This is a genomic window from Proteiniborus sp. DW1 (assembly GCF_900095305.1).
GTDB lineage: Bacteria > Bacillota > Clostridia > Tissierellales > Proteiniboraceae > Proteiniborus.
On record NZ_FMDO01000034.1, the window covers coordinates 1 to 57,671 of the forward strand.

The window sequence follows — 57,671 nt, forward strand, 5'->3', positions numbered from 1 at the left end:
TTTTAGTTACTTATTGTGACTAGAAAAAGATCACAGTCCTAAATCTTAATCTTTTTACTTCTTATGGCCATTCAGTTAACGAATTATTTTATTGAAAGTAGTCATACAAATTAGATTAAATTATAAATACATGTAAATAATATGGTTAGATATTCTTGATAGAATTTCTATATTCAGTTCTTATACTAGTGTAACTTATTTATTGACTTAACTAAAAATTGAGGTGATATGATGAGAATTCCAAATCATATTGGGGTTATACCTGATGGAAATAGGAGATGGGCAGAATCAAAGGGAATGACGAAGGAAAAAGGATATGTTGAAGGGCTAGATCCAGGATTGGCTCTTTTTAGGTTATGTAAAGAGGCAGGAGTCAAGGAGCTTACTTACTATGGATTTACTACAGATAATACTAAGAGGCCAGTAGCACAAAGGATAGCATTTACAGAAGCTTGCATTAGGGCAGTAGAAATGCTTGCAAAGGAAGATGCATCCTTATTAGTAGTAGGAAATACAGAATCACCTATGTTTCCAAAAGAATTGATACCCTATACTTCTAGAAAGATTTTTGGAAATGGAGGAATAAGAATTAATTTTTTAGTGAATTATGGTTGGGAATGGGATTTAAATCAGCTAAAATTAGCAAATGATAAAAAAAAGAATGTCCATAAACATATTAAGTCTAATGATGTTTCACGTGTAGATTTAATAATTCGCTGGGGTGGTAGAAGAAGACTGAGTGGCTTCCTACCTGTTCAATCAATTTATGCAGATTTCTATGTAATAGATGATTTTTGGCCTGATTTTAAAAAAGAACACTTTTTTCAAGCTTTGGAGTGGTATAATAAGCAAGATATAACTCTAGGTGGATAGTAAATAGGCACTTGTAATAAATATTATTTCAATATAGACTATATATAGATATTAGCTAAGTAGGTGATCATATGTTTTTTGTTGGGATATTTGGCATAGAATCCAAGGAAAGGAAGATTAAGGATTTGTCTAATATCTTGTGTAAAGCTTGTAATAGAGAAGAAGCTGGACAACTAATAAAAACATACAACTATTTTCATTTTTTCTTCATTCCTATTTTTAAATGGAACGAGAGTTATTATGTTCTATGCAGTAAATGTGGTACAGTTTATGAAATATCAAAGGAAAAGGGCAAAATTATAGAAAGAGGAGAAGGGGAGAATTTAACATACTGGGACTTACGAGAGACAAGCAAAGATAATAGTATAAAAGTTTGTAAATATTGTAACCATCAAGTAGAAGATAGATTTTTGTATTGTCCTTATTGTGGAAATAGACTAGAATGAATTTGAGGTGATAAAATGGACCAAAAAAAAATAGCAGAATTTAATGTTAATGAACGTATTGAAGGATACTATTTGATAAAAGAAATAGAAGCTAAAACCGCTTCAAATGGTAACAATTTTTTAGATATTAAACTAAGTGACAAGACAGGAGATATAAATGCTAAACTTTGGGACTGTAAAGAAGATGATATATTACGCTTCACTAAAGATTCTATAGTTAAGATAAGAGGAGATGTAAGTGAATGGCAGGGTAAAAAACAACTTAGAATAGTCCTTATGAGATTAGCAAAGGATACAGACAACATTAACTTAGAGGATTATGTACAAACTGCTCCATATGAGTCAGATTATATGTATAAACAAATAATAAATTACATAGAAAAAATAGAAAATCAGGATATTTCAAAATTGGTCATTGAAATAGTAAACATGTATAAGGATAAACTATTATTTTATCCTGCAGCAAAGCAAAACCATCATGCAATTCGTTCAGGACTTCTTTATCATATACTTAGAATGCTAATGACTGCAGAGCGTCTTACAGAGGTATATACAAATATCAACAAGGATATTCTTTATGCAGGTATCATTCTACATGATATAGCTAAGATAGAGGAAATGGATGCCAACCAGTTAGGTATTGTTTCTAACTACACTGTAGAAGGACAACTTTTAGGACATATTATACAGGGAATTAAAATTATTGATAATGTAGCTACTAGACTAGGAATTAAAAGAGAAATCTCTGTACTTTTACAGCATATGCTTCTTTCACACCATTATGAACCTGAATTTGGAAGTCCTAAAAAGCCGATGATTCCTGAAGGAGAACTTTTACATTATATTGACATTATTGACGCACGGATGTATGATATGGAAAAAGCATTATCTTCAATTGAAACTAATGAATTTACTGACAAAATGTGGATTTTGGATAATAGAAGATTATATAAATCAGAGCTATACAATTCTAGCGCAAAGTTAGGAGATAATTCATCTTATGAGGGTATGAAAAGAATATGTGTACTAGATAAGGATGAGGTTTTTGATTCTGATATTTTATCTAAAATAAATAAGTAATGTTTTTATATTAGAAAGGAAGTTATAAAATGCATATTATTATTGTGGGGGCAGGAAAGTTAGGCTATATTCTAGCGGAATTTCTTTCACAAAACGATAACAATGTAGTAATGATTGATAATAATGAAAAGACACTTGAGAGAGCTAATAATCAATTTGACATTCTTACTTATAAAGGAAATGGGGCTCAAATGTCAGTACTCGAAGGCTTTAATATAAAAAATGCAGATTTATTAATTGCTACTACTGATAATGATGACACAAATATGCTAATATGTTATTTAGCAAAAAAAATGGGGTGTAAAAGGGTAGTAGCTAGAATAAGAGACCCGGAGTATTCAGATCAAGTTGACACACTGAAAAAACAGCTAGACATTGACTATGCAGTAAATCCAGAACTAGTTATGGCAAAAGAAATAGGGGCACATCTATTAAAAGGACAAGCGCTTAATATGGAGGATTTTGCGAAAGGTAAGGTAAGCATAGTTAATTATAAAGTGAATGAATTAGAAGGAATGGAAGGTAAGAAAATTAAAGATATTAATATACCTAAGTCTGTATTAATAGCTGCTATTTTAAGAGATGGGGAAGTTATTATACCATATGGAGATACTTTACTACATGATAATGATACTATATATTTAATTGGAGAAAAAGAAAGTATAGGAATGTTCAAAAGCAAAAGAGAAAGCTTGGAACATAATATTGTAGTTAAAAAAGTTATGATACTTGGAGGAGGAAATGCGGCTTATTACTTGGCAAAAAAACTTCTCAAAAACGGTATATTTGTAAAAATAATTGAAAAAGATGAGGGAAGATGTGGCTTTTTAGCTCAGGAACTTCCTGGAGCGTTGATCATTCATGGAGATGCTACTGACCCTTATCTTCTGACAGAAGAAAACATTAGTGAAGTAGATGCACTAGTATCTTTAACTGGTTTTGATGAGGAAAATCTTCTAATGACCTTGTTAGCTAAAAAATATGGGGTAGGAAAAGTAATCACAAAGGTAAGCAGATCTAATTATATTCCTATAATTGAACAATTAGGTATAAATAATGCAATAAATCCTGTTATGATAACAGCAGGAGAGATAATGAGGTTTATACAGGGTGGCAGGGTCGTCTCTCTATTCTTGTTATTAGGAGGAAAAGCTGAGGTACTGGAACTTATTGCAAAGGAAAATTCTAAGATTGTAGGCAAACCCTTAGCCGAGCTTGGCTTGCCTAAGGGAATAATAATTGGCTCAATAGTACAGAACGGGAAGGTAATCATTCCAAATGGTGATTCTATTATAAATCCAGGAGATAGGTTAATTGTTTTCTGCTTACAATCAGAGGTTATGACGTTAGAGAAAATGTTTTACAAAGCAAAGGGAGGCTTTATAGATGAACTATGGCATCGTTATAAAGGTTTTAGGAAATCTTCTTCTAATTGAAGCTGCTGCTTTTATTCCACCTTTGCTAGTATCACTAATTTATGGTGAAAAAGCCCTCATGTCGTTTATATATTCTATACTAATATTAATAATACTTGGTTTTCCCATGTCTAGGGTTAATATTACAGATAAAAGAGTTAAAGCAAAAGATGCTTTGTTCGTAGTATTTTTAGGATGGATTTTCGTGTCATTTTTTGGCTCTTTGCCTTTTGTTTTCTCAGGGAGTATTCCTTCACTTGTAGATGCATTCTTCGAGACTGTATCTGGATTTACAACTACAGGGTCTACTATACTTGGTGATATTGAAGCACTGCCAAATGGGATGCTTCTTTGGAGATCGCTTACTATTTGGTTAGGAGGTATGGGAATACTAGTGCTAACTGTTGCTATTCTTCCTGCTATTGGAGTAGGAGGATTTCAAATTTTCAAAGCTGAGACTACTGGTCCTATAGCTGAAAAAATAGTACCTAGAATAAAGGATACTGCAAAAATACTTTATGTTATATATGTGGGTATAACTATTATTCAGGCAATACTACTATGTTTTGGTGGTATGTCACTATTAGAATCTTTAATTCACACATTTGCTACAGTTGGAACTGGGGGATTTTCATCCAAAAATGCAAGCATAGGAGCTTTTAATAGCAGCTTTATCATATATGTTATTTCATTATTTATGATATTGTGTGGTGTTAACTTCTCTCTATTTTATGAAGTTCTTAAGGGTAGATGGAGAAATGTACTAAAAAATTCGGAATTAAGGCTTTATTTAGGAATTATTGCTGTCAGTACTCTGTTAATAACAATTAACTTAAATGGGAAAATATACAACTCTATATTCGAAACATTTAAACATGCATTATTTCAAGTGTCTACAATTATAACTACAACTGGATTTAGCACTGTAGATTTTAACAAATGGACTGATTTTAGTAAAAGCATTTTATTTATATTAATGTTCGTAGGAGGATGTGCTGGCTCAACAGGCGGTGGAATTAAGGTAATAAGATTATTGATTATGGGAAAGATTGTTAGGAGAGAAATATTGAAATTACTACATCCAAAAGCATATGTACCTATAAAAATAAATGATAGAATGCTTTCTTCTGATACTACTGCAAGTGTTTCAGGGTTTTTCTTTCTTTATATGGTAATTTTTGCGTTTTCAACATTACTAATTTCACTTGAGGGCATTGACCTAATCAGTTCTGCTAGTGCAGTTGGAGCTACACTAGGAAACATTGGTCCAGGTTTTGAACTAGTAGGTCCAGCTCAAAACTTTGGTTTCTTTGGTATACCAAGCAAAATTCTTTTTTCAATATTAATGCTATTAGGTAGATTAGAGTTGTTTACGGTTTTTCTTTTCTTTGTACCTGATTTTTGGAAAAACAGCTAATAGGTCGAAAAATCTTATTGATATATTTCATGTGAGAGTTTTTATATAATTAAGAAATTTTATTTTAGTATGGAACATAACCTAAATAGGTTTCAAGAAAAGCTTCCCCAAATAGATGTGCTTTGATAGAAGGCTATTTTAATAGTAAAATAGATTATTAGATTTTATGTGTTTTATGATATATAATAGAGATACAATAATATCATGTTTTTTCAAGGGGGAAGGCGTATGAAGTATAGAAAATTTGGTAAGCTTGATTTTCAAATATCAAACCTCGGCTTTGGTTGTATGAGGCTACCAGTTATAGATGGTGATAATGGGAAAATCAATGAAGAAGAATCTATTAAAATGATAAGATACGCTATAGATAATGGTGTTAACTATATAGATACAGCATATCCATATCACCAAGGTAATAGTGAGCTACTAGTTGGAAAAGCATTAAAAGACGGTTATCGTCAAAAAGTAAAATTAGCAACTAAGCTTCCAGTTTGGCTTTGTGATACTTATGATGATTTTGATAAATACTTAAATGAACAGTTACAAAAACTTGACACAGAATACATAGATTTTTATTTGCTACATTCTCTAAGCAAGAAATCATGGAGTAAAGCCAAAGATTTAGGTGTGTTACATTTTTTAGATAACGCTTTAGCTGATGGAAGAATAAAATATGCTGGCTTCTCATTTCATGATGAACTAAGTGTTTTTAAAGACATAGTAGATTCATATGATTGGTCATTTTGTCAAATTCAGCTAAATTATATGGATGAAAATTATCAGGCAGGTGTGCAAGGTTTAAAGTATGCTTCAGACAAAGGCTTAGCAGTAGTGATTATGGAACCAATCAAAGGAGGAAAATTAGCAAAGCAACCAGAAGGAAATTTGGAAGAACTATGGAAAAAATCAGGAGTTAAACGAACTCCAGCAGAACTTGCACTAAGATGGGTGTGGAATTATTCGGAAGTAAGTGTATTATTAAGTGGTATGAGCAATATGGAACAAGTAATAGAAAATATTAGAACAGCATCAAATGTAACTCCATTATCTCTTGAAGATAGTGAAATTAAACTGATAAATGATATAAAGGAAATTTATAATAGCCGCAACAAGGTTGGATGTACAGGATGTAAATATTGTGTACCATGTCCTAATAAAGTGGCTATTCCAAACATATTTGAAATTTATAATAATTACTTTGTTTATGAGGCTACAGATGCTGGTATCAATAGCTATGCAAAAATGAAAGAGTCAGGTATAGACTCATCAAATTGCATAGAATGTGGTCAATGTGAAAGCCTATGCCCACAAAACCTAGAAATAATACGACACTTAAAAGAAGCTGAACTAGTTTTAAATAGATAGTTAATTTGATTAGATAGCTATTTTTATTTAATAAAAGTAGCTAATATAATAATAATCACAAATAAATATCCGGCATATGCCGGATATTTATCTTGTTGTAGGAGTTATTCTTCTAATTATTTCTTCAATTTCTGATGCAAAACCTGATAAAGGTCTTCCCTCTCTAATACCATTTCCTATGTTTTCTATTCTGCTGTAAAGGTCAGGACTAGCTGTAACGTGTACAGTTTTTATATTATTATCTGATTCCTTAACTATATTTTCTATTCTATTTTTAAGAGTTGTCGTCACATCTCCTTCTATATTATCTGTAGTAGTGACTCCTACTAAACACCTATTTCCTGAAATTGCAACTGCAACATTTTTAATTTCATCTAGCTCTTCAATTTTGTTAGCTATTTTATCTGCTTGATCTGTTCCTCTATTATCGGTTAATGTTCGGTTTGGTACTGTTTGATTAGGTGCCCTATCAAGAATATTATCTGTTACATTTCTGTTGTTTAAGTTATTTCCTATATTCCTATTCATATCTGTTCTATCGTCAGCAAAATTCATATTTCTATTTAACTGATTGTCATTTTGTGTATTCGGTCTAGCTGGATTTCGAGCACAACCTATTAAACCAAAACTTATAACAAGAGCTAATATAGCAATAAATGATATAACTTTAAAATGTTTTTTCAAAATTACCACCTCCTATTATTATTTTGCTTTTATTTTAGTTTTTTAAGCCTAGATAAATATGTAGAAGATAGTAATCTTATACAAAGAATATTTATCATGTTTAAATAAAAACTAATTATTTTAAAAATCAATTGAATAAAATATGGTGTAAAAGATAGTAAAATATAATGTTATAAAATGGAATAAAAATTACAAATTGATTAAGATTGACTTTCTTTAGAGGATTTTTAAATAATCTGACGAAAATATTATGTGGTATTAGCATAATATATTTATTTTGGAACTTTTTATAAAAATAAAAGTCTAATATGAGATTAGTAGAAAAAGGGGTGAATTTGAAATGGCACTAATCGAATTAAAGGATGTTACAAAGCTTTATAAGATTGGGCAAATACAGGTTAATGCTCTAAACGGTATTGACTTATCTATTGAAAATGGAGAATTCGTTTCAATAATGGGGCCTTCAGGTTCGGGTAAGTCAACACTTCTTAATGTTATAGGCTGTTTGGACCAACCAACTACAGGTACATATAAGCTAGGAGGAAAAAATGTTGAGAAGGTAAGTGACTGGCAATTATCAGATATCAGAAACCGTTCCATAGGATTTGTATTTCAATCTTTTCATCTATTGCCAGGTTTGACTGCATTAGAAAATGTAGAACTACCTTTAATATATAGAGGGGTTCTTGGAAAAGAAAGAAAGAAGAGAGCAATAGAAGCTATGGAATCTGTAGGTTTAGGAGATAGAATGCATCATTTGCCTACACAGCTTTCTGGAGGGCAGCAACAGAGAGTAGCAATTGCACGAGCAATTGCAGGAAATCCATCTGTAATACTTGCTGATGAACCAACAGGCGCTTTGGACTCAAAATCAAGTCTCAACATAATGTCAATATTCCAAGAACTCAATAAAAAAATGGGTATTACAATAGTACAGGTTACTCATGAAGAGAAAATTGCACAGTATGGACACAAAATATTTAGACTTCTAGACGGTAAAATAGAAAAAATTGAAGTATTAGAAGAACAGCTTATAGCTATGGAATGATTATTTTTTCATTTTTGGAGGTGTTTCGATTGGGAAAAAGATTATTTATGATATTAATTGTAATTGCTATAGTAGTTGGAGGTGGATATTATGCTATTAAACAGCTTATGCCTGAAAAAGCTGAAGAAGTTCAAGGACCTATTTATTCAACCTTTGAGGTTAAAAGAGGAGATATTTCAGCAGGTGTAGAAGTATCAGGGCAACTAAATCCAACTTCATCAGGTGGAATCAGAGCACCTGGAGATAGGTATTCTGGAAGTTCTGTACAGTATATGATTGATAAAATCTTAGTAAAAGAAGGAGATGAAGTGACTCAAGGACAGGTAGTAGTTACCCTATTAGCTTCTGAGATAAATAATAAAATAAAAGATTTGCAAGAACAAATAGAGTCTCAAAAAAAACAGCTATCTCAGCTTACAGGATTATCACTAGATAAGGTAGATTATATAAATCCTACACAAGGTATTCAAATAATAGCACCAATTTCAGGAAGAATAATTAACCTTGATGCAAAAGAAGGTAAGGAACTGACTCAAGGACAGATAGTTGCTAGCATAGTTGATAATTCTAAATTTAAAGTAGCAGCTAAACTAGCTCCAACAGAGTTTGCTAAAGTTTCTGAAGGCCAGAAAGTAGCACTTAGCTTCCCTTATTTCGAGGATATTGTTGAGGGTACTATTACTGATATAAATTCAAGTCCTATACCAGATGATGCAAAAGGAACAGATGATACAAAAGAAGGTAATTTTGGTACTAATTTTGTTTACGCTGCAACTATTGAAGCAAAGAATCCAGGTTTGATACAAGCCAACATGAAAGTAAATATTGGTGTAGCTTATGGACAAGAATTATCACCAACTAACATTTCTTACTTATTATATCCTGGAGTAGTAGAGGGCTTTGTTGAAGAGGAAAAACTTATTGCCCCAGTAAAAGCGGTGGCAACCAAGATTCATGTAAAAGAAATGCAAGAAGTTAAAGCTGGTGATGTGATTGTTACAATGTCAGGAAACGATGTTAAGGACATGATTCAAGAGATAACAGATAAAATTAGAGAACTTAACAATGAACTGAGAGATTATTATACAAAGCTAGACCAGCTTGAAATAAGATCACCTATGGATGGAATAGTAGCTGGTATATATTCACAGCCTGGCGAAACTGTAAGTGCTGGGGATTGGATAGGTGATGTATACAATACATCTGATATGAGAATTTGGGCTGAAATAGATGATATTGATGTATTACAGGTACAACAAGGAGCGCCAGTTACTGTTTCAGTAGATGCATTACCTGGAGAAAAGTTTGATGGCACTGTATCTAGAGTATATACAATAGGTAAAGACAGAAATAGCGGGCTGACAAGATTTCAAGTAGAAATAGAAGTAGTTGGAGGTCCTCAATTGAGGCCAGGCATGCAGGCACGTGCTAAGGTTGATGCAGGAAGTGCTCAAGGAGTGCTATTAGTACCGCTTGAAGCAATTTTTGAAGAAGATGGAATTTCAAAAGTAGAAATCCTTGGTAATGATGGTATACCTAAAGTAGTTAATGTAAAGCTTGGACTTATGAATGATAGAATGGCTGAAGTTACAGAAGGATTAAATGAAGGAGATAAAGTAATTACAGGTAGCACTGCAGACTTATTACCAAGCCAGCATATAAAGTCAAATGATTCTATTCTTCCTTCTACAGATAACAATAATGAAAATAAGGGGAGTAATGGAAACAGCGATAGTAATGTAGAAGGCAGTAATTAAGGAGGGAATTTAAATGAATCAAAATAAAGGCAAATTTTCCTTCTTGATTAGATTATGGTTTACTGCAAAGATGGCAGCACATGGGATTATTTCAAACACTTTAAGATCTTTTTTAACAATTCTAGGAGTAGCTATTGGTGTAGCCTCTGTAGTAAGCTTAATGGGGATAGGAGAAGGTGCAAGACAATCAGTAGTAGAACAGTTCGAAAGCTTAGGCTCAAACGTAATTGAAATAAAGGCGCAACACTCTAGTGTAGAATTTGAGCCAGAATTTGCAGAAGAGTTAGTTGAAAGGGTTCAAGGTCTTGAAATGACAACTCCAGTACTTAATACAAGTGCTACTATGAAATGGAGAAGAGCTAGGGGAAGTGTTGATATAGTAGGTGTTAATAGTCATTTTCATAAAATTAGAGACATGGAATTACTTTCAGGTAATTTCTTTACTGAACTACATGTAAAGCAACGTTCACCTGTTGCAGTATTAGGATATAATATGGGGATTGGACTTATGAATGGAAGAAATCCTGTAGGTCAATCTTTTACACTAGAAGGACAGACCTATAGGATCGTAGGAGTTTTAGAACAAAAAGGTGCAGGTAAGGCAGAAGATATAGATGATAAAATAATAATTCCTTACACATCAGCATTAAAAATTGCAGAAAAAAGAACTGTAGATCAAATATGGGGAAAAGCTACATCAAAGGAAGAAGCTGATTTAGTTGTAGTACAGCTTGGTAGAATATTTAAGAGGAAACTTGGTTTGGATCAAACTGCTCCTACAGGGGGTAATGGAGAAGAAGGAGCAGTTGCCGAAGTTGCCGAAGCTGGAGTATATTATGATTATTATTATGATTACTATGATGAGCCAACTCAACCTCAGATACCTAATAGTGGAGAAGATTTAATTACCATAACTAGCTTAAATCAGCTAGTTCAGGAAGCAGACAAAGCAAATCGAGTAATGACATTACTACTAGGTGGAATAGCAGCAGTTTCTCTATTAGTAGGTGGGTTAGGTATTATGAATATTATGTTAGTGGCTGTTACGGAGAGAACAGAGGAAATAGGTCTTAGAAGAGCAATAGGTGCAAAGCAATCAGATTTACTTTTACAGTTTATACTTGAAGCTCTTTATCTTAGCGCAATAGGAGCTATAGCGGGGACTGCTCTTGGAATATGGAGTTTGAGCTTATTTGAAAGATATGGATTCAGTACAGCAGTGAACTTCCAGGCTATAGAAATAGCAACAATTGTAGCACTCTGTTCAGGACTGCTTTTTGGAGTGTATCCAGCAATATCTGCTTCATCATTGCCACCAGTACAAGCTTTAAAAAGACAATAGAAATCAAAATTATGCCAGAGAAGACTATTCTCTGGTTTTCTTTTTTACTTATTTTGTTAATGCTTTAATTCCATAAGTTGTATAATTATAGTACTTTAGTTACATGTATAGTATAATAATCTTAAATTTGAAATAAAAATAACTTAACTTTTTATAAGGAGGAACAGATGAAAATAGATTCAGATACTAAACTTTATTGTTTAATAGGTAATCCTATTTCTAAAAGCCTATCACCACTTATCCATAATTCTATTTTTGAATATAATTCTATAAATGCAAAATATTTGGCTTTCAACATAGATAATTCTGCAGCTTTAGAAAAAGTAGTACATGGTTTAAGAGCATTGAAAGTGAAGGGTTTTAATGTAACAATGCCGTATAAAATAGAAATAATGAGGTATCTTGATGAAATAGATGAAAAAGCTAAAATATTAGGAGCAATAAACACTGTACTGAATATAGATGGAAAACTAATTGGCTTTAATACAGATGGAGATGGGTTTATCAAGTCTCTTAAGGATAAAGAAATAGACATTAAAGGTAAAAAAGCTTTATTAGTTGGGGCTGGTGGTGCTGCGCATTCAATTGCAGTATCACTCGCTTATGAAGGAATAAAGGAAATAATAATTGTTAATAGGAATATCCAAAATGCACATAAGCTTCAAAAGCTTATTAAAAGTATATATCCCAATGTACATGTAAGGTGTTATAAATTGGAGCAGGAGGAGGATATTCCTAAGGATATAGAGCTATTAGTTAACACTACTCCTATAGGCATGTACCCAAATATTGAAGATATACCTATTTCGCCAAGTAGATTTAATTCTAGAACTCTTTTCTATGACATTATTTACAAGCCTCTTAATACTAAATTTATTTTAGAGGCTGGAGAACTAGGTTATGAAACTATAAATGGTATAGACATGCTAATTAATCAAGCTATATATTCTCAAGAAATCTGGAATAAAGAGTTATTTGATGAAAAAACAGACTGGTTATATATAAAAGACAAAATAATATCCCAAATTGAAAAATAACTTCAAAAATTGAAGGAAAATCCATTTTTGTGTAGAAATATACTAATATAATCCTTTTATTTAATATAAAAAAGGTGGGGCTATATGAGTAAGAATTTTAGCTTAGGGAATCTATTAATTTCTGCCAATAAAATAAGTGAAAGTCAGTTAGGAGAGGCGTTATGTCAACAAAAAAAAGAAAGGAAAAAGTGTATAGAGGAGATATTAGTAGAGTTAGGCTTTGTAAATGAAGAAGATATATTAGAAGTTTTAGAAAATCAGTTAAAAATTCCATCAATTGATTTAGCAAACTACACAATAAATCCCAAAGTTATCTCTATTATACCTGAGAATATTGCTCGCAGATATGGCTTAATACCTATCGATAAAAAGAATAATAAATTGATTATAGCTGTAAGCGACCCATTTAATATTATTGCAATTGATGATATTAAACTTCTTACAGGTATGGAGATAGAGGTTGTTGTTTCTTTGAAATCTGTAATATTAAAAACTATAGATAAGTTTTATAGAGTAGAGAAAACAAAAAAGGTATTGGAGGAACTTGAAGAATCGTATATACCTAGTAGCATTAAGGATTTAGAAGATGGAGACTTATCAGATGTGAATAGTGCTCCAGTAGTGAAACTAGTTAATTCTATAGTCGTACAAGCTATTAAAGTAAAGGCAAGTGATATACATATCGAACCTTTTGAAAACAGTGTAAGAGTAAGATATAGGATTGATGGAGATTTACAGGAAATTATGAAGTTTTCTATTAAAAGTCATATGGCAATAGTTACTAGAGTAAAAATAATGGGAAAGATGGATATCGCCGAGAGGAGAATTCCTCAGGATGGTAGAGTTGAAACTGAACTAGAGGGTAAAGAAATTGATATGAGAATCTCTACTTTACCAACTGTTCATGGAGAAAAAATTGCCATTAGATTATTAGATAGAAATGGCTTTAGTTTTTTAAAAGAAGACTTAGGATTTGAAGATAGAGATTTAAAGATATTTAATAAAATAATTAAACAGCCCTACGGCATAGTACTAGTAACAGGTCCTACAGGCAGTGGTAAAAGTACAACTTTATATACTATATTGAAAGATTTAAATGATGAGGAGAAAAATATAGTCACTATTGAGGATCCTGTTGAATACAAGCTTGAAGGAATAAATCAAGTGCAGATAAATAATAAATCAGGATTAACCTTTGCAAATGGATTAAGGTCTATTTTAAGACAAGATCCAGATATAATAATGATTGGAGAAATAAGAGACTCAGAAACTGCTAAAATCGCAATTAGAGCTTCAATCACAGGTCACCTTGTTTTATCTACACTTCATACAAACGATACTGCATCTACTATAGTGAGACTAATTGATATGGGCATAGAACCATATTTATTATCTACTTCTGTTATAGGAATTATATCCCAAAGATTAGTTAAGAAATTATGTTCGAACTGTAAAACACCTTACGAGCCAAGTCTACATGAGAAAAAGATGTTAGGGCTGAACCTTGAAGATAAAGCAACTCTTCATAAACCAGTAGGTTGTAATAAATGTTTTAAAGGTTATAGAGGTAGAATTGCTATTCATGAGATTATGGACATAGATAAGGACATAAGAAAGCTAATAGATAATAGAGCTACTACAGATGAACTGAAAGAAGCTTCTATAAAGAATGGTATGATAACACTTTATGATAATGTAGTGAATTTAGCATTGAAAGGAATTACTTCAGTAGAGGAAGTTTTTAGAATTGGATATACATTAGATTAAGGAGGTTATTAAATTGGAATTTTTAGAAGTGATTAATAACGGAGTAAATAAAGGAGCCTCTGATATCCATATTACAGTAGGTATGCCAATAATATATAGGATAGATGGTAAGCTTGTAAAAATAGGTGAAGAAATTCTAAGACCTTCAGTTACTGAGGAAATAGTGAAGAAAATTTTAAATGATAGACAGATGAATAAATTACTTGACAAAGGTGAAATTGACACATCTTTTTCAAGTCCGGGAATAGGTAGATTTAGAATAAATATTTATAAGCAAAGAGGATGCTATGCATTGGCTATTAGAATTATACCTCTAACTATACCAGCCATGGAAGAGTTGGGCTTGCCTAGTGTTATTAAAGATTTATGTAAATTACCAAGGGGGCTTATATTGGTAACTGGACCTACAGGCAGCGGAAAATCTACTACTCTAGCTTCAATGATAGACTTAATTAATAACGAAAGGAATTGCCATATATTAACGTTAGAGGATCCGATAGAGTATCTGCATAAACACAATAAAAGTATAGTTAACCAAAGGGAAGTAGGAAATGATTCCTTAAGCTTTGCAAAATCACTAAGAGCTGCACTCAGGCAAGACCCAGATGTAATTTTAGTAGGAGAAATGAGAGATTTAGAGACTATAAGCATTACATTAACAGCGGCAGAAACTGGCCATCTTGTTTTATCTACTCTGCACACATTAGGAGCTGCAAAGACCATAGATAGAATAATAGATGTTTTTCCTCCCTATCAACAGCAGCAAATTAGAATTCAACTTTCTTCTACACTTCAGGCAATTGTATCTCAGCAGTTATTGCCCATAGCAGGTGGGAAAGGAAGAGTTGCTGCATTTGAAGTAATGATTGCTACTTTAGCAATTAGAAATTTAATTAGAGAGGGAAAATCTCATCAAATAGATACTGCAATCCAAACAGGAGCCCAATTTGGTATGCAGACAATGGATAGTTCCCTATTGTCGCTATATAATAAAGGATTTATTAATAGAGAAATGATATTAAGCCAATCTGTAAATCCTGATATTATTAGAAAATATGTAATATAGTCAGGTGGTGATTTTGTGCAGTTTATGTATAGGGCTGTAACAGATAGTGGGCAAGTTATAGAGGGAGTTTATGAAGCCAACAGTGAGTGGGAAGTATTAGCAATGCTTAGAAGCAATGAATATATACCTATATCAATTGAATATAAAGAAAAGGAAAATCCAATTTTTCCCTATTTTACCAAAAAGATTACTAAGAGAGACTTAGCAGTATTTTGTAGACAGTTTTATACTATGTTAAATGCGGGTGTCACCATTGTCAAATGCTTAAATATATTAGAAGCTCAGACAGAAAACAAAGTAATGAGAAAAGCAACAAGAACCACATTAGATGATGTTCAGAAAGGAATGACGTTATCTGAAGCAATGAGAAAACATGATACAGTATTTCCAAATCTACTAGTAAATATGGTAGAGGCAGGAGAAATAAGTGGTAACCTAGATATAATTATGGAACGTATGGCTATGCATTATGAAAAAGAAAACAAAATAGAAAATAAAATAAAAGGTGCAATGATTTACCCTATTGTTTTAGGGGTGGTGTCCATAGCAGTAGTAATTTTCCTATTAGTAGCTGTAATGCCAACCTTCATAAATATGTTTGAAAGCAGTGGAGTAGAATTACCTGCTCCAACAAGGATACTTCTTAATATTAGCAATTCTCTACAAAATCAGTGGTATATTTACTTAGCTTCTATATTAGTGTTAGTACTTGGCGTTGGGTATTTTGGAAGACAAGAATCAGGGAGATTATTTATTGATAGTCTAAAGCTTTGCATGCCAGTTATTAAAAACACAAATATAAAGGTGGCCACTTCAAGATTTACAAGAACACTTTCCACACTACTATCAAGCGGTATACCATTACTTCAAGCTTTAGATGTAGTATCCAAAATAGTGAATAATAAATTTTTAAGCTATAAGCTTGAAAATGCCAAAGAAGAAGTAAGAAAAGGTGTCCTACTATCTAGAGCAATTAAAGAAATTAGGACCTTTCCTCCCATGGTAGATTCAATGATTAAAATTGGAGAGGAATCAGGCTCATTAGACGAAGTGTTATGTAAAAGTGCAGACTTCTACGATGAAGAAGTAGAAACAGCAGTTCAACAAATGACAGAAATACTCCAACCAATACTTGTAATAATTATGGCATTAATAGTAGGTTTTATAGTTATAGCAATGGCACTCCCAATGTTTGATATGGTAAACGCAGTTCACATATAAGGAGTAAATTTGAAGGGGTGATGTATAGAGGCCAGATAAGCATTGATATACACAGAGAGTATAGTATTTTTCAAAATTGAGGGGGATACTTATGTCTAAATTTATTCAGAAGTATTTGAGGTATAAAGAAGGTTTTACTTTAGTGGAGTTAGTTGTTGTTATTGCTATATTGGGTATATTGGTGGCTATAGCAGTACCTAAATTGACTACATCAAGAGCAGTGGCGGCAGATACTGTACATCAGGCTAATATTAAAACTTTAACTAGTGCTGCAATTATGTTTATTGCCGATAAGGGGGTGCCAACTAAAGGAGATAGTATAGTTTGGAGCCCAGCAGGAGGAACAAAAGCTTCTAGTATTACTGATGCTGATTCAGTAGCTGCTAATGCATGGGCAAAATATCTCCAAGAATGGCCTAAAGCTCCAACAGGAACTTCATACTTAGATGTTAACGGAAAAGGATATAAAGTAATTATTTATGATACTGGGCAGATAGATGTGAATAATGATGGAGTTAATGATGTAACTCCGCCAGAGGAATGATAGGAACCTTGTTCTATTATAGAGTAAATTATACATTCATAAGCACTTATTTAATTTTACTAGTGTTTAAATTTATGACTTTGTTTCAAGACTGAGTAAAGGAGGGATTACATGTATATACAAGTATGCATATTTGGATGTATAATAGGTTCATTTCTAAATGTATGCATATATAGAATTCCTAGAGAAGAATCTATAGTTTATCCCTCTTCTCATTGTCCTGAGTGTAACACTCCTTTAAAGTGGTATGACCTTCTGCCAATATTTAGCTTTTTATTTCAGAAGGGCAAATGTAGATATTGTGGGATGACTATTTCTCCACAGTACCTTATTGTTGAATTATTAAGTGGTATTTTATATACTATAATATTTTATTTTTATGCAGCAACTGTTGATTTTGTTTTTTATAGCTTATTAATTAGCATTTTGATCACTATTAGTTATATAGATTACCACCATCAGATTATACCTGATTCCTTGGTAGGTACTATATTATTACTAAGTATTTTTTACAAAACTATACTGTTTGCAATACATAAAACACCATTTAACTTGCAAGATAGTATACTAGCCTTATTAATAGGCGGAGGATTATTTCTAATTATTGCTATAGCATCAAAAGGGGGGATAGGAGGAGGAGATATAAAGCTCATTAGTGTATTAGGCTTTATATTGGGAATAAAAAAAACAATCTTGACAATATTGTTATCATTCATAATAGGAGCAGCTTTTTCAATATTTTTATTGATATTAAAGAAAAAAGAGAGAAAAGATGTTATCCCCTTTGGACCTTTTATAAACATAGCATTTAGTATTGCTTTATTTTTTGGAGACAGTATTATCAACTGGTATGTTTTTAGTTTTTTAATTTAAAGAGAAATTTTCTTTGAAAAAGAATGCAGAAAAAGGATTAAATTTAAATGGGGCGATTTTTTCAATATTGCTACTAGGATTAATGTTTTATCTACATACTATCAATGTCTTTTTATTAAATAATGGAATGAAATAAGAGAAAAGCTGAAGGAGGAACTTAATTGATACTATCATTACTCAACAAAAACATACTATCAATTGACCTAGGCTCCTATGAGACAAAAATAATTGAAGCAAAAAAAAACAATGATTTCATACAAATAAATAAAGCCTTTTCACTGCTAACTCCTAAAGGCTCTTATGAAGATGGTAGGATAAAAAATGAGAAACTCTTAAGTGAAGCATTAAGACATGAGTTTAAGAAAAATAAAATATCTTCAAAAACTGCATATTTGACAATTAAAAGCACAGCTATTATTACTAGAGAAGTTTTCTTTCCATTAGTTGAACTAAAAGAAATACGTGGAATGCTGATGTATCAACTTCCTGAATATTTGCCTATGGATATTAGTAGATATGCAGTCCAGTACAAGATATTAGGAAAGTTTTTTGATGGTGAAAAAGAAAGGCTTAATATACTAGTAGTAGCTGTTCCTAAAGATATTGTAGAAAAACACTATTTTTTACTATCAAATCTAAACTTAAAACCAGTAGTATTAGACTATCAATCTAATTCAATTAGTAAGCTTATTTGGTTTACTGATACAATAAATAACCACATACTTGTTTCAGAAAAAACTATAGCTGCTATAGACTTAGGATACAGTAGCACAAATGTATCCATTATAAAGAGTGGTAAAATTCGGATAAGCAGGGCTATTGAAGTAGGTGGAGAGGATTTAGACCGAAATATTATGAACTTGTTTGATTTTACTAAAGAAGAATTATATGAAAAGAAATATAATATACGGGATGTTAATGAAATTAACACTGATTATTCAGATTACAATAGATTTATTAATGTTATAAAAAAAACTATTGAAAGTATAATTGAAAAGCTTGAGAAAATTATTAAGTATTATATTAGTAAAGAAGTGGAGAATGATATCAATATGATATTATTATATGGGGGCCTATCTCAGATAAATGGGGTAGACAAGCTTTTTTCCAATTATTTTAACATAGATACAGTGGTTTTCAATAACCTAGATAAAGTAAGCATCCAAACTGATCCTAATAAATACTTCAACTGCATAAGTACTCTATTAAGAGATGAAGAGGTGTAACAATGTGGAAGATTTAAACTTCTTTGATTCTTATAATAAAAAGAAGTCTATAAGACCAAATAAAAATCTCATATTATATGGATTAGCTATCCTTATTATTTTAGGTATGATTATTTTTTCAGTTTTTAACTTAGTTGTAATAAATAAGCTAAACATGGAAGTTATTATATTAAAACAGCAAGTAGAAACTAGAAAATCAAATAAAAAAATGAATGAGATTCTGGCAAAAGAAAAAAAAATTAAAGAGTTAAGAGAGAAATTTGAGCAATTGAGACAACTAGATGATTTTTTGGATTCACAAGACATTATCAATGAACATTTATTAGATTCTATAACTGCTAGAGTGCCTGAAAATATATTCTTGAATTCTATGATACTTAATGCGAATTTAATTACACTCGACGGGATTGCAAAGGATAAGAAGTCTATTTCAGATTTTGAGCATAAACTTGGAGAAATAAAATACTTCGAAGATATTTTTATACCAGCTATTTCCTATGAATATGGCTACTATACTTTTACTATTAACATAAAGCCTAAGGAGGTGGAGATAGTTGGAAGTCAAGATAGTGACTAAAGGTCTAATGAAAAAGAGAATAAATTTGAGTAAAAAAGAAAAAAATTTACTGATTCTTTTACTTCTTGTAATGCTACTTTGGCTATTCTATAGATTTGTATTCACTAGGCAGTCTATAAAGATATCAGAACTTGAACAGGAAAAAAACAATTATTATAATGAATTATTTAAGATAGATACTATTCTTGCAAGGGATAAAACTATAATTAAAGAGTGGTCAGAACTAAATGAAGATGTTAGATATATTCAAGATAAGTATTTTGCTGTTATAGATCAGCCAGAAATAATGCATATGTTAAACGACATAGTTGATAGCAATAGCTTAAAAATTCCTAGTATGTATTTTAAGGTACCGGATTATGAAATGTTAGGAGATATAGAAACTAAATGTCTTGGTATATCAATACCCTTTGAAGGAAGCTATGGTGAACTTGGAACATTTCTCTCTGATTTAACTTTTTCATCAAAGAGGTTTTTGGTAAATCAACTGACTATTTCTAAAGCTGATAATGGAAATTTGATTGGACAGATAAGTTTAAATGCTTATAGTTACGATGAAATAATAGACGGTAATATTGATTCAACTTATAATACTGAGGTTCAAAAAGTAATTAAAGAAGACCCCTTTATCCCATATGAGGGATATAGTGCAGAATCAGTAGAAGATGTTTATGGTGAAGATTATCAAATAGATGGAGAAATCAAAACTAGAATTACTTTGGAAGATTTTGAAGGTGACGATATATTTTTTATGTCAACAAGTCCTGATGTGACTGGTAAAGTTTCAAAATTTTCCAGTTCAAAACATGGTAAATACAGTTTACGTACTGAGTTTTTTATTTACACAGAAAATAAGGAGGAAAGGGCATATATAGTTTTTGATGATAAAGATATATTCTTAAAATATCCTCCTACATCTATAGGAGTATGGGCTCATTCTTACGGATATTCTCCTGTAACTTTAGGCTTCAGATTTCAGGATCAAGAAGGTAATAAAGTTGACCTAGAACTTTCAAAAGGTGTAAACTGGATAGGGTGGGAGTTTATAGAGACAATGCCACCTCAGGATATAAATTTATATCCACTGAAACTTCAAAGAATATATCTTGAACTAGGGAAAAATAAAGATGATTACGGAGTAATACTCTTTGATAATATAGAAATAGAATATCCTCTCAGAGATAATGAAGAGCAAAAACAAGAAAAGTCATTTTCATTCTATCTAGTTCAATATGGTGACACCTTAGAGTCAATTAGTGAGAAAGTTTACGGTACGAAACTAAAATATAAAGAAATAATGAAGGAAAATGGACTAAGTAATAATAGTTGCCTTGAAGCAGGAGAAATATTAGTTATACCAAATTAATCGCATTAAAAGGTGATGAATATGAATAAATTTTTAAAGCAATTAGGGACCTGGAGTTTAATTCTTTTCATATTATTTATTTTTTTTCCGACAACTTCATTCTCTTCGGTTACTGATGAAGGCTATAGTTATGGATATTCTGAAGGTTTGGTAGAAGGTATAAGGGAAGCGGAATATGATTTGGTGCGAGGACACAGTAAAAATTATTTGAGGACTATACCTAATAATGATGAAATAATTGAGGTGTTTAAATTAGATAGGGAGAGTACAATATATAAAAACGCTTTTATAGATGGATATAAAGATGGTTTTAGGAATGGTTACAATAAAACTTATAGAGATTCAGATGATAAAGATGAAAATGAAAAAACCTCATATGCAAAAAGACTTGGGTTTGTTATGGGAGAAGTATTTGGTTATAGAGATTACTACGAGGGGAAATCGAATATGGTGAGCAGGACTCTTCCCTCTAATTTTGATATAATCGAGATATATGATTTGAGAAAAGAAACAAGTGACCATAGAGCTGCTTTTATGAATGCTTTCAAAACTAAGTTTCAGGAAGGCTATGAGGAAGCATATAGAAAAGCAAAATTTGAACCATTTGAAAGAACTTTTAAACAAGGAAAAAGTGATGGTGGATATTTCGGCGGGTTATTAGGAGATTTACAAGGGAAAAGAGACTATTACTACGGAAGAACATGCAACTGGAAAAGAAACTTACCAACTAGGCCTATAATAGCTAGCAGCTTTTTATTAAATCTAAATTCCAATGAGTATGAAGATGCCTTTGTAGAAGCATTTATTTATGCCTATGAAGAGAACTATAATAATTCCTTTATAAGTGCAAGTTCAACTATCAACAACATTGCTTATGAAAATGGATATAATCATGGAAAGATAATAGGAAGAGAAAGAGGGGAGGGGCTTGCCAGTGTGGATTTACTTCTTGGACAGTATAATGATGCACTGAGACATATGAGTACTGAATATGAAATTATTAATGAATTTGAATTATATTTACATAATGATAAGTATAGAGAGGGTTTCATTAGTGGTTATAATGAAGGATTAAGTGAAGGATATATTGAAGCATATCAGGATTTAAGCTTTGTAAACTTGCAAACTAAACTTAAAACTACAATCATACCATTAAGCGGTGGTGAAGTAGCTACTAAGGATAATAAATTTTTTGTAAAAATAAGTGCTGGAACTTATTATAATGATGTGACAGTAAATATCAATGGTCTAGTGGACTCTAATAGAACTTATTTACAATCTAATAATTCTTTTATTCAGGCCTCTGAACTATATTCTATTACAATTGCAAATTCATCTTATGAGTTTGATAACAATAAGTCTATTGAGCTAAGCTTTGAATACTATGGTCCTCAGAATGGAGGTATATATAAGTATAATAATAATTCCTGGACTTATTTACCAAGTAAAATAATAGATAATAGAATAATCACTTATATTAGACCTAGTTCTATAAACACAGATAGTGGAATCTATGCAGTTTTCATAGATAAGAATTTTGTAAAATTAAAAGACATAAGAGGACATTGGGCAAAAGATGAAATTAATGCTTATGTAAGAAGAGGACTTGTTGAGCCATTTAATGATAGTACTTTTAGACCAGATTTGCCTATAAATAGAGGCCAGTTGCTTGAATTATTAAGTAGGGTATACAAATGGAGTTTAACTGGGCTTGATGATAAGTTAATGGAAATTGAAACATTAGAAGATTATGATAAGTTGGGTAACTATAAGCTACTAGTTGCTTATGGGTTAAAATATGGTTATATTGATCTCTATTTTGACAATACATTTAAAGTAGACAATAATGTTACATATAATCAAATTAGCTATATAATGAGAAAAGTAACAGGAGATAACAACTTTAATTGGACTAATGTAGCTAATAGTATGGTGAAGGATAAGGATACACGTTGTAAAAGCTATGATTCTATGGACAATACTATAACAAGAGCAGAAGCAATTTATATGCTTTATCTGCTAAATGAGTGAAAAAATTAATAAATTGGCATTTCTATTAATAGGCAGTATGCCAATTTTTTATGTATCTAACATTTGTTCTATAAAAAATTCTTCAATAATATATTGAACAAGTGAAGATAATTGATTATTTTAAGTCAAAAATCATGTTTTCAGCGAAATATAATAAAATTTTATAAAAAAAGAAGGATTTTAATGAAATTTGTTGAATATAATTTTTTGAATATTTTGAAATTACAGCTATTTTTTGGAGTTATTATCTTATCTTTTAGGAGTAAAAGTATGATTAGAAAATTAAGAAGCTGTTCTGGACTTTCACTCATAGAGTTACTTTTTACCATTTCAATATTAGGAATCGTTATGATATCTATTGCTCCTCTAATGATAAATTCTAATAAAATAAACAGAAAATCAGAATCTTTATATAATGCAACACTACTAGCGCAAGGATATATGGAAAGCATAAAAGCCTCTGATTGTATCACAGTTGGACGAACCGTTGAAATCCATGATAATACTCAAGTGATAATTGATATTGAGAAAGTTGTCAAGTATGACCACTTTTATAAAGTTACTATTGAAGTTTTACAAGACCATGAGCTTATAGAAAGATTTGAAGGATATAAGATAATTATGCGGTAGGAGAGAGCTATTGTGAATAAACTTAAATACGACAGCAAAGGGTCCACACTTATCGTCTTATTACTTATAATATCAGTAATAGTTTTAATAGGAACTATGGTAATGTCTCTTGCTGTTTTTAATTTCAAAATGAAAAAAACAAATAGCTTAGTCAAGCAGAACTTTTACTTAGCGGAAGCTGGCATAGAAGAATCTCTTGTTATTGCTAAGGAGTTTGTAGCTAAAGCTTTTGATTATGCTGTATCTAAAGCTGAAGAGTTTAATGAAATAGATAACCAAATAAATAATAAAATTAATAATAGACTGTTTGCTATAGCCGACGAGATAACAGAAGATAGAAGAAACATTGTCTTTAGTAAAGCTTTTAAGAACTTTATAAAGGGTAATTGTACAGATATATATCCCAACCATAGCCTTATTTCAGTGTTAAAAAATAGCGAATCCTATGTAGTATATAATAATGGCTATCCTAAAATTAGTCCTAAGATAATCGAGGGAACAAATTTTTTCCAGATAGAAGTTAAATCTACTTACATGAATGGTTATATAAGGAGTGATATAACACTGAAGTACGAAATAAACATTCCAAACTATAGTGATATAATTCTAAATAATGAGCTAAAATCTGAAGATATCATTAGAATTATTGAATGGAAAAAGGAAAGGTAGATAGTGAATGTTATTTGATTATAGAATCTCGAATAGAGGGTTTACCCTTATAGAACTAATAATATCCTTAGCTTTAACAGGTATTATTCTATCAATTATTTTGTCGATTTTGATTTCTAATATATCTATGTTTCACATTAACGATAAAGATATAGAACTTCAGCAGCAGAGTCAATTTATTATAGGTTTTCTTGAAGACAAAATAATTGAGTCCATAGGAATTACTTATTTACAGGATGATAATGGTATTACTAAGCATGAAACTAATGAAAAAGTTAATTTAAAAAAGGTAATATTTAAAAACATACCTGAAGCTGATGATGAAGGATATATATTTCAATTAAGTAAGGATCCAAGTCATAACTATTATAATTTAAAATATGGGGAAGGATTATCAGGTGTTTCAACAGTTGAGGTAGGGAATTATATTGAAAAGATTGAAGTGGAACCGATTCACGTAGATAATATTTATACCGAAGCTAAGGGTTTAGCCTTAGAAATATTGTTTAACATTAATGGTAAAAAGAAAGCTTTTAGAACCCAGCTTTTTTTTAGAAACTACCATAGGAGGTAGTGATGAAAAGTAAAAAATTTGTTAAGGGAATGACTCTTATAGAGTTGATATTAGTTATTTCAATATTAGCTCTTTTAGTAGCAATTATTATGCCCAAAATAGAAAGAAGAGACTATTATTTGATGACAATCAGTAGGACTCTAAGGGACGATATAAGAAACATAAGATATATGAAAATGACTGAAGGTAAGTCTTATCTTATCTCCTTAGAAGGTACTCAGTATACAATTAAAGAAGGATATAAGGTCATAAAAAGGGTAAAATTAGAGAAGGATTTTAAAATGACGAGTAATTTCCCTAAAGGAGAGATTTACTTTACTTACAATGGATCTCCTAATTGTGGAGGAACCATAACAATATTTGATAACAAGAAAAATAAGTATTGTGAAATTACTATTGTACCTTCAACAGGAAGAATATTATTAAAAGACGAGTTTTTTTGAAGGATATAGTAAACTTAAGTAGAATTATATAACATAATAGAATATCTGAGGAGGAAGTAATTTGGAACTACATAACTATATGGAAGACGCGGTTAGTAAGAATATTGATAGAATATTAGATAGATACAAAAATGTATGTAAGTGCAATAAATGTAAATTGGATATTACAGCTATAGCACTGAATAATTTACCACCTCGCTATACAGTAACTGAGAAAGGTAAATTATTTACAAAAGTCAGAGAACTAGAACCACAATATGAGGTTGATATAATAAGGGAAATAACTAAAGCAATTAAGATAGTGTCAACACAACCACATCATGAATAAAAAAATAAATTATATAGAGAAAATATTGATAATGATATGATTTTTCTATTCAAAAATAGAGAATTGTGTTATTATAGTATAGAAAATATTTCTTTTCTAAATAAATACATAAAATTTATAATTAAGTCTATATAAGTGTTATAAAGAATGGCTTCTAGTTTAATAATAAATAATAGATACTGGATGCTGTATATATACGTTTTTAAGACTTAATATAATTAATTTTAAACATGAAGTAGGAGGTAAATTATGATTTCAGCAAATGATTTTAAAAAAGGTATTACATTTGAAATGGATGGAGATATTTATCAGATAGTTGACTTTCAGCATGTTAAGCCTGGTAAGGGTGCAGCTTTTGTTAGAGCAAAGATTAAAAATATAATAACAGGTGGCCAGAAGGAAACAACTTTTAACCCATCAGATAAATTCCCAAAGGCTCATATTGAAACAAAAGAAATGCAATATCTATATAATGACGGTGAGCTATATTATTTTATGGATACAGAGACTTTTGAACAGGTACCTTTTAATTATGACCAAGTTGAGAGTGCTATAAAGTATATTAAAGAAAACGATACAACCCTAGTAAGGTTTTATAAAGGAAATGCTTTTGATGTTCAAGCACCTAACTTCGTTGAATTATTGGTAACTCATACTGAACCTGGAGTAAAGGGAGATACTGCTACTGGAGCAACAAAGCCTGCAACAGTTGAAACTGGTGCAACAGTGCTAGTTCCATTATTTATTAATATCGGTGATAAAATTAAAATTGATACAAGAACAGATGAGTATTTATCACGAGTTTAGGCAACAATATGAGATAAGTAAATTTATATAGGGAGGGTTAGTTGTGGATTATTTATATGAAAGAGTTGCATATTTAAGAGGTTTAGCAGAGGGATTAGAAATTGAAGATAAGAGTAGAGAAGGAAAGCTTTTATTGCATATTATAGATGCATTAGAAGACTTTGCAGATGCAATTTCTGATTTAAATGAGGACCAAGAGGAATTAAACGAATATGTGGACTTTATTGATGAAGACCTAGCAGATGTAGAGGAAGAAGTTTTCGGAACTCTTGAAGATGATTTTGAAGATGATTTTGAAGATGACGATATTGACTACGTTGAAGCTGAATGTCCTTACTGTAATGAAGTTGTATATTTTGACTCAGAGTTAGTATCAGATGATGGTAAGGTAGAGTGCCCAAATTGTCAAAGATTAATATCCTGTGAATGTGATTGCGAATAACATTTTTACAAAAAAACCTAGTGTAAAGCACTAGGTTTTTTTATTTTTTAGCATATTATAAAAAGCTCGTCATAATTATATATAAAAGGAGGGACATGTTATATTTATGGAAGTAAATAATAATTTTATCAAATCAATACAACCTGACAAAATCAATGCCTACAAAGAAGTGCTAAATTTCATAGATCCAGAGTTGACAAGCACTCTTTCAAAGTTGCCTAAGAGTGTGGCTGAAAAGATAGAAGAAATAAGGCTTCGAAATGGAAAACCTCTTATGATAAGCCTTGGGAGCAAGGATTACTTTGTTACTCATAATGGTACTTTGGAAGCTGAGCCATATAACTGTATTACTATTGACAATAAACACATATCTAGGACCTTTCAACTTATTAGCAATTATTCAATATATTCCATTGAGGAAGAGCTGAGAAATGGATTTATTACAGTCAGAGGAGGGCATAGAGTTGGGATTACTGGCAAGGTTGTTTATGGACCTAATGGGGTTGAGTCTATAAGGGATGTCTCCTCATTAAACTTAAGAATAGCTAAGGAAATAATTGGAGTTTCAAATGATATTATGAGATATATAATTAGGAAACCAAACACCATATACAATACCCTTTTAGTATCTCCTCCCCAATGCGGCAAAACTACTTTGCTAAGAGATATTATAAGAAATATCAGCAATGGAATTCCTAGCATAAACTTTAGAGGACTAAAGGTAGGAGTTGTGGATGAAAGATCAGAGCTAGGAGGAAGCTATAAAGGCTGTCCACAAAATGACGTAGGAGTTAGAACAGATATTATTGATAGCTGTCGAAAGCATGAAGGTATAATGCTTTTATTAAGGTCTATGTCACCTAATGTAATAGCTACCGATGAAATAGGTGATGAAAAAGATATTAAAGCTATACATGAAGCCATTAAGGCTGGGGTAAAAATAATTTCAACTGTACATGGTGATGGCATAAGCGATATTTTAAGCAAACCAAAACTTAAAGTCATTATATCAGAGAAAGTTTTTGAAAGAATAATTATAATTGACAATGAAAATGGAGTGGGAAGTTTACAAGACATTCTTGACGGAAATAGCTTTAAGTCAGTTTTAAGGTAATATGGGAAAAGGGGAAACTATATGTTTATGATCAAAACATTAGCTTGTTTAATAATAATCTTGTCATCCACAACTTTGGGGTTTTCTTACAGTAAACTTTATAATGAAAGATTAAGCAATCTTATAAATTTTCAACACTGTATTCAGATTTTGGAAACTGAGATTATTTATGCTGCTAATCCCTTACCTGATGCATTAAAGGAAGTATACAATAAAGGGAACAAAAAAGTATCGTATATTTTTGATGAAATAAGAAATTATCTGCTTAACAATAAGAACTCAAATGTATATGATGGTTTTTTACATATAGCTTCAGAACTGAACGAGGGCCTTTGTTTTAAAGAACAGGATATAGAAATAATATTATCATTTGGTCGTAGTTTAGGAATATCTAATAGAACTGACCAAGAGAAATATTTTAAGGTTCTAGAAGTACAACTTAAAGCACAGCAAAGAGAAGCTGAGGAAGAAAAATTAAAAAATGGAAAGATGTACAAAAGTTTAGGCATTTTAATAGGTTTTGGTATAGTGCTAGCTCTATATTAGAAAGGAGATAGGTATGAATATAGATTTGATATTTAAGATAGCAGGAATTGGAATAGTAGTAGGCATACTTCATACAGTTTTAGAAAAAGTAGGGAAAGAAGAGTATGCTCATGCGGTTACATTAGCAGGAGTGGTGATAGTACTCACTATGGTATTGACTTTAATAAGCCAGCTTTTTGATAGTGTAAAAACTATTTTTCAATTGTACTAATGAGGGTGATATATATGGAAATCATTCAAATTGTTGGTATAGGGATTATTGCTACAATATTATCTGTTATTCTGAGACAACAAAAACCTGAATTTGCACTTCAAGTTAGTATAGTAACTGGACTAATAATCTTTATCTTCGTTATTGGTAAACTGAATTATGTGATAGAAGTATTAAATAATCTAGCTAAAAGAGTAGATATGGATTTACTGTACTTTACCACAATTCTTAAAGTTATTGGGGTAGCTTATATAGCAGAATTTGGAGCACAAATTGCTAGAGATGCAGGAGAGGGGGCAATTGCTGCAAAAGTAGAATTAGCTGGTAAAATCTTGATTATGGTTTTGGCAGTTCCTGTGCTTACTTCACTGTTAGATTTAATTATAAAAATAATACCATAAGGTGAGAACAAAATGATAAAGAAGATATGTGTACTAGTTTTAATGACAGTTATGATATTGTTTTTTTCTTCTAATGTATTTGCTGGAGATGGAGATACTTTAAGTCTAGATCAACTAATAGAAAAACAAATGGAAAGTCTTAAAATAGATGAATTAGAGCAGTTAGTTAGAGAAATTAACAATACAACTAAAGATGCATTGCCAGAAATTAATTTTAAGGAATTCATAGTTTCCCTAATAAAAGGTGAAAAAATTCTTGACGGTGGGAAACTATTAAATGGGATTTTAAAAATAATATTTAGTGAAGTAATAGCAAATTCTTCTCTTTTAGCCAAGCTTTTGATACTAGGTATAATATGTTCAATATTTACTAATATACAGAGTGCATTTGAAAGTGATGCAGTTGGAGAGGTAGCATTCTATGTCTGCTATTTAATACTAATATCCTTATCAATAAAGAGTTTTGTTATAGCAATGAACATAACGTGGAAGGCAATAAATGATATGGTAGCTTTGATGCAGGTTCTTTTACCTATTCTTTTGACTTTATTAGTTGCAGTGGGAGGAATAACAACTTCCTCGTTATTTAAGCCTGTAATTTTGGGTGTAGTAAGTATAGTAAGCACACTTATGAAAGATATAATCTTACCGCTAATTTTTTACTCTACAGTAGTAGGTATAATATGTAAAATATCTTCAAGGATAAAAATAACAAAAATTTCAAGTATCATTAGGCAGATTTCAATAGTTATCATAGGCGTTTCCCTTACTATTTTTATAGGGATTATCTCGATCCAGGGAACTATGACGGCCAAGGTAGATGGGGTGACGATAAGAACTGCTAAGTTTGCAGTAGATAAGTTTATTCCAATAGTGGGTAAGTTCCTTTCAGATGTTATGGAAACAGTCGTAGGCTGTTCTATGGTTTTGAAAAATGCTGTAGGCTCTATAGGTATGGTTTCTTTATTTTTTATTTGTATCATACCTATTATTAAAATTATATCTTTAATTTTTATATATAAAGTTGCAGGTGCTTTAGTAGAGCCTATTACAAACAGTAAAATAGTAGATAGTTTCAATGAAATAAGCAAATCTTTAATAATGCTTTTGGCGACTGTTACTTCTGTAGGTGTAATGTTCTTCATTGCAGTGACTATTATTATAGGTGCTGGAAATGCTACAGTAATGCTAAGGTAAAGGTGATAAGATGATTGAATTCGTGAAAAATTGGATCATAAATATTGTTGTAACTATTTTCTTTATTGCTTTTATAGAAATTTTATTACCTAATAGCAATATGAAAAAATACATTAATATGATACTTGGACTATTGATAATAATTGTTTTGATAAATCCAATCATAAAATTTATGAATAACGATATAAATATAGATAGAGAGGTGTTCTATAACCTTCAAAGCTATAATACTTTTAAAGTGGAAAGAGAGACAAAGTATATTGAAACTCAGAACCAGCAAATAATAGAAGTATATAAGGAAAAAATAGAAAGAGAAATATCAGAGTTTGTGAGAGATGATATAGATTATAGTGTATTAGATGTAAATGTATCTATAAATGAGGATATTGAAACTGAAGATTTTGGGAAAATTTTAGATATTAAAGTATACCTAGGAACAAAAAACAATAATAATCTAAATCAGAAGAGTATTAAAATAAATGAAATAGAAAGAATTACAATAAATGCAAATAAATCTAATCTCTATAAGAATGACACTGTTAATCCACCTGGGTTTGAAGAGATAGTTGATTCTATTTCATCTTATTACAAGGTTCCTAAAGAAAAGATAATAGTAATACTAAACGCTTAAAGTACTTTAAGGGGGATAAGTTATGCTTGAGAAATTAAAAGAATTTTTTGATCCAAAAAATCAGAAAAAAAATGCATCAAATTTAATTATTTTGCTATTTGCTGGTGCTATTGTTTTACTTTTATCAAATTATTTTTTAGGTGAAAAGAATAATAATAGTAATCTACCCACAAATGGAATTGATTATGGTCAAACCGAAAAGTACATAACGGATTCTACAGAAGAAGACTATGTTAATAACATGGAGAGAAAACTCGAAGAAATCTTGAAGAAAATAAGGGGAGTAGGAGAGGTTCATGTAATGATAACCTTTGATGATACCTCTGAAAAGATACCAGTATTTAATACTAGTCAAACCATAGAAAAGACAGATGAAAAAGATGCTCAAGGAGGAACTAGAGAGGTTACAAGAGAAGACCTTTCACAGCAAATAGTCGTTGGAAGCGGTGGAAGTTCATTAATGATAATGAAAGAGACAAAACCAAAAGTTAGAGGAGTAATTGTTGTTGCGGAAGGAGCTGAAAATATTGAAGTGAAAGAAAAGCTCTATTCAGCAGTTAAGACTGTACTAGGTATTTCAGGTAATAAGGTTGAGGTCTATTCTAGTAAATAGGGGGTAATTGTATGTATATTAAGAAAAAAAATGCCTTAATTATTGCTCTTGTATGTTTATTAGTGGTGGTAGGATATGTTAATCATGAGTTGACAAAACGCTCGCTTAGAGAGACATCAAGTGATTACCAACAACATGAGGAAAATCAACTTATGGAGATAAGTAAAATTATAGATGACTATGATAATGATGAAATATCTAATGAAGATTCAGAAACTGAGGGAGATATAGAAATAGTTGATAGTAGAAGTGATGAAATAAGCGATTTAAAGAAAGATACAGATGATAATATAGAAAGCGTAATTACCAAGGAAGAAAGCTTTAGCAGTAGCAATTATTTTATCGAACATAGGCTATCACGTGATAAATTAAGAGCTTCATTAATCGATAGATTGAATGAAATTATTAATAATGATAACACTAATGAAGAAACCAGAGAAAAGGCGCAAGATGAAATAATAGCTTTAGGACAAGTCGCAGAGTTAGAATTAAGCCTTGAAGGATTAATAAAAGCAAAAGGATTTGAAGATGCACTGGTATTTTTAGGCGATAACAGTGCAAGAATAGTTGTATCAACTAACGAATTAACTGAACAAGATGTGGTGAAAATATTAGAGATAGTAAAAAGTGAAACAGATATAGAAGCAGGAAATATAAAAATCATGAAAAAGTTCTAGTAATGTTTGTAAATGGCATCTCCTTTTGATATAATATAAACGTAAGCTTTTAAGTAAAGCAGGAGGTGAAATATATGTCAAATAACTTAGAAAATAATGATGAGATAGTAGATGATTATGGTCAAATTAAAATATCTGATGAAGTAGTTGGCATTATAGCAAGCCTAGCAGCAACTGAAATCAAAGGCGTGGCAGGTATGAGCGGTGGTATTACTGGTGGAATATCTGAAATGTTAGGAAGAAAAAACTTCTCAAAAGGAGTTAAAGTTGAAGTTAAAGAAAAAGAAGTTTCTATTAGTTTATACATAATAGTAGAATATGGTGCAAAAATACCAGAAGTAGCATGGGAAGTGCAAGAAAGTGTTAAAAACACTGTTGAAACAATGACAGGTTTAAATGTAGTTGAGGTTAATATAAATATTCAAGGTGTGAATATTGAAAAAGAGCATAAGGAAGAATAACAAATATAGTTAATTTTAAATATGAGCCCTCTGAATTTTCAGAGGGTTAACTTAACTTAAAGCTAAAGGAGGTTAGTTATGGGAAGAAAGCTAGCTAGGGAATCAGCAATGAAGTTATTGTTTCAAATGCAGATAAACAATGATTTTTCTTCTGAGGCTGTAGATTTTTTTCTTAATAATAATGAGTTTTCTGATGATGAAAAGGAATATATCCAAAACACAGTCAATAGTATAACTGAGAATATTGAGTTGATAGATGGCAAAATAGAGCAATATGCATTAGGATGGAAAATCAATAGATTACCAAGGGTAGACTTGGCTATTCTTAGAATTGCAATTTATGAAATATTATTTAGAGATGATATTCCAGTTGAGGTGTCTATAAATGAAGCTATAGATATTAGTAAAAAATATAGTACTAGTGAATCTAGTAAATTCATAAACGGACTTCTAGGTTCTATTGCAAGAGATGGGAATGATGTAAATGACTAACTACCATATGGGGATAGACACCAGTGCCTACACTACATCTATTGCTATAGTCGATGAGACTCATAATGTAATATTTGATGATAGAAAGCTTCTACAAGTAAAGCAGGGAGATAGGGGATTAAGACAACAGGAAGCGGTCTTTCAGCATTTGAACAATATTCCAAGAATGATTGATACTTTGTCTCATAAAATAGATTTAACTAAAGTCAAAACTGTGTCAGCCAGTGTTAAACCTAGGAATTTAAAAGAGTCATATATGCCTGTTTTTAAAGTTGCTCAAGGACAGGCTTTTGTTGTATCTAGAATTCTTAATACTGAGTATAAAGAATTTAGTCATCAGGATGGGCATATAGCAGCAGGTATATTAGGAAGCAATTTGAAGCACAAAAGGACTTTATTGGCTTTTCATATTTCAGGTGGCACCTCAGAGCTTCTTTTAGTAAAAGATAATAAAAAAAATTATGATATAGAGCTCATTGGAGGAACTAAGGATATTAGTGCAGGTCAGCTAATTGATAGAATTGGAGTAAGGTTAGGATTTACATTTCCTTCTGGAAAAGAGTTGGATATGCTTTCCCAAAAGGGAAATATCATAAGTAAAAATATACCTATCAACACACATGATACTTGGATTAATTTCTCCGGTGCAGAAACCTTTTTTTATAGATTAATTGATGGAAACATATGCCCTAAGGAAGATATATCAAACAGTGTATTCTATTGTATTGCCTGTGCATTAACAAATGTTGTTATAGAAGCTATTAAAGTGTATGATATAGATGATATCCTAATTATTGGTGGAGTAGCAGCTAATACTTTAATAAGAGAGATTTTAAATGAGAGAATTCATGAATCTGGGATAGGAAAAGTATATTTTCCAACACCAGATTATTGTACTGATAATGCAATAGGTACTGCTTTTCTTGGAGCAACTAAAAGTGGAGAAAAATCTTTTGGGGGATTGTAAGATGGAATTAAAGCCATTTAAAGTAAGTGAGATAACTCAGTATATTAAGAGAATACTAATGGGAGATCCTTTACTATATGATGTTGGTGTAGAAGGTGAGATTTCTAATTTTAAGCTTCATTATAATGGTAATATGTACTTTACTCTTAAGGATGATAAAAGTAAGATAAGATGTGTGTTATTCAATAATAATATAGATGATAGCATAAGCATACTTGAAGACGGAATGCATGTTATAGTAAATGGATATATTTCATTGTATGAAAGAGATGGTTCGTATCAATTATATGTAAGAAATATTAAGAGAAAGGGCATAGGTGAGCTTTTTGAAGCCTTTGAAAAATTAAAAAGGAAATTAGAAGCTGAAGGCCTATTTGATACAAGAAATAAAAAAACTATAAATTTTATTCCAAAAAAAATTGGTGTAGCCACTTCATCAACTGGTGCTGCAATAAAAGACATTATTTCAGTCGTGAAAAGAAGAATGCCATGTACAGAAATAATAATATATCCCATACTAGTTCAAGGAGAACAGGCACCTACTGATATATGTCGAGCTGTAAAATATTTTAATACAAGAGCTGATATAGATTTAATTATCATAGGTAGAGGCGGGGGTAGTATAGAAGAACTATGGGCTTTTAATGATGAAAGGGTGGCAAGAGCTATTTACGATTCAAGATTACCAATAATATCAGCAGTAGGACATGAAACTGATTTCACAATTGCAGATTTTGTAGCTGACTTAAGAGCACCTACTCCTTCTGCAGCTGGCGAGATTGCGGTTCCTCAAATTGATGATCTAAATTATAGATTAAGCTCTAATTTGATAGCATTAATTAATATTTTTAACCAATCCATAAGAATGAAAAAAAACAAGCTTGTACATACCTATGATAAGCTTTTATTAAATAGTCCTTCTAATGTACTAAACAATAATAGACAAAGACTTGATATATTATTAAGAGATTTAATTAAAGCAATGAATCAAAGTAATAGTGAAAACAAAAATAAGTTAAATCTATTTGGAAACAAGTTAGATTCATTAAGTCCTCTTGCTGTTTTAAAAAGAGGTTATTCTATAGCAACAGATAAAAATCGGAAGGTTGTAAAGTCAATTGAACAAACTTATATTAATGATGTGTTAAATTTAACTCTTAGTGATGGAAGTTTAGAAGTAAGGGTTACTAAGAATCAACGTGAGGGAAGGTGATTTCATGGCTAGAAAAAAACATAATTTATCTTTTGAAGAAGCTATGACTCAGTTAGAGAATATTTTATCTTTATTAGAGGATGGTGAACTAAGTTTAGATGATTCTCTAGCCCAGTTTAGTAAAGGAGTTGAATTGTATAAATATTGCTATGATTTATTGAATAATGTAGAAGGAAAGGTTAAAATAATTCTAGATGATGGCAATAATGATATTAAGGAAGCTGAGTTTAACTCAAATACTTAGGAGGACTATATGAATATAATTGAGGAACTAGCCAAATATAAAAACATTATTGATTTAGAATTGGAAAAGACTATTCCCAATAGTGATCTAATGCAGAAAAAGATTTTTGAAGCCATGAGGTATAGTATATTTGCTGGAGGAAAAAGATTAAGACCTATTTTAACATTAAAAACATGTGAGATGATATCTGGGAGTTACGAAGAGGTCATGAAAATAGCCTTGGGAGTTGAGATGATACATACATATTCTCTAATACATGATGATTTGCCTGCAATAGATAATGACGATTTTCGTAGGGGTAAACCTACTAATCATAAAGTTTTTGGTGAAGATATTGCAATTCTAGCCGGAGATGGCTTACTGAATTTAGCTTATGAAACTATGTTAGATGGGATTCCTTTATATGAGAATAATTATGAAAGATATATATTAGCTATTAAGGAGATAAGTAAGTCGGCAGGTGTCTTTGGCATGATTGGAGGACAAACAGTTGATATTCAGTTAAAGGACCATATTGCTGAAAAGAAAAAACTTGATTTTATACATAAGAATAAAACATCTGCATTAATTGAGGCTTCCATAGTATCAGGAGCCTTAGTAGCTGGTGCTAATCAAGAACAAATAAAACATCTTAAAACCTATGGACAGGCAATAGGTCTATGCTTCCAGATAAGGGATGATGTACTAGACAAGATTGGTGATGAGAAGTTGTTAGGCAAGAAAATTGGTAGTGATGAAACTAATCATAAGCTTACATATTTGAGCCTGTATGGTATTGATAAATCCATTAGTGAAATTCAAAGACTTAATATCAAAGCAATAGAGGCTTTATCTATTTTTAACGAAAAAGAGTCCCTGTTTTTCATTGAATTAGCAAATCATTTAGCTTATAGAAAATGTTAGTGATTAGTATACTGTTAAAAGAATATTATCATTACAATTAAGGAAATAATGAAGGCTCCGGATATTGGGGAATTTGAAAATAGATTAAACCTATGCTATAATTATTTTGCTTAGGAGTGGTGCAGTATTCTAGTCAGTACAGCTAATTTTGAAGGCGGGGCTAAAAATCCGTCAAAGGGCATATCGATGAAGTTCCTGGTTTCGGCTTCTGACGCCCAGTCGGGGGTCGTTTCTGGGAGTAAGGGGGATGGGGCGATCTGCAATGGCATGCAGGCGTTGACCCTACCCCCGTGGAGACTTGGACAACAAATGTTGAACAAGATTAACCTGCATTGTGGTGCAAGCTACTTGCAGCGTAGCCTGCCTTGAGTGAAATAGGAGGAACATGGTTGTGGTTCTAGCTCCTATGGGCCCATGGGAAATAGGCTTTGTCGTGGAAACCTATTTTGCAAAAGAGGCTAGAAATTAGTATGGCTGTTGAGGAAATCTCCTAGACTGTTCTCTGTGAGAGGTATATTCGGGATTACAGTGCGGACTAAGTGGTAATCTAGCCCTATTTTTGGCGACATTATAGAGATGAGATTGAAGGGAAACCGCTGGACTGGCGACAGACAGTTCTTATCTGGGAAATCCTGCTAGACCTTAAGCCGTAAAATTTACTTAATATATCACCACTCAAATGCTGATAGCTAAGCTATCAGCTTTATTTCTATACATATATACTTTAAGGCGTAAAATTTTTGGAGGTAAGAACTTGTTGAATAGGAATAGAGAAAATAATATTAAGAATAGCAATATGAGATGGGTACTAATTATAACTATATGGACTTTTATTTTGGCCACAAGTGTTAGTATTATATCAGAAAGCATACTAAGAAACTTCAACATTGCTATGGCATTTATAAGCTTAATAATAGTTGTTATTATAGGTGTGTTTTTTGATATAATAGGAATAGCTGTAACCGCCTCAGATGAAAAAAATTTCCACTCAATGGCTGCTAATAGAATTAAAGAAGCAAAATATGCAGTAAGACTTGTTAAAAATGCTGGTAGAGTATCTAACTTTTGTAACGATGTAATAGGTGATATATGTGGAATAATAAGTGGGGCTGCAGGTACAATAATTGTTATGAAGATAGTAAGTCAGTATGGATTTACAAGAATAACTTTAATTAGTGTTATAATGTCAGGGATCATAGCTTCTTTAACTGTTGGAGGAAAAGCTATAGGAAAAGAAATTGCTATATCTAAATCAGATAGAATAATATTTATTACAGCGAAAATAATCATGATACTAGATATGAAATTTAAGATAGATGTGTTATCAAGTTCAAAAAAAATTAAGAATAGATGAAAGTAGGTAGGGCATATTGAGTGGTATTCTTTCACGATATAATGATTTAAGAGATTTAAAGAAAATGAGTGATGAGGAGTTGCTTCTATTAGCTAAGGACATAAGAAAAACAATAATAGATGTCGTCTCTAAAAATGGAGGACATTTGGCTTCAAACCTTGGAGTAGTGGAACTAACCATTGCTTTACATAAGGTTTTCAACAGTGATATGGATAAGATTATTTGGGATGTTGGGCACCAAGCTTATACACATAAAATACTTACTGGAAGAAAAGATGTATTTCATACTATAAGGAAATATAAAGGAATTAGTGGATTTCCAAAAAGAAAAGAAAGTTCTCATGATATATTCGAAGTAGGTCATAGTTCTACTTCTATTTCTGCAGGTCTAGGATATGCATTAGCGAGAGATATTAAGAACGAGGAATACAATGTAGTAAGTGTCATTGGAGATGGAGCTATGACTGCTGGAATGGCATTTGAGGCTTTAAATCATGCTGGAGATACAGGTACTAGACTGATAGTTGTATTAAATGATAATGAAATGTCTATTTCTCAAAATGTTGGAGGCTTATCACAATATCTAAATAAAATTAGAACAGCTCCTACTTATTATAAAGTAAAAGAAGATGTTGAAGCGATTTTAAATAATATACCTGGAATAGGGAAGCAAGTATTCAAGACAGCCGAAAGGGCCAAAGATAGTGTTAAGTATTTTTTTGTTCCTGGAATGTTCTTTGAAGATCTTGGGTTTAAGTATTTGGGACCCATTGATGGACATAATATAAATGACATGGTTAGAGAGTTAGAGAGAGCTAAAAAGATTGATGGTCCAGTTTTAGTACATGTTATTACTAAAAAGGGGAAAGGATATAAACCTGCAGAACTTAATCCTGATAAGTTTCATGGCTCATCACCATTTGAAATTAGTACAGGGATGTCTCTAGAACAACCACAAAACCCTACATTTTCAGATGTTTTAGGAGACACATTAATTAATCTAGCAGATAAAGATGATAGAGTGGTAGCCATTACTGCTGCTATGCCAGAAGGAACAGGTTTGGGCAAGTATAGGAAAAAACATAAGAGTAGATTTTTTGATGTAGGTATTGCAGAACAGCATGGAGTAACCTTAGCAGCCGGATTAGCCTCGAATAACATGAAGCCTTATTTCGTAGTTTATTCCTCTTTTCTACAGAGAGGGTATGATCAAGTACTCCATGATGTTTGTATACAAAATCTACCTGTAGTCTTTGCTATAGATAGAGCAGGACTAGTTGGAAGTGATGGAGAAACCCATCATGGAGCTTTTGACCTGTCATATTTATCACATATTCCTAATATGACAATCATGGCACCTAGAGATAAAACTGAGTTTATTCAAATGCTTGAATTTAGTAAAGACTACAATGGTCCATTAGCCATAAGATATCCTAGGGGAGAATGTTATGATATTTTAGATAGGATTAAAAGAACAGGGATAGAATTAGGGAAAGCAGAGGTATTATCATGGGGCAAAGATATAGCTATTTTAGCTATAGGTAAGATGGTAAAAACAGGCTATGAGGTAGCTGAAGAGTTAAACAAAAAAGGGAATAGTATTACATTAATAAATGGCAGATTTATAAAACCATTAGACGAGGAACTAATAAAGGAAGTCGCACAGAACCATTCGCTTATTATAACCCTAGAAGATAATGTAAAAACTGGAGGGTATGGTAGTTGTGTAAATGATTTGTTAATAGAAAACAGCTATAAAGGTCAAATTATGAATATTGCTTTACCTGATGTGTTCATAGAGCATGGAAGTATAGACCAACTATTTAAGCAATACCATATGGATACAACTGGCATATTAGACAGCATATATAAAAAAAATTTATGATTTTAGGAGCGGTTTGATGAAAATAGAAAAGGAAAGAATAGATGTATTACTTGCTGATAATCAAATTGTTGATAGTAGGGAAAAAGCAAAGAAATATATTATGGCAGGGTTAGTATATGTAGATGACGAGAGAATTGACAAACCAGGGACAAAGGTGCCTATAGATAGTAATATTATTGTTAAAGGGAACCCTATTCCTTATGTAAGTAGGGGAGGACTTAAGCTTGAAAAGGCAATTAATACATTTTCTATGCAAGTTAAAGATAAAATAGCACTAGATATTGGTGCATCAACAGGTGGCTTTACTGATTGTATGTTACAAAATGGAGTAAAGAAGGTATATGCCATAGATGTAGGCTATGGACAGTTAGATTGGAAGCTGCGAAATGATAGCAGAGTGATAGTGATGGACAGAACAAATATTAGATACTTAGAAAAGGAGGATATTGGAGAACTCGCAAGCTTAGTTAGTATTGACGTGTCTTTCATTTCTCTAAAGCTCGTGTTACCTAAAGTGGTAGAGTTAACTACAGAGGATGTAGATATAATAGCACTAATAAAACCACAGTTTGAGGCTGGTAGAGACAAAGTGGGAAAAAAAGGAGTAGTAAGAGATATTAAAGTTCATAAGGAAGTAATCAGAGAAATCTATAGCTTTTGCTTATCTATTGGACTTAATTTTGCAGCTTTAACTTATTCACCAGTAAAAGGTGCTGAAGGAAATAGAGAATACTTAGTGCATTTAGTTAAAAACAAAGTTGATGAATTTGACATTGAAAAACAAATAGAAAATGTAGTCAATGAATCTCATGATGAATTGTAGTATTTTTCATCATGATTTCTGTCTATTTTTTTGTTTTTTCATTTGATATAATATCTTTTAGGGGATTGCGGAGAATCAATTATAAACTATGAAGCAAATATAATTGAAATTTAGCTATAAGAAAAGGGGATAGTCATAATGAAGAAATATGCTAGACAATCAAAAATATTGGAGCTTATAGAAAACAATGAAATCGAGACTCAAGAAGAGTTAGCGGATTGTCTGAAAAAATTAGGAATTGATGTAACACAGGCTACTGTCTCAAGAGATATTAGAGAGTTAAGGCTTGTAAAAGTATTAGCCAAAAGTGGTAAATATAAATATGCTGCAATGGGACAAAATGTTGAAGGAACTACTGATAGACTTATTAAGATATTTAGAAATTCCATAGTATCGGTTGAAATTGCAGGGCATTTATTAGTTATTAAAACATTGCCAGGGGCTGCTCAGATATCTGGCTCAGCCATAGATTCTTTAGGAATAGAAGAGATAGTAGGCACCATAGCTGGGGATGATACTATATTTATTGCTGTTAGTGATGTAGATAAGGTAGTTGAGATACGAGAAATGTTCTTAAAACTACTTAATTGACTAGGAGGTATGTAATGTGCTCCTTGAATTGAATATTCAAAATTTCGCAATTATAAATAAAATAAGAGTTAACTTTTCAAAAGGTTTAAATGTTCTAACCGGAGAGACAGGTGCAGGAAAGTCTATTATTATTGATGCCATTTCACTAGTATTAGGTAGTAGGGCAGATAAAGAGTTTGTTAGAGCTGGAAGTGAAAAGACAACTATAGAAGCCTTGTTTTTTATCGAAAATATGAGAGATGTTGAAAGAGTATTAGAAAGTTATGGAATACAAAAGGAAAAAGATAATACTTTGCTTATTACTAGAGAAATATATAATACTGGTCGAAGCACTTCTAGAGTGAATGGAAGAACAGTGACACTTAGTATGTTACATGAAATAACTAGTAAATTAATAGATATTCATGGACAACATGATCACCAATCACTTTTAAGAAGTGATAAACATTCAGAGTTTATTGATTCATTGGGGGACTATACAATAATTGAAATTAAAGAGAAAGTTAAAAAAGGTTATGAAGAACTACAAACCTTGAAATCTAGGCTTAAATCTTTATCTCAAGATGAAATGGAAAAAGAACGAAAAATGGATTTATTGAACTTTCAAATAGAAGAAATTGACGATGCAAGGCTCATAGATGGAGAAGAAGAGTCGTTGATTGCTGAATATAGTTTGTTATCGAATGCAGAAAGCATTGTAGTTACACTAGCAGATGCTATAGCAAATTTAGATTCTGGTTTTTACGGAAATAAGTCTATTATTGATCAATTAAATAACATATATACAAATTTACATAAGGTTTCCAAACATAGTGAGGATATTAGGAATTTTGCAAATACATTTGAGTCTATAGTCTATCAACTTCAAGATCTCACTAGGGAGATTAGATATTATCAGGATAAGATTGATTATAGTCCTGAAAGATTGAAGTTTCTTGATGAGAGATTGGATTTGATAAATAAGCTAAAAAGAAAGTATGGCAAAACTATAAATGAAATATTAGAATATAGAGATAGAATTAATAAGGATTTGAACCTCTTATTAAATTGTGAGGAAGAAATCAGGGAACTAAGAAGTAAAATTCAACAATGTGAAACAGAATTGAACAACATATGCAAAGATTTAACTGAAAAGAGGACATGCATATCAGAAAAATTTGAAAGAGAGATTACAAAAGAGCTTAGTGATGTTAATATGCCAAATGTAAATTTTAAAGTAAAAATTGAAAAGTTGGAACATTTTACTCAGAATGGTTTAGATAAGATTGAATTCTTAATTTCTACAAATCCTAACGAACCGTTAAAATCACTAGCTAAGATAGTCTCTGGCGGAGAGATGTCTAGAATAATGCTTGCTTTTAAGAGTATTCTAGCAGAAATAGATAAAATACCTACTCTAATTTTTGATGAGATAGATACTGGAATAAGCGGTAGAACTGCTCAGATAGTAGGAGAAAAAATCGCTAACATTGCTTCTAATCACCAAGTAATTTGTATCACACATTTACCGCAAATAGCTGCACTTGCAGATAGCCATTATTTAATACATAAAAAAATAACAGATAAAGAATTGACTACCGAAATAATCAAGCTTGACTATAATGAGAGAGTGGAAGAACTGAGTCGATTATTAGGTGGAGTGAGTTTAACTGAAACAACTAAACAACATGCTAGGGAAATGATAGAAATGTCAAAAAAAATAAGGTAGATAATCAAAATCAAAAAACATCTAATTTTTAGATGTTTTTTGTTATTTATCCATAAGATAAATAACTAACATGGTATTAATAACTTCTTGTAGTCTATTTAATCTATAATACGGCAATAGAGATTTTACTTTACATTTTGCTAAAAATTTGTGCTGAATAAATGAACATTAAAAAGGTCAAATTAGTCTTAAGCAATAAATTAGTTATTATAGTCTTCTAGTTACGAAGACTAGTGTTTTTTGGAGGTGAAGTTAAGTTAGAGGTTAATGGGAGAGTGATTTTGATTGCATAAAATGTCCAGTTGTAAAAAACTGATTTATTTTACTTTACTCCTAATTGTATTAATTTACGCGATACAAATTTTAAATATAGTTAGATTTCCCTCCCAAATTGACATAATTAAAGGAGATAGTAGAAACTTAAATATATTTTTCCCTTTTTCTTTAGAAATAGTAGAAGAATCCACAGATATAGTAAGAATTAATAATGAGAATAAAGACGGGCTATCAATAGGATTAAGAAATTCTTATAACTTAGAATCTACAAACAATGGAAGAGCAAACTTAAAATTCAAATTTCTTGGAATTTTCCCTATAAGGGAGGTTAAAGTAAATGTAGTAAACCAGACTTACGTTGTACCTGGTGGAGAGGCAATAGGCGTAAAGCTAAATACAAAGGGCGTTTTAGTTGTAGGCACATCAGAAATACTGAGTGTAGATGGTAAAACTTATAATCCTGCTAAAAATGCTGGGATAAAAGTTGGAGATACCATAACAATGATAGATGGAATTAAAATCAAGGATGCAGACCATGTAATTCATCTTTTAAACAATATAAAAAGCAATACAGTAAAAATTGAAGTTGAGAGAAATAACGCCAGCTTTACTACAGAGGTTTTGCCTGTAAAAAGCAAGCAAGATAATAGCTATAGATTAGGTATATGGGTAAGAGATAAAACTGCAGGTATTGGAACATTAACTTTTTTTGAGCCTAATAGTAGAAAATTTGGTGCACTTGGTCATGCTATCACTGATGTGGATACAGGAACATTAATGAAAGCAGAAAATGGAGAAATAATGAAAGCAAGAGTTTCATCAATAGAACAAGGGAAGAAAGGTAGTCCTGGAGAACTTAGAGGAATGTTTTTTGAAACTGATGAGGTATTAGGTAAAATCGAAAATAATACCACTTTTGGGATATACGGAACTATGTATGATAAAAATAAAATGTTTAAGCATAAAAAAGCATTGCCTATTGGATTTCAAAGCGAAGTTAAAACTGGTAAAGCTTATATATTAGCAAATGTTGAAGGTGATAAAGTAACAGAATACGAGGTTGAGATACTAAAACTTGAAAAACAAATAGTTCCTCAATCTAAAAGCATGGTTATAAAAGTTACGGATAAAAGCTTAATAAACAAAACTGGTGGAATTGTTCAAGGAATGAGTGGAAGCCCAATAATACAAAATGGAAAGATAGTAGGCGCAGTAACTCATGTTTTTGTGAATGACCCAACAAAGGGATATGGTATATATATAGAATGGATGCTTAAAGAAGCTGGAATCTACACTGATAATAATTCTGATTTTGCAGAAGGGAAATAAGTAAATTACAAGAGATAAGGAAATTTTCCATATCTCTTTTCTTTGCGATAAAAAAAGTGATAAAATTTTAAAAAAATAAAAAAATGAAATTATAGAAGGAAATATATTACTTTTGTCGAATTTATTAGTTGTACTTTATTTAATGTACTGTAAATTGATTTCAGGGGGGTAATTTACATTGAAAACTGAAAAAATTAGTATTGTAATTGCAGATGACAATAAGGATTTTTGTTGTATCCTTAGCGATTATCTTGCAACTCAAGAGGATGTAGAGGTGGTAGGGATAGCAAAGGATGGTCTTGAGGCCTTAGAGCTTATTACTAAGCAAAGACCAGACGTCTTAGTTCTAGATATTATTATGCCACATTTAGATGGTCTAGGAGTATTAGAAAGACTACATAATCTTGAATTAGAAAAGTTTCCTAAAGTTATAGTTCTATCAGCAGTAGGACAGGACAAAATTACTCAAAGAGCGATTAATTTAGGAGCTGACTACTATGTGGTTAAGCCTTTTGACTTTGATATTTTTATGAAAAGAATCAGACAGGTTACAGGAACAACACCAGCAATTATCGAAAGAAGGAAACAGATTGAAGTGCCTACAAGCCTAATAAATACTGCTAATTCACATAAGAGTTTAGAGGCTAAGATTACAAATATTATACATGAAATAGGCGTTCCTGCACATATTAAAGGGTATCTTTATTTAAGAGAAGCTATTACAATGGTAGTGGATAATGTTGGATTGTTAAGCGCTGTTACCAAAGAACTTTATCCTAACATCGCGAAGAGGTTTAATACGACACCAAGTAGGGTAGAAAGAGCAATTAGACATGCTATTGAAGTAGCATGGAGCAGGGGTAAGGTAGACACTATAAATAATTTGTTTGGATATACTGTTAATACTGATAAAGGAAAGCCTACCAACAGCGAATTTATTGCAATGGTAGCTGATAAATTGAGATTAGAGCAAAAAATTTCTTAATATTATGTTGAATTTAGCAAATCTCTTTTCAAACATGAAAGAGATTTGTTTAATTTTTGCTACTCCAGCAGGCTCGGTGAAACAATAATTAAGAAATTTGCTTGAAATATATGAGATTTAATCTTATTATTATAATGGTGATGGATTTTACTTAATAAAGTATTCATATATAAAAGATGGTTAAAATAGAAACAAGGTATTTTTTAGTAACGTTTGATTAACTTTCTATTTTTGGAGGTTCAAGAATGCTTATTAAAGGAATAATAAAGAAAGATAAAAAAACAAAAAACCTTATAAAAAGATTGAAACCTGGAGATATTGCTATTATAGATCACAAGGATATAGATGAAATAGCAGCAATTTCACTTGTAGAATCAAAAATTAAATGTGTATTAAATTTAAATTTATCAATTAGTGGCAAATATCCTAACAAAGGACCTTCTATATTAAGAGAATCTGGAATTATACTTTTAGAAAGCAAGAATAAAGAAATCTTTGATATAGTTACTGAAGGAGATGAACTGGAGTTAAATGACAATGTAATAGTATACAAAGATAATATTATTGGTACTTATGAAGAAATAAATGCAGAGCGAATTGAACAAATGCTAAAAATAGGATATAGTAATTTAGAGATTGAGCTAGATAAATTTATTGAAAACACACTCGATTATGCAAAAAAAGAAAAAGAATTAGTATTAGAAAAAGGTAATATGCCCAAAATTAAAACGAAAATGGCTAATAAACATGCTTTAGTAGTTGTTAGAGGGAAAGACTATAAAAAGGATCTAATAGCTATTCAAAATTATATTAATGAAGTGAAGCCCATATTAATTGGGGTAGACGGTGGAGGAGATGCTTTATTAGAATTTGGGTTTGTTCCAGACATTGTAATTGGAGATATGGATAGTGTTAGTGATAAATGCCTGAAACTGTCTAAGGAGATAATTGTACATGCATACAAAGATGGAAGAGCACCAGGTTTGGAAAGAGTTAAAAGTTTAGGATTAGAAGCTAAGATTTATCCCTCAGCTGGAACCAGTGAAGATGTTGCCTTTTTACTTGCTTATTCGAATAATGTAGATTTAATAGTTGCTGTTGGAACTCATAGTAATATGATTGATTTTTTGGAAAAAGGTCGTAGTGGCATGGCTAGTACTTTTTTGGTTAGATTAAAGGTAGGCTCAAAATTGGTTGATGCTAAAGGAGTTAATATGCTCTATAGGAGTAGTCTTAAGATAAAGTATGTTATTGGATTAGGTATTGCTGCATTAATACCTATAATTGTTCTAACACTTATGTTTCCACCAATGCAAGAAATTATAAGATTAATTCAAATTCGGTTAAGGATTTTATTTGGATTTTAGGAGGTTGTTTTAACTTGACTAATATTAAGTATTATGTTTTAACTGTTGTTTCAATTTTTTTAGCGCTTGCAATAGGAATCTATATAGGGTTTATGTTTGATGCACAGGATATACTTATGTCTCAAAAAGAGGATATAGTATCACAACTTGAAGAGAGATTTGATTATCTAGAAGAAGAAAACAAAGCTGTAAGAGAGGAAATATCTCGAGTCACAAAAGAAAATGAGCAAATAAAGGAATTTAACAGAGCGATTTATGGTGAGGTAATAAAAGATCGATTAGGTGGAATTAAAATAGCAATTATTGAAACTAGTGAGGATTACATTTATAAAGGGGTTAGCCAGATATTAGAAGTAGCTGGTGCTGAAATAACATCAATAACAACAATAAAGAATAATATTGACACAAATGACGACCTATTAAAAAGTGCATACGAAATGGCAACTGGTATTGAAGCTGATAATAGTAATCTTCTAAAGCTTTCGATCGAAAAATTAGCTTATGAGATTATAAGCGGTGAAGATAATAGAATTCTAGAAACATTCAAAAACGTAGAATTAATTGATTTTACTGGAACATACTTAACATCAGTAGATTATGTATTAATTGCTGGAGGAAGAAAAGTAGAAGATGAAAAAAGGTTTGATGTTATTGATGACAGAATAATAGATGTTTGCAAAGAATTGAATATTCCTGTTATTGGAATAGAAAAGGAAGATGTATATTTCTCTTATATAGACAAGTACAAGGATAATAGAATTTCTTCTATAGATAACGTAGATACTATTATGGGAAAAGTAGCTTTAGTATTGGCTATTGATGGTAGACCAGGGAACTATGGAATAAAGCCTAGTGCTGAAAGCTTAGTTCCTAATTTAAGTACTATAATTAGTGAATAAAGGGAGAGTTATGAATGAATAATTCTAAGTCAAAGGTCGTGGCAGTTATACCTGTTTACAATGAAGAGATATTCATAGAAAATACGATTGAAAATATCAAAAAAATTAATTTAATAGATGAAATAATAGTTGTTGATGATGGCTCTACAGATAAAACTAAAGAAATAGTAAGTAAGCTAGATGTTACACTTATAGAAATAGATAAAAATCGAGGAAAGGGATATGCTATCAGTAAAGCTATTGATAAATCTAATTTTGATTATTTGGTGCTGATAGATGGAGATTTAGGTAAGACAAGTAACGAAGCCATAAAGCTAATACTTCCAGCCTTAAATAATGAGGCAGATGTAATTATTGCAAGATTTCAGAAAGCTAAGAAAAAGGGAGGCTTTGGCTTAGTAAAAAAACTAGCTAATAGAGGAGTTTATTTTTATACAGGAAAAAATATCACCTCTACCTTATCTGGACAAAGAGTTTATAGTCGAAAAGCAATTGAAAGCATTAATTATATTCCAGATAGATTTGGTGTTGAAGTGGCTATGACCGTGGCAGTACTGAGAAATGGCTTTACTATAAAGGAAATAGATGTGGGAATGACTCATAGGGAAACAGAAAGAAACCTTAAAGGATTTATACATAGAGGTAGGCAATTTTTTAATATTCTAATTACATTAATAAAATTAGGAATTAGAAGGTGAATAAATGTGGAGCTATAGTATTGTAGTATTTTTTATTAGTAGTGCTTTAAGTCTTATGGCAATTCCTCTTATTCGTGACTTACTAATAAGTAATAATTGTACAGCCTTAAACTATAGAAAACAGCATATCCCAATAGGTATGGGCTTAGTATTTGTATTAGTGCAGTCATTTGTTATACTTACACTTGGCTTATATAAAAACACTATTGACAATTTTATTTTTTCCTATATTATTTCAATACTTATGATTGGTTTAATTGGTATAATTGATGATTTAATTGGTGAAAAAGATGTTAAGGGATTTAAGGGCCATATAGCTTCATTATTAAAGCTAAAGCTTACTACAGGTGGCTTAAAACTAATAGTAGGTGGAGTTGTAGCTCTGATTATATCTCTAACAATATCTGTAAATATAGTAGAGCTAGTGGTAAATGTACTAATAATAGGTCTTTTCACTAATCTAATTAATCTTTTTGACTTAAGGCCAGGAAGGGCAGGCAAGGTATTTATTTTACTTTCTATTATACTCCTTCTTAGTGCAGAAATACGAGACTATAACTATATTATAACTTCATTATTAGGTATTATACTAGTTTATCTCCCTTATGATTTAAAAGCAAAATCTATGATGGGAGATACAGGGTCAAATGTGTTAGGCATGACACTTGGTGTTTTCTGTGCAGGAACGCAACCATTTTTAGCAAAAGTACTTTATTTAACACTATTAATTATTATTCATATTATTACAGAATTTTATTCTCTATCAAGAATCATTGATAATAATAGACTATTATGCTATATTGATAGATTAGGAAGAGAATAGGAGGTTATTCAACTGTTATCATATAGAGAAGGCATTGTTACGAAAATAAATGAAGTTGATGATCAAATTACTTGGATTGATGTAGACATAGAAGGAGAAAGGGCAAAGGCCGTTAACTATAATGCTATAACTGGTTATATTAGTATTGGAGATAGAGTTATTTTAAATACTACTGCAGTAGAATTGAGCCTTGGCACTGGTGGATACCATTTTGTAATTTATAATAAAAAACATAAAGAACAAACTATAAGTAATGACTTAGGGCATATCATGAAATTGCGATATACACCCTTGCAATTTAAATGTCTTGCTGCTGAAGAGCAGGATTCTAAATATCATGATAAATTTAATAGTTTTAAAAGCTTAGATAATTCAATTTATATAGTTGGAACTTTACATAGTATGTTAGCACCTATTGCTTCAGTTATAAAGTGGCTTAGACCTGAGCTTAAAATCACATATATAATGACAGATGCTGGTGCTTTGTCTTTGCATTTTAGTAAAACTGTTAAACGACTAAAGAATGAAAAAATTATAGAAAATACTATAACTATTGGGCATGCATTTGGTGGAGACCTAGAATGTGTTAATATATATACTGGTATTATAGCTGCAAAAACTATAGCTAATAGTGATGTTACAATAATAGCTATGGGACCAGGAATAGTGGGTACAGGTACAAAATATGGGTTTAGTGGGATAGAGCAAGGATATATAATAGATGCAGTTAATAAATTAGGTGGTTTAAGTTTTGCAGTACCTAGAATAAGCTTTGCTGATGAAAGAGAAAGACATAAAGGGATAAGCCATCATACATTAACTATTCTTAATGATATCGTTAGTACAAAAACTAATTTAGCCTTACCTGTACTTAATGATGAATATGCTGATTTTATTAATAATCAAATAAAATCTAATGATCTTGATAAGAAACACAATATATTTTTCGAGAATGGCAGTGAAGTAATAGATGCATTAAATTACTATGGATTAGATGTAAAGACTATGGGCAGAAGTTATTATGATGATGAAGCTTTTTTTCATACATTAGGTGCTGTTGCAAAGGTTGCTATTAATTTTTTAGATAGTGCTCAATAATTTCTAATAGTGTAGCATTGTTACCATAGACAATTATCATGTCATCAATTGCCTCTATTATTTCATCAAAATTGCCTATAAAGATAAATTTGTTCTTTATTGTGATTTTAATCATTTAGCTCAACTCCTTAATAATATATAGTAATATATGATGATTTTGTTTTTTTATTCCATAAGGGAGGTTAATGTATGATTTATGAGGAAAAAACGATGAAAAGTGAAAAAATATATGAAGGTAAGATATTGTCTGTAAGAGTTGATACAGTTGAATTACCAGATAAAAAGTACTCAAAAAGAGAAATTGTTGAGCATCCAGGAGCAGTTGCCATTGTAGCAATAACAGATGAGAAAGAAATAGTATTAGTCAAACAATTTAGGAAGGCTACTGAAACAGTATTACTTGAAATACCAGCAGGAAAGTTAGAAATAAATGAACACCCTCAAGATTGTGCAATTAGAGAACTTAAAGAAGAGACAGGGCTAGAAGCAAAAAAAATTGAATACATTCTTGACTATTATTCATCTCCTGGATTTGCAAATGAAAAAGTGCATATTTTTATAGCATCAGAGTTGTTAAGTGGAGAAGCTGAGCTAGAGGAAGATGAATATATAGATGTAGTCAAAGTAAACATGGATGAAGCCTTAGAAATGATTAACAATGGAACAATCAAAGATGGAAAGACTATAATCGGTATTTTTATGGCTTATAATAAATTGAACAATAATGAATGATATTAGAGAAATTATAAAATCACTAATGTAATATTATCTCCCTAAGAAGCATATTAATGTGTATAGGCTTGTATGAAAGGGGGATATACTTTTGGTGATTAAAGATATAGTTTACAAAAATATCAAGGACAACTTTATACTTTATTTTTTATTAGTTTTAGCTTTAATGATTGGTATTTCTGCTGGTGCAATTACTATAAATGTATTAAATGAAGAGCAAAGTCATAGCCTTATTGGCTTTTTAGATTCCTTTTTCCAAGTGTTAAGCAAAGAAAAAATCGACAGTTTTATTTTATTAAGGCACTCCATAGTCAATAACCTTCAAACTATAGTATTGATTTGGATACTTGGCATAACAGTAATTGGATTACCTATAGTCATTTTTATAGTTGTTCTTAGAGGATTTATAGTAGGTTTTACTGTTGGTTTTTTAATTAATGAGTTAGGTTTTAAAGGCTTTGCCTTTTCAATGTTAACCATATTACCTCAGAATATTTTTGTTATTCCAGGGTTAATAGCCTTAGCAGTTTTATCAATTAATTTTTCATTGAAAGTAGTAACAAGCAAAACAAAAAGAAATTTAAAGTTTTGTTTTTTATCTGAGCTAACTAGCTACTCTATATCAACTGCTATCCTTTCACTGTTAATAATTGTAGGAAGTTTAGTAGAAGCTTATATAACACCTGTTTTTATGAAGTTATTGTTAGGCTATGTTATATAATCAAATTTATATGAACATAAATAGCCTGTTTGAAAACACTAAATTTTTTTGTTTGTTAAAAACAAAAATATTTTGGAGGATTTTGAAAACTAATGTTGAATTATAACTATACTTAAGATTATAAAGGGGAAATATTATGGATAGCAACTTACATAATTTCAATGGTTATCTTGAAGTGGAAAAAGAGCTTTCTCACAATACAATAGAATCCTATAATAGAGATTTGAAGCAATTTTCTAACTATCTAAAAGAAAATGGTATATCTGATTTTACTAATGTGAATAAGACGCTAATAATCACTTATCTTATGAGTATGCAAAAATCTGGGAAATCAGTTTCTACAATATCGCGAAGTATTGCTTCCTTAAGATCCTTTTATCAATTTCTCTTGAACGAAGGAATTATTAGTAAGGATCCAACTATAAATCTTCAATCTCCTAAACAAGAAAAAAAACTTCCGAGTATATTAACACCTAAAGAAGTAGAAATATTACTTGAGCAACCTGATCTAGATTGTTCTAAGGGAATTAGGGACAAGGCTATGCTAGAACTACTATATGCATCAGGAATTAGAGTTTCAGAACTTATTGCATTAAATGTAGATGATATAAATTTATACATGGATTATATTATTAGTTCTAAGGATACACCTAACGAAAGAGTTATACCTATTGGGAAGATGGCAGTTAATTTTTTGAGCATATATATAGAGAAACATAGAATGAACCTCATAAAAGATCTGAAAGAAAAATCATTGTTTGTTAATTATCATGGAAAAAGACTTACAAGACAAGGGTTTTGGAAAATTGTAAGAGGTTATACTAAGCGTGCAAAAATTAATAAGAATATAACTCCACATACATTGAGACATTCTTTCGCAGCCCATTTGTTGCAAAATGGCGCTGACTTAAAATCAGTTCAAGAAATGTTAGGACATGCAGATATATCTACTACTCAGGTTTATACTTTAGTTACTAAGAATAAAATCAAAGAAGTATATAAAAAGGCACATCCAAGAGCATAATCCCCACCTTTTGGTGGGTTAATTTTTCTGTAAGAACTTATATAACTTATGGGTATAATAGAATATAGGTAAGGGAGGAATGATCACTATGATAAATAACATAACCTTAATAGTACTAGATAGTGTGGGAATAGGAGAGTTACCAGATGCCCATAAATATGGAGATGAAGGCAGTAATACATTAGGGAATATTATTAAAAATGTAAGGAATATTAATTTGAAAAATCTAAATATGCTTGGTCTTGGTTTAATAGAAGGTGTAGAAGGCTTAGAGCATATTGAAAATCCAATTGGCTCCTATGGGAGACTTTCTGAAAGTTCTGCAGGTAAAGATACTACAACAGGACATTGGGAAATAGGAGGAATAATTCTTAAAGAACCTTTTCCAACTTTTCAAAATGGTTTCCCTGATGAGCTTATAGAAAAATATGAAAAACTTATAGGTACAAAAGTACTAGGGAATAAGGTGGCATCTGGAACTGTCATATTAGAAGAACTAGGAAAGGAACATATGGAGACTGGCTATCCAATAATCTATACTTCCGCAGATAGTGTTTTTCAAATAGCAGCCCATGAGGAAATTATACCAGTTAATAGGCTTTATGAGCTTTGTGAAATAGCTAGAGAGATTTTGATTGATAAATATGCAGTGGGTAGGGTTATTGCAAGACCATTTCTAGGGGAACCTGGAGCATTCGTAAGGACATCAAATAGAAAGGATTTTTCCCTAAAACCAACTGAAGATACAATGTTAGATATTATTAAAAAATCAGGATTAGAGGTCATGGCTGTTGGAAAAATTGAAGATATTTTCAGTGGACAAGGAATTACTAAAAGTGTCCATACTATAAGTAATATGGATGGAATAGATAATACAATAAAATATATTAAAGAGCGTAACAAAGGATTAATATTTTCAAATTTAGTTGACTTTGATATGAAATATGGTCATAGAAATGACATAGAAGGATATGCGAGGGCTCTAGAAGAATTTGACAGTAGGTTACCAGAAATAATTGAATGTCTTAGAGAAGATGAGGTTTTGATGATTACTGCTGATCATGGTTGTGACCCGACTACAGCTAGTACAGACCATTCAAGAGAATATGTACCTATTCTCATCTATGGAGATAAGATAAAAAGTGGAGTTAATATTGGTACTAGGAGTACATTTGCAGATATAGGAGCTACTATATTAGACTTATTAGGTTTAGATGGCCTTAATAATGGTAAAAGCTTTGCTGATTTAATTTTAAAAAGATAGGAGGAGACGTAGTGAGCTTAGTTGAAAAAATTAATGAAACGATACAATATTTGGCTAGCAGAACTAATAGTAAACCTAAAATTGGGATCATTTTAGGCTCAGGCCTTGGTCCACTGGCGGATGAGATATTGAATGCAGATATAATTAAATATGATGAAATACCAAATTTCCCTACATCTACTGTACAGGGGCATAAGGGCCAGTTAGTAGTTGGAGAATTAGAAGGTAAAAAAGTTATTGCAATGCAAGGAAGGTTTCATTATTATGAAGGTTATCCAATAGATAAAGTTACATTTCCAGTAAGAGTTATGAGAGCATTAGGAGTAGATACTATAATAATAACTAATGCTGCAGGAGGAGTAAATCGTGAATATGCACCTGGTGATTTGATGGTCATAACAGATCATATTAATTTTACCTTTGATAATCCTCTAATTGGAAAAAACTATGATGAATTAGGACCTAGATTTCCAGATATGTCTCATGCATATGACAAATCATTAATAGATTTAGCAATAAAATCTGCTAACAATTTAAACTTGAATATTAAACAAGGAGTTTATATGTGGAATTCAGGGCCTACATATGAAACACCAGCTGAAGTTAGAGTGGCTACTTTTTTAGGAGCTGATGCAGTAGGAATGTCTACTGTACCTGAAGTTATTACAGCAGTTCATGGGGGCATGAAAGTACTTGGAATATCATGTATTACAAACATGGCATCTGGAATATTGGATCAGCCTTTAAATCATAGTGAGGTAATTGAAACTTCTGAAAGAGTAAAAAATGATTTTATTTCTTTAATTAAAGAAATATTAAAAGAATTATAGTGAGGGGTATTTAAATGGAAAACTTATTATATGCTATTGAGAAAGCTAGTTCATATATAAGAGAAAGAATTGACTTCACACCTGAAATTGGACTGATTTTAGGCTCAGGTCTAGGAACACTAGTAGATGAAGTTGAGAATCCTATTGCAATTGATTATAAAGATGTACCTTATTTTCCTGTATCTACAGTAGAAGGTCATGAAGGAAAATTAATTTTAGGGGAATTAGAAGGTAAAAAAGTTATTGCAATGCAAGGAAGATTTCATTATTATGAGGGATATACATTGCAGGAGATAACCTTTCCAGTTAGGGTAATGAAATCCCTTGGTATAAAAATGTTATTGGTAACTAATGCATGTGGCTCATTGACGAAAGACTTTTATCCAGGTGCATTAATGATTATGGAGGATCATATTAATTTCATTGGAGATAACCCTCTTATTGGGCAGAATTATGATGAATTAGGTCCTAGGTTTCCTGATATGTCCTCTGCATATGATAAGGAGCTAATTAGGTTAGCAGAAAGTGTTAGTAAAAAACTTGATATTGAAACTAAGAAAGGTGTTTATGTAGCTATAAGTGGTCCTAATTATGCTTCAAGAGCTGAACTTAGAATGCTTAGAAAGATTGGTGCAGACACAATAGGAATGTCTACAGTACCAGAAGTTATAGTTGCTAGACATTCAGATTTAAAGGTATTAGGTATATCTTGTGTTACGGATATGGCAATAGCAGATGAAATAGTTTCAATAAGCCATGAAGAAGTTATTAAAGTAGCTAATGAAACTAGACCTAAATTTATAAGACTTGTTAAAGGTATACTTAATGAGGTGATACTATAATGAGAATGTATGATATTATTCAAAAAAAGAGAGATGGAAAAGAATTATCTACTGAAGAAATTAATTTTTTTATAAATGGCTATTCAAAAGGCGAAATTCCTGATTATCAAGCAAGTGCATTGCTTATGGCAATATACTTGAAAAAAATGAACAAAAGAGAGACTGTAGATTTGACAAATGCTATGGTAAACTCTGGGGAAACAGTTGATCTTTCTCTTATAGAAGGGATAAAGGTCGATAAGCATAGTACTGGAGGTGTTGGTGACAAGGTGACACTAGCCTTAGGTCCTATGGTGGCTGCATGTGGATTACCATTTGCAAAAATGTCTGGAAGAGGGTTAGGGCATACTGGTGGAACCTTAGATAAACTTGAATCTATTAAAGGCTTAAGAACCGAATTTTCTAGAGAAGAGTTTATTTCAACTGTGAATAAAGTGAAATTATGTATATGTAGTCAAACTGCTAACATTACACCTGCTGACAAGAAATTATATGCTTTAAGGGATGTAACTGCCACTGTAGATAATATTTCTCTAATTGCTAGTAGTGTAATGAGCAAAAAAATTGCTGCAGGTTCTAATGCCATTGTATTAGATGTTAAGGTTGGTAGTGGTGCGTTTATGAAAGAATTAGATGATGCATTTTTACTAGCTGAGGAAATGGTAGGTATAGGTAATAGTGTAGGTAGAGAAACAGTTGCAATAATATCTAATATGGATGAGCCACTAGGTTATGCAGTAGGTAATTCAATTGAAGTAATAGAGGCCATTAATACTTTACAAGGTAATGGACCAGAAGATTTTGTAGAGTTGTGCTTAACACTTGGTTCTATGCTATTAGTCTTGGGTAAAAAAGCTGAAAATATGAACTATGGTAGAGAAATGTTAGTACAAGTCATAGATAATGGAAGTGCTTATAATAAGCTACTGGAATTTGTTGAAGCTCAGGGTGGAGATGTAAATTATATTAGGAATACAGAGCTACTACCTAAAGCTAGCAATAAATTTGAAATATTAAGTGACTGTGATGGTTATATTAAGTCAATTGATGCTGAAGAAATAGGAAAATGTGCGCTAGCATTAGGGGCAGGAAGAGAGACGAAGGAAAGTAACATTGATTTAGCTGCTGGTATAATCTTGAATAAGAAGGTTGATGATAAAGTAAATAAAGGAGATGTTCTAGCATATTTGCTTTATAATGATCCAGACAAAGCTAAGGGCATTGATACCAAGTTAAAGAATGCTATAAAAATTGGTGACAAAAATAAAGAAAAAAAGAAGTTAATTTATGGAATTGTAGACTCAGATGGAGTAAAGAGGATGTAGTTTTTCATAAGCTTAGGAGACTAAAATGTAGTCTCCTTTTTTTGTATTTTTACCCTTGAATAAGTTATTAGATTGATGGTTAATATAAAATTAAATATTAGGTGAAAGGAGGATAAAATGAATAAGCTAGCAAGATATAGAAGAGTAATTAGCATAACAGCCATTTTATTGATATTAGTTACGCTTTCAAATCATTCATATGCAGAAACTGAGGAACCTTTTAAATTAGAGGCAAAATCAGCAATATTATTGGATGCAATAACTGGAGAAATTTTATTTGAAAAAAACATACATGAGAAATTACCCCCAGCTAGTATAACAAAAATTATGGTTCTTTTAATTGCAATGGAAGATTTAGATAGTGGAAAAATAAAACTTGATGATAAAGTTCAAGTAAGT

General features: G+C 31.2%; 62 protein-coding genes (1 of these 62 running past the window's edge). 60 read left to right on the forward strand and 2 right to left on the reverse strand.

The window, feature by feature from the left end:
• Window positions 1-231: 231 nt before the first annotated feature.
• The 6 genes from uppS to DW1_RS08495 all read left to right on the forward strand — a co-directional run bounded on the left by uppS (window position 232) and on the right by DW1_RS08495 (window position 6,596).
• The gene (gene uppS / locus DW1_RS08470) at window positions 232-873 is read left to right on the forward strand and encodes a polyprenyl diphosphate synthase (RefSeq protein ID WP_074350189.1); all 642 of its coding nucleotides are present in this window, start codon (window positions 232-234) and stop codon (window positions 871-873) included.
• A 71-nt stretch (window positions 874-944) separates the two neighbouring features.
• Window positions 945-1,319 (forward strand): zinc ribbon domain-containing protein, encoded by a 375-nt coding sequence (locus DW1_RS08475; protein WP_074350190.1) that lies wholly within the window; start codon window positions 945-947, stop codon window positions 1,317-1,319.
• A gap of 15 nt (window positions 1,320-1,334) precedes the next feature.
• Window positions 1,335-2,399, forward strand: coding sequence for a 3'-5' exoribonuclease YhaM family protein (locus DW1_RS08480; RefSeq protein ID WP_074350191.1), 1,065 nt, complete (start codon window positions 1,335-1,337; stop codon window positions 2,397-2,399).
• A gap of 29 nt (window positions 2,400-2,428) precedes the next feature.
• Window positions 2,429-3,835, forward strand: a complete 1,407-nt coding sequence (gene trkA, locus DW1_RS08485; protein WP_074350192.1) for a Trk system potassium transporter TrkA — start codon at window positions 2,429-2,431, stop codon at window positions 3,833-3,835.
• Window positions 3,786-5,231, forward strand: a complete 1,446-nt coding sequence (locus DW1_RS08490) for a TrkH family potassium uptake protein (RefSeq protein ID WP_074350193.1) — start codon at window positions 3,786-3,788, stop codon at window positions 5,229-5,231. Before trkA ends, DW1_RS08490 begins: the two co-directional genes overlap by 50 nt.
• Window positions 5,232-5,459: 228 nt before the next feature.
• Complete coding sequence (locus tag DW1_RS08495; protein WP_074350194.1) at window positions 5,460-6,596, forward strand: aldo/keto reductase; 1,137 nt, start codon at window positions 5,460-5,462, stop codon at window positions 6,594-6,596.
• Window positions 6,597-6,683: 87 nt separating this feature from the next.
• Here DW1_RS08495 and DW1_RS08500 read toward each other — a convergent pair whose 3' ends face one another.
• Window positions 6,684-7,280: a YhcN/YlaJ family sporulation lipoprotein gene (locus DW1_RS08500; protein ID WP_074350195.1), complete on the reverse strand. Its 597-nt coding sequence runs from the start codon at window positions 7,278-7,280 to the stop codon at window positions 6,684-6,686.
• 340 nt (window positions 7,281-7,620) lie between these two features.
• Here DW1_RS08500 and DW1_RS08505 point away from each other — a divergent pair, with 340 nt between their 5' ends.
• The 46 genes from DW1_RS08505 to DW1_RS08735 all read left to right on the forward strand — a co-directional run bounded on the left by DW1_RS08505 (window position 7,621) and on the right by DW1_RS08735 (window position 50,534).
• Window positions 7,621-8,328: an ABC transporter ATP-binding protein gene (locus DW1_RS08505; RefSeq protein ID WP_074350196.1), complete on the forward strand. Its 708-nt coding sequence runs from the start codon at window positions 7,621-7,623 to the stop codon at window positions 8,326-8,328.
• Between the two features lie 29 nt (window positions 8,329-8,357).
• Complete coding sequence (locus DW1_RS08510; protein WP_074350197.1) at window positions 8,358-10,085, forward strand: efflux RND transporter periplasmic adaptor subunit; 1,728 nt, start codon at window positions 8,358-8,360, stop codon at window positions 10,083-10,085.
• Window positions 10,086-10,098: 13 nt separating this feature from the next.
• Complete coding sequence (locus DW1_RS08515) at window positions 10,099-11,427, forward strand: ABC transporter permease (RefSeq protein ID WP_074350198.1); 1,329 nt, start codon at window positions 10,099-10,101, stop codon at window positions 11,425-11,427.
• Window positions 11,428-11,594: 167 nt separating this feature from the next.
• Window positions 11,595-12,464, forward strand: coding sequence for a shikimate dehydrogenase (gene aroE / locus DW1_RS08520; RefSeq protein WP_074350199.1), 870 nt, complete (start codon window positions 11,595-11,597; stop codon window positions 12,462-12,464).
• 84 nt (window positions 12,465-12,548) lie between these two features.
• Complete coding sequence (locus DW1_RS08525; protein ID WP_074350200.1) at window positions 12,549-14,231, forward strand: GspE/PulE family protein; 1,683 nt, start codon at window positions 12,549-12,551, stop codon at window positions 14,229-14,231.
• A gap of 13 nt (window positions 14,232-14,244) precedes the next feature.
• Complete coding sequence (locus DW1_RS08530; RefSeq protein WP_074350201.1) at window positions 14,245-15,297, forward strand: type IV pilus twitching motility protein PilT; 1,053 nt, start codon at window positions 14,245-14,247, stop codon at window positions 15,295-15,297.
• A 24-nt stretch (window positions 15,298-15,321) separates the two neighbouring features.
• Window positions 15,322-16,518: a type II secretion system F family protein gene (locus tag DW1_RS08535; protein WP_074350269.1), complete on the forward strand. Its 1,197-nt coding sequence runs from the start codon at window positions 15,322-15,324 to the stop codon at window positions 16,516-16,518.
• Between the two features lie 91 nt (window positions 16,519-16,609).
• Window positions 16,610-17,062 (forward strand): type II secretion system protein, encoded by a 453-nt coding sequence (locus DW1_RS08540; protein ID WP_074350202.1) that lies wholly within the window; start codon window positions 16,610-16,612, stop codon window positions 17,060-17,062.
• A gap of 111 nt (window positions 17,063-17,173) precedes the next feature.
• On the forward strand, window positions 17,174-17,935 hold the full coding sequence (locus DW1_RS08545; protein ID WP_074350203.1) for a prepilin peptidase: 762 nt from the start codon (window positions 17,174-17,176) through the stop codon (window positions 17,933-17,935).
• A gap of 161 nt (window positions 17,936-18,096) precedes the next feature.
• Complete coding sequence (pilM, locus tag DW1_RS08550; protein WP_074350204.1) at window positions 18,097-19,161, forward strand: type IV pilus assembly protein PilM; 1,065 nt, start codon at window positions 18,097-18,099, stop codon at window positions 19,159-19,161.
• 4 nt (window positions 19,162-19,165) lie between these two features.
• Window positions 19,166-19,738: a PilN domain-containing protein gene (locus DW1_RS08555; protein ID WP_074350205.1), complete on the forward strand. Its 573-nt coding sequence runs from the start codon at window positions 19,166-19,168 to the stop codon at window positions 19,736-19,738.
• 7 nt (window positions 19,739-19,745) lie between these two features.
• Window positions 19,746-21,104, forward strand: coding sequence for a LysM peptidoglycan-binding domain-containing protein (locus DW1_RS08560; RefSeq protein WP_159433574.1), 1,359 nt, complete (start codon window positions 19,746-19,748; stop codon window positions 21,102-21,104).
• Between the two features lie 21 nt (window positions 21,105-21,125).
• Complete coding sequence (locus DW1_RS08565) at window positions 21,126-23,135, forward strand: S-layer homology domain-containing protein (protein WP_074350207.1); 2,010 nt, start codon at window positions 21,126-21,128, stop codon at window positions 23,133-23,135.
• Between the two features lie 270 nt (window positions 23,136-23,405).
• Window positions 23,406-23,765, forward strand: a complete 360-nt coding sequence (locus DW1_RS08570; protein WP_074350208.1) for a type IV pilus modification PilV family protein — start codon at window positions 23,406-23,408, stop codon at window positions 23,763-23,765.
• Window positions 23,766-23,777: 12 nt separating this feature from the next.
• Window positions 23,778-24,434, forward strand: coding sequence for a pilus assembly PilX N-terminal domain-containing protein (locus DW1_RS08575; protein ID WP_074350209.1), 657 nt, complete (start codon window positions 23,778-23,780; stop codon window positions 24,432-24,434).
• Window positions 24,435-24,441: 7 nt separating this feature from the next.
• Window positions 24,442-25,008 carry a prepilin-type N-terminal cleavage/methylation domain-containing protein gene (locus DW1_RS08580; RefSeq protein WP_074350210.1) on the forward strand — a complete coding sequence of 189 codons (567 nt, stop codon included), beginning with the start codon at window positions 24,442-24,444 and terminating at the stop codon, window positions 25,006-25,008.
• A 2-nt stretch (window positions 25,009-25,010) separates the two neighbouring features.
• Window positions 25,011-25,451, forward strand: a complete 441-nt coding sequence (locus tag DW1_RS08585) for a pilus assembly FimT family protein (RefSeq protein ID WP_074350211.1) — start codon at window positions 25,011-25,013, stop codon at window positions 25,449-25,451.
• A gap of 61 nt (window positions 25,452-25,512) precedes the next feature.
• Window positions 25,513-25,779 carry a late competence development ComFB family protein gene (locus tag DW1_RS08590; RefSeq protein WP_074350212.1) on the forward strand — a complete coding sequence of 89 codons (267 nt, stop codon included), beginning with the start codon at window positions 25,513-25,515 and terminating at the stop codon, window positions 25,777-25,779.
• Between the two features lie 249 nt (window positions 25,780-26,028).
• Complete coding sequence (efp, locus tag DW1_RS08595) at window positions 26,029-26,586, forward strand: elongation factor P (RefSeq protein ID WP_074350213.1); 558 nt, start codon at window positions 26,029-26,031, stop codon at window positions 26,584-26,586.
• Window positions 26,587-26,629: 43 nt separating this feature from the next.
• The gene (locus tag DW1_RS08600) at window positions 26,630-27,028 is read left to right on the forward strand and encodes a CD1247 N-terminal domain-containing protein (RefSeq protein WP_074350214.1); all 399 of its coding nucleotides are present in this window, start codon (window positions 26,630-26,632) and stop codon (window positions 27,026-27,028) included.
• A gap of 106 nt (window positions 27,029-27,134) precedes the next feature.
• The gene (gene spoIIIAA, locus DW1_RS08605; protein WP_074350215.1) at window positions 27,135-28,142 is read left to right on the forward strand and encodes a stage III sporulation protein AA; all 1,008 of its coding nucleotides are present in this window, start codon (window positions 27,135-27,137) and stop codon (window positions 28,140-28,142) included.
• A gap of 21 nt (window positions 28,143-28,163) precedes the next feature.
• Window positions 28,164-28,688, forward strand: a complete 525-nt coding sequence (locus tag DW1_RS08610) for a stage III sporulation protein AB (protein WP_074350216.1) — start codon at window positions 28,164-28,166, stop codon at window positions 28,686-28,688.
• Window positions 28,689-28,701: 13 nt separating this feature from the next.
• The gene (gene spoIIIAC / locus DW1_RS08615; RefSeq protein ID WP_074350217.1) at window positions 28,702-28,899 is read left to right on the forward strand and encodes a stage III sporulation protein AC; all 198 of its coding nucleotides are present in this window, start codon (window positions 28,702-28,704) and stop codon (window positions 28,897-28,899) included.
• Window positions 28,900-28,913: 14 nt separating this feature from the next.
• Window positions 28,914-29,300, forward strand: coding sequence for a stage III sporulation protein AD (gene spoIIIAD / locus DW1_RS08620; RefSeq protein ID WP_074350218.1), 387 nt, complete (start codon window positions 28,914-28,916; stop codon window positions 29,298-29,300).
• A gap of 12 nt (window positions 29,301-29,312) precedes the next feature.
• On the forward strand, window positions 29,313-30,497 hold the full coding sequence (gene spoIIIAE / locus DW1_RS08625; protein WP_074350219.1) for a stage III sporulation protein AE: 1,185 nt from the start codon (window positions 29,313-29,315) through the stop codon (window positions 30,495-30,497).
• A 22-nt stretch (window positions 30,498-30,519) separates the two neighbouring features.
• Window positions 30,520-31,128 carry a stage III sporulation protein AF gene (spoIIIAF, locus tag DW1_RS08630; RefSeq protein WP_159433575.1) on the forward strand — a complete coding sequence of 203 codons (609 nt, stop codon included), beginning with the start codon at window positions 30,520-30,522 and terminating at the stop codon, window positions 31,126-31,128.
• Between the two features lie 22 nt (window positions 31,129-31,150).
• Complete coding sequence (gene spoIIIAG, locus DW1_RS08635) at window positions 31,151-31,741, forward strand: stage III sporulation protein AG (protein WP_074350221.1); 591 nt, start codon at window positions 31,151-31,153, stop codon at window positions 31,739-31,741.
• A gap of 11 nt (window positions 31,742-31,752) precedes the next feature.
• Window positions 31,753-32,418, forward strand: coding sequence for a SpoIIIAH-like family protein (locus DW1_RS08640; RefSeq protein ID WP_074350222.1), 666 nt, complete (start codon window positions 31,753-31,755; stop codon window positions 32,416-32,418).
• A gap of 74 nt (window positions 32,419-32,492) precedes the next feature.
• On the forward strand, window positions 32,493-32,879 hold the full coding sequence (locus DW1_RS08645; protein ID WP_074350223.1) for an Asp23/Gls24 family envelope stress response protein: 387 nt from the start codon (window positions 32,493-32,495) through the stop codon (window positions 32,877-32,879).
• A gap of 78 nt (window positions 32,880-32,957) precedes the next feature.
• Window positions 32,958-33,371, forward strand: coding sequence for a transcription antitermination factor NusB (nusB, locus tag DW1_RS08650; RefSeq protein WP_074350224.1), 414 nt, complete (start codon window positions 32,958-32,960; stop codon window positions 33,369-33,371).
• Window positions 33,364-34,338, forward strand: coding sequence for a tRNA (adenosine(37)-N6)-threonylcarbamoyltransferase complex transferase subunit TsaD (locus DW1_RS08655; RefSeq protein WP_074350225.1), 975 nt, complete (start codon window positions 33,364-33,366; stop codon window positions 34,336-34,338). Before nusB ends, DW1_RS08655 begins: the two co-directional genes overlap by 8 nt.
• Before the next feature lies 1 nt (window position 34,339).
• On the forward strand, window positions 34,340-35,551 hold the full coding sequence (gene xseA / locus DW1_RS08660; protein ID WP_074350226.1) for an exodeoxyribonuclease VII large subunit: 1,212 nt from the start codon (window positions 34,340-34,342) through the stop codon (window positions 35,549-35,551).
• A gap of 4 nt (window positions 35,552-35,555) precedes the next feature.
• Window positions 35,556-35,795: an exodeoxyribonuclease VII small subunit gene (gene xseB, locus DW1_RS08665; protein WP_074350227.1), complete on the forward strand. Its 240-nt coding sequence runs from the start codon at window positions 35,556-35,558 to the stop codon at window positions 35,793-35,795.
• Window positions 35,796-35,804: 9 nt separating this feature from the next.
• A complete protein-coding gene (locus DW1_RS08670) occupies window positions 35,805-36,698 on the forward strand; it encodes a polyprenyl synthetase family protein (RefSeq protein WP_074350228.1) in 894 nt (297 codons plus the stop codon).
• Between the two features lie 754 nt (window positions 36,699-37,452).
• Window positions 37,453-38,052, forward strand: a complete 600-nt coding sequence (locus DW1_RS08680; protein ID WP_242942461.1) for a hypothetical protein — start codon at window positions 37,453-37,455, stop codon at window positions 38,050-38,052.
• 16 nt (window positions 38,053-38,068) lie between these two features.
• The gene (gene dxs / locus DW1_RS08685; protein ID WP_347499711.1) at window positions 38,069-39,937 is read left to right on the forward strand and encodes a 1-deoxy-D-xylulose-5-phosphate synthase; all 1,869 of its coding nucleotides are present in this window, start codon (window positions 38,069-38,071) and stop codon (window positions 39,935-39,937) included.
• Between the two features lie 16 nt (window positions 39,938-39,953).
• Window positions 39,954-40,760 carry a TlyA family RNA methyltransferase gene (locus DW1_RS08690; RefSeq protein WP_074350229.1) on the forward strand — a complete coding sequence of 269 codons (807 nt, stop codon included), beginning with the start codon at window positions 39,954-39,956 and terminating at the stop codon, window positions 40,758-40,760.
• Between the two features lie 138 nt (window positions 40,761-40,898).
• The gene (locus DW1_RS08695) at window positions 40,899-41,351 is read left to right on the forward strand and encodes an arginine repressor (protein ID WP_074350230.1); all 453 of its coding nucleotides are present in this window, start codon (window positions 40,899-40,901) and stop codon (window positions 41,349-41,351) included.
• Between the two features lie 16 nt (window positions 41,352-41,367).
• Window positions 41,368-43,059, forward strand: coding sequence for a DNA repair protein RecN (recN, locus tag DW1_RS08700; RefSeq protein ID WP_074350231.1), 1,692 nt, complete (start codon window positions 41,368-41,370; stop codon window positions 43,057-43,059).
• A gap of 294 nt (window positions 43,060-43,353) precedes the next feature.
• On the forward strand, window positions 43,354-44,664 hold the full coding sequence (spoIVB, locus tag DW1_RS08705; RefSeq protein WP_074350272.1) for a SpoIVB peptidase: 1,311 nt from the start codon (window positions 43,354-43,356) through the stop codon (window positions 44,662-44,664).
• A gap of 178 nt (window positions 44,665-44,842) precedes the next feature.
• Window positions 44,843-45,649, forward strand: coding sequence for a sporulation transcription factor Spo0A (gene spo0A, locus DW1_RS08710; protein ID WP_074350232.1), 807 nt, complete (start codon window positions 44,843-44,845; stop codon window positions 45,647-45,649).
• A gap of 245 nt (window positions 45,650-45,894) precedes the next feature.
• On the forward strand, window positions 45,895-47,016 hold the full coding sequence (steA, locus tag DW1_RS08715; protein ID WP_074350233.1) for a putative cytokinetic ring protein SteA: 1,122 nt from the start codon (window positions 45,895-45,897) through the stop codon (window positions 47,014-47,016).
• 14 nt (window positions 47,017-47,030) lie between these two features.
• Entirely contained in the window at window positions 47,031-47,915 is an 885-nt protein-coding gene (locus DW1_RS08720; protein ID WP_083605600.1) for a copper transporter, read from the forward strand.
• Window positions 47,916-47,929: 14 nt separating this feature from the next.
• Window positions 47,930-48,613 (forward strand): glycosyltransferase family 2 protein, encoded by a 684-nt coding sequence (locus DW1_RS08725; protein WP_074350235.1) that lies wholly within the window; start codon window positions 47,930-47,932, stop codon window positions 48,611-48,613.
• A 4-nt stretch (window positions 48,614-48,617) separates the two neighbouring features.
• Complete coding sequence (locus tag DW1_RS08730) at window positions 48,618-49,436, forward strand: phospho-N-acetylmuramoyl-pentapeptide-transferase (protein WP_074350236.1); 819 nt, start codon at window positions 48,618-48,620, stop codon at window positions 49,434-49,436.
• Between the two features lie 87 nt (window positions 49,437-49,523).
• Window positions 49,524-50,534 (forward strand): DUF3866 family protein, encoded by a 1,011-nt coding sequence (locus DW1_RS08735; RefSeq protein ID WP_347499712.1) that lies wholly within the window; start codon window positions 49,524-49,526, stop codon window positions 50,532-50,534.
• Here the strand turns inward: DW1_RS08735 and DW1_RS15550 are convergent.
• Window positions 50,509-50,649, reverse strand: coding sequence for a hypothetical protein (locus tag DW1_RS15550; RefSeq protein WP_159433576.1), 141 nt, complete (start codon window positions 50,647-50,649; stop codon window positions 50,509-50,511). The two genes, DW1_RS08735 and DW1_RS15550, sit on opposite strands and share 26 nt — an antisense overlap.
• Before the next feature lie 74 nt (window positions 50,650-50,723).
• On the opposite strand from DW1_RS15550, the gene DW1_RS08740 reads away from it, so the two are divergent.
• The 8 genes from DW1_RS08740 to DW1_RS08775 form a co-directional block, all read left to right on the forward strand.
• Window positions 50,724-51,266: an NUDIX hydrolase gene (locus DW1_RS08740; protein WP_074350238.1), complete on the forward strand. Its 543-nt coding sequence runs from the start codon at window positions 50,724-50,726 to the stop codon at window positions 51,264-51,266.
• Window positions 51,267-51,360: 94 nt separating this feature from the next.
• Window positions 51,361-51,987, forward strand: a complete 627-nt coding sequence (spoIIM, locus tag DW1_RS08745; protein WP_242942464.1) for a stage II sporulation protein M — start codon at window positions 51,361-51,363, stop codon at window positions 51,985-51,987.
• Between the two features lie 136 nt (window positions 51,988-52,123).
• A complete protein-coding gene (gene xerD / locus DW1_RS08750; protein ID WP_074350240.1) occupies window positions 52,124-53,011 on the forward strand; it encodes a site-specific tyrosine recombinase XerD in 888 nt (295 codons plus the stop codon).
• 88 nt (window positions 53,012-53,099) lie between these two features.
• Entirely contained in the window at window positions 53,100-54,275 is a 1,176-nt protein-coding gene (locus tag DW1_RS08755; protein WP_074350241.1) for a phosphopentomutase, read from the forward strand.
• An 11-nt stretch (window positions 54,276-54,286) separates the two neighbouring features.
• Entirely contained in the window at window positions 54,287-55,105 is an 819-nt protein-coding gene (locus tag DW1_RS08760; RefSeq protein WP_074350242.1) for a purine-nucleoside phosphorylase, read from the forward strand.
• Between the two features lie 14 nt (window positions 55,106-55,119).
• A complete protein-coding gene (locus DW1_RS08765) occupies window positions 55,120-55,947 on the forward strand; it encodes a purine-nucleoside phosphorylase (protein WP_074350243.1) in 828 nt (275 codons plus the stop codon).
• A complete protein-coding gene (locus DW1_RS08770; protein ID WP_074350244.1) occupies window positions 55,947-57,272 on the forward strand; it encodes a pyrimidine-nucleoside phosphorylase in 1,326 nt (441 codons plus the stop codon). The genes DW1_RS08765 and DW1_RS08770 overlap by 1 nt, the downstream gene beginning before the upstream one ends.
• Before the next feature lie 117 nt (window positions 57,273-57,389).
• Window positions 57,390-57,671 carry the 5' end (the start) of a D-alanyl-D-alanine carboxypeptidase family protein gene (locus DW1_RS08775; protein WP_074350245.1) on the forward strand. 900 nt of this gene lie beyond the right edge of the window, so the window shows 282 of its 1,182 coding nt (coding positions 1-282); the start codon lies at window positions 57,390-57,392; its stop codon lies beyond the right edge, outside the window.

Coding starts and splice junctions, on each gene's coding strand:
- uppS (WP_074350189.1), top strand. CDS start 232: ATGAGAATTCCAAATCATATTGGGGTTATACCTGATGGAAATAGGAGA.
- DW1_RS08475 (WP_074350190.1), top strand. CDS start 945: ATGTTTTTTGTTGGGATATTTGGCATAGAATCCAAGGAAAGGAAGATT.
- DW1_RS08480 (WP_074350191.1), top strand. CDS start 1,335: ATGGACCAAAAAAAAATAGCAGAATTTAATGTTAATGAACGTATTGAA.
- trkA (WP_074350192.1), top strand. CDS start 2,429: ATGCATATTATTATTGTGGGGGCAGGAAAGTTAGGCTATATTCTAGCG.
- DW1_RS08490 (WP_074350193.1), top strand. CDS start 3,786: ATGAACTATGGCATCGTTATAAAGGTTTTAGGAAATCTTCTTCTAATT.
- DW1_RS08495 (WP_074350194.1), top strand. CDS start 5,460: ATGAAGTATAGAAAATTTGGTAAGCTTGATTTTCAAATATCAAACCTC.
- DW1_RS08505 (WP_074350196.1), top strand. CDS start 7,621: ATGGCACTAATCGAATTAAAGGATGTTACAAAGCTTTATAAGATTGGG.
- DW1_RS08515 (WP_074350198.1), top strand. CDS start 10,099: ATGAATCAAAATAAAGGCAAATTTTCCTTCTTGATTAGATTATGGTTT.
- aroE (WP_074350199.1), top strand. CDS start 11,595: ATGAAAATAGATTCAGATACTAAACTTTATTGTTTAATAGGTAATCCT.
- DW1_RS08525 (WP_074350200.1), top strand. CDS start 12,549: ATGAGTAAGAATTTTAGCTTAGGGAATCTATTAATTTCTGCCAATAAA.
- DW1_RS08535 (WP_074350269.1), top strand. CDS start 15,322: ATGTATAGGGCTGTAACAGATAGTGGGCAAGTTATAGAGGGAGTTTAT.
- DW1_RS08540 (WP_074350202.1), top strand. CDS start 16,610: ATGTCTAAATTTATTCAGAAGTATTTGAGGTATAAAGAAGGTTTTACT.
- DW1_RS08545 (WP_074350203.1), top strand. CDS start 17,174: ATGTATATACAAGTATGCATATTTGGATGTATAATAGGTTCATTTCTA.
- DW1_RS08560 (WP_159433574.1), top strand. CDS start 19,746: ATGAAAAAGAGAATAAATTTGAGTAAAAAAGAAAAAAATTTACTGATT.
- DW1_RS08565 (WP_074350207.1), top strand. CDS start 21,126: ATGAATAAATTTTTAAAGCAATTAGGGACCTGGAGTTTAATTCTTTTC.
- DW1_RS08570 (WP_074350208.1), top strand. CDS start 23,406: ATGATTAGAAAATTAAGAAGCTGTTCTGGACTTTCACTCATAGAGTTA.
- DW1_RS08580 (WP_074350210.1), top strand. CDS start 24,442: ATGTTATTTGATTATAGAATCTCGAATAGAGGGTTTACCCTTATAGAA.
- DW1_RS08585 (WP_074350211.1), top strand. CDS start 25,011: ATGAAAAGTAAAAAATTTGTTAAGGGAATGACTCTTATAGAGTTGATA.
- efp (WP_074350213.1), top strand. CDS start 26,029: ATGATTTCAGCAAATGATTTTAAAAAAGGTATTACATTTGAAATGGAT.
- spoIIIAA (WP_074350215.1), top strand. CDS start 27,135: ATGGAAGTAAATAATAATTTTATCAAATCAATACAACCTGACAAAATC.
- DW1_RS08610 (WP_074350216.1), top strand. CDS start 28,164: ATGTTTATGATCAAAACATTAGCTTGTTTAATAATAATCTTGTCATCC.
- spoIIIAC (WP_074350217.1), top strand. CDS start 28,702: ATGAATATAGATTTGATATTTAAGATAGCAGGAATTGGAATAGTAGTA.
- spoIIIAD (WP_074350218.1), top strand. CDS start 28,914: ATGGAAATCATTCAAATTGTTGGTATAGGGATTATTGCTACAATATTA.
- spoIIIAE (WP_074350219.1), top strand. CDS start 29,313: ATGATAAAGAAGATATGTGTACTAGTTTTAATGACAGTTATGATATTG.
- spoIIIAG (WP_074350221.1), top strand. CDS start 31,151: ATGCTTGAGAAATTAAAAGAATTTTTTGATCCAAAAAATCAGAAAAAA.
- DW1_RS08640 (WP_074350222.1), top strand. CDS start 31,753: ATGTATATTAAGAAAAAAAATGCCTTAATTATTGCTCTTGTATGTTTA.
- DW1_RS08645 (WP_074350223.1), top strand. CDS start 32,493: ATGTCAAATAACTTAGAAAATAATGATGAGATAGTAGATGATTATGGT.
- nusB (WP_074350224.1), top strand. CDS start 32,958: ATGGGAAGAAAGCTAGCTAGGGAATCAGCAATGAAGTTATTGTTTCAA.
- DW1_RS08655 (WP_074350225.1), top strand. CDS start 33,364: ATGACTAACTACCATATGGGGATAGACACCAGTGCCTACACTACATCT.
- xseA (WP_074350226.1), top strand. CDS start 34,340: ATGGAATTAAAGCCATTTAAAGTAAGTGAGATAACTCAGTATATTAAG.
- xseB (WP_074350227.1), top strand. CDS start 35,556: ATGGCTAGAAAAAAACATAATTTATCTTTTGAAGAAGCTATGACTCAG.
- DW1_RS08670 (WP_074350228.1), top strand. CDS start 35,805: ATGAATATAATTGAGGAACTAGCCAAATATAAAAACATTATTGATTTA.
- DW1_RS08690 (WP_074350229.1), top strand. CDS start 39,954: ATGAAAATAGAAAAGGAAAGAATAGATGTATTACTTGCTGATAATCAA.
- DW1_RS08695 (WP_074350230.1), top strand. CDS start 40,899: ATGAAGAAATATGCTAGACAATCAAAAATATTGGAGCTTATAGAAAAC.
- spoIVB (WP_074350272.1), top strand. CDS start 43,354: ATGTCCAGTTGTAAAAAACTGATTTATTTTACTTTACTCCTAATTGTA.
- steA (WP_074350233.1), top strand. CDS start 45,895: ATGCTTATTAAAGGAATAATAAAGAAAGATAAAAAAACAAAAAACCTT.
- DW1_RS08725 (WP_074350235.1), top strand. CDS start 47,930: ATGAATAATTCTAAGTCAAAGGTCGTGGCAGTTATACCTGTTTACAAT.
- DW1_RS08730 (WP_074350236.1), top strand. CDS start 48,618: ATGTGGAGCTATAGTATTGTAGTATTTTTTATTAGTAGTGCTTTAAGT.
- DW1_RS15550 (WP_159433576.1), bottom strand. CDS start 50,649: ATGATTAAAATCACAATAAAGAACAAATTTATCTTTATAGGCAATTTT.
- DW1_RS08740 (WP_074350238.1), top strand. CDS start 50,724: ATGATTTATGAGGAAAAAACGATGAAAAGTGAAAAAATATATGAAGGT.
- xerD (WP_074350240.1), top strand. CDS start 52,124: ATGGATAGCAACTTACATAATTTCAATGGTTATCTTGAAGTGGAAAAA.
- DW1_RS08755 (WP_074350241.1), top strand. CDS start 53,100: ATGATAAATAACATAACCTTAATAGTACTAGATAGTGTGGGAATAGGA.
- DW1_RS08765 (WP_074350243.1), top strand. CDS start 55,120: ATGGAAAACTTATTATATGCTATTGAGAAAGCTAGTTCATATATAAGA.
- DW1_RS08770 (WP_074350244.1), top strand. CDS start 55,947: ATGAGAATGTATGATATTATTCAAAAAAAGAGAGATGGAAAAGAATTA.